Below are 57,671 nucleotides of genomic sequence, written 5' to 3'. Positions count from 1 at the left end.
GCTGGCATGGCAACGAACAACATATCCATTGCTTTCTAGGAGCCAAGTAAGCGAATCTCTTACCGCTTCGTCATCATCAACTACATAGACAACTTCAGCTTGGTTTGGTTTTACAGTAGCGCTTAAGTTCATATCAGTTCTCGCGAGGTAAATCTTTAAATTCGAAATTAAACAGTAGCCTTGGATCCAGGGGATTCCAGTGGTAGAAGTATTGTAAAGGTGCAGCCAGCCAGCTTGGTCTGTTCTGAGTCTTGGACATTGGTGGCCCAAAGTCTGCCATGGTGAGATTCAATAATGGAGCGGCAAATATTGAGCCCCATACCCATTCCATCGGATTTCGTGCTGAAAAACGGTTCAAATATGCGTTCCAGGACGTTTTCCGAGATTCCACCCCCAGCATCGGTGACCTGGATTCTGAGCATGGCCGGGAAGATGCTGGTGTCTAAATCAGCGCTAATCTGAACCGGCGGCGCTGACCAACGGGAGGAAAGGGGGTAAGCCTCGCGGACGCTATCCAAGGCATTTTTCAGAAGGTTAACTACAACCTGCAGGATCAGCACTGGATCTAGGTCAACTACAGGCAGATTTTCAGCAATTTCCGAGGCAATGACTAAGCGATGGCGGTGGGCTTCAATTTCAACCAAGCCAACCGCATCATTAATAATTTCTGTAATGTTTGCAGCTTTACGTTGAGGCTCACTGCGTTTTACAAAACCTCGAATGCGCTGAATGATAGTGCCAGCACGATGGGCTTGTTCAGAGGCTTTTTCTAGTGCCGGTAATATATCTTTAGTTAGTGCAGGGTCAAGATGCCCATCCAAGCGCTTAGCAACACCCATGCAGTAGTTTGATATAGCTGAAAGGGGTTGGTTGAGTTCATGGGCCAAAGAAGATGCCATTTCACCCATCGTAGTCAGACGGCTAGTGAACTGCATACGCTCTTGTTGTTGAAGTGCTAAATCATCTGCTTCTTTACGAGCGGTAATATCCGTGGCAATCAATAACTGTGCAAGATGTCCATCTACCCATGGGATATAGCGACGCCTAACTTCAAACCATTGATTGCTGTCATCACTTAACTGAACCTCTTCAGATTCGGATTCTTGATATAAGAATGACGTTGGAATGCCGGGAGGAGAGTCTTCAAGATCCTCTGCAATATCACGCAGCGTCGTGTTATTAGTATCACTACCTGCCAATTGGAAGTGACCCTGAGAGCCATCACCAAAGCGCTCTTGATAAAAGCGATTAGCAAATAGTAAGGCGTTGGTTTCTAGGGAGACTACTGACACAGCAGCGTCTAGACTTTCTAGAACGGTGGTGAAACGTTCTTGAGATGCGGCTAATTCTTCGCGAATCTTTTTAGGCTCAGAAATATCAATTAATGAGGTTACCCAACCAGTCTGTTTCCCCTTTTCATTAATGAGTGGAGCAATAAAGGTACGCGTTTGTATTAGACTGCCGTCTCGCTTTAAGATCACTCCTTCGATTCCAATCCTCATCACAACGCTGATATCGGATTTCATTGCCCGATTCATTTTCTCAACCAGCTCATCTCTTCTACTGTCGGGCCAGAATGGAAAAGGCGGAGTAAGCCCTATTAACTCTTCTGATGTCCAGCCTGTCATTTCGCAAAATGCCCGATTCACATAAGTAATGCGCTTTTGCATATCATGCGCACGAATACCGACGGGGGTGGAGTCTTCCATGGCATTACGAAAGCTCGTTTCTTTGCGCAGACTTGCTTCAGCCTCTTGGCGAACTTGCATCTGCTTTAGTACAGACCACAGACTCCAAACTACGAATGCACTCAATCCCAGTACGACACCAATCAACATCCTAAAGGTGAGATTGGTTGGTGGAGGATAGGTGTCGATGCGTAAATTGATGTTTGGGCTTAAGACACCAATATCTAGGCTCGTCTCATTGCTAAAGGCTCTTTTGGGAGTATCTCTATCAGAAGAAATGCCCAGCACTCTTTCATTATCAGTAAGCAAGGTAAAGCGGTAGTGGGATTTCAGTTCACTGGGTATGACATCTAATATTCCCTGGGCGGTATAGAGTGCCGCCAAGAAGCCAACTACTTCTCCGCCAACAACATTAGGTACCACTTGCCATAAAACGATTTTTCTATCGGTGGCGATTGGTGCATCACCCGGTAGATTTAAGGAAACAAACTGACTAAAGGCTGCTCGACTAGTTACTCGGCTCAGCTCAATAGTTGATGCAAGACTAGAATTAATCAGTCGATCATTTTGAGTTTTGCTAATCCAATCTGATCTGTTGCTTTCTGCCGGAGCTGACCATAACCGCTGATTTTGATTATTTAGCCAAATAATTTTGACAATCTCATGATTATTTAAAACAAGATCCTCTGATTGCTCGCGCGCAATTTGCCTTAGCTTAACTTGATCTTCGCTTGCTGCCACTTCTCGATTAATCGTTGTTAATGCGTCAAGGTTGCTAGCGAAACGCGATTGGATGCGCTGTTTGGCAAATGAGAGCTCTCTAAATAGGGCAGCCTCTTGCTGATTTTTTTCTTGTAAATGTAGCGTCCCTAAAATAATACCCATAACCGCTGTAAACAGAACAATGGCTAAAAGAGGCGTGTAAACAATCCTAAATCCGCGTATTTTGCGGAGCCATCTAATGGGGCTGAGGACTAATCCGGAAAGAACTGTTTTTTTCATGAACAAAGAACATTTTGCCCTATAGCAGCCTCTATTAAGCGATTTCTACACTAATTAGGCTTTCTTATTTGCACCGCAATAAAATACCACATTATGAGAAATATTATCATTATGTGGAAAATTGCTTGTTTACACCCATATACCTTCCTAGAATATTGCCTATAGAGTTAATGACAAATTAAGCACTATTCAATGGAGACAGATGATGGCAGCAGTTCCAGACCAAGTATTAGGCAAACAGAACACTCAGGATGCGGATCCCGGCGAGACTCAGGAATGGTTACAAGCGCTTGATGGCGTGATTCGTAACGAAGGTCCCGAGAGAGCTGCCTATCTCATCGATCAACAAATTTCTCATGCTCGTGTAAATGGAGTGGTACAGCCATTCCATGCTGAGACTCCATATATCAATACGATTCCCGTTGAAAATCAAGCGCGTTTGCCTGGCGATCAAAATGTGGAACATCGCATTCGTTCATACACTCGCTGGAATGCCATGGCGATGGTGCTTCGTGCGAATAAAGATACGAACGTTGGCGGACATATTTCTTCATTCCAGTCTGCAGCTACTTTGTATGACGTTGGCTTCAACCATTTCTGGCACGCACCGTCCCCTGAGAATGGTGGCGATTTAATCTTTGTGCAAGGCCACTCTGCTCCAGGCGTCTATGCGCGTGCTTATATGTTGGGGCGTCTTGAAGAGGGTCAGCTCAATAACTTCCGTCAAGAAGTTGGTGGCAAAGGCATCTCTAGCTACCCACACCCTTGGTTGATGCCAGACTTCTGGCAGTTCCCAACGGTATCGATGGGCTTAGGCCCCATCATGGCGATTTACCAAGCGCGCTTTATGAAGTACTTAACAGACCGTGGTTTTATTCAAGAGCAGGGCCGCAAGGTTTGGGCATTCTTGGGTGATGGCGAAACCGATGAGCCAGAATCATTGGGTGCGATTGGCATGGCCGGTCGTGAAAAACTCGATAACCTGATCTTCGTAATCAACTGTAACTTGCAGCGCCTAGATGGACCAGTGCGAGGCAACGGCAGCATTATTCAGGAGCTAGAGAGTGAGTTCCGTGGCGCCGGCTGGAATGTGATCAAAGTAGTGTGGGGCGGCCAGTGGGATGCTCTCTTTGCGCGCGACAAAAAAGGCATATTGATGCAGCGCTTAGGCGAGATCGTCGATGGCCAGTATCAGACTATGAAGTCTAAGAATGGCAGTTATGTTCGTGAGATCGTTTTCAATACTCCAGAATTAAAGGCGTTAGTAAGTGACTGGAGTGATGATGAAATTTGGCAACTGAATCGCGGTGGTCATGATCCACATAAAGTTTATGCAGCATTCCATGCCGCGGTAAATCACAAGAATCAACCTACAGTGATCCTAGCCCACACTATTAAAGGCTACGGCATGGGTGGTTCAGGTGAGGCGATGAACATTGCTCACCAAGCGAAGAAGATGAACGATGACGACGTACGTCGCTTCCGCGATCGCTTTGAGATTCCTGTTAAAGATGAAGAGTTAGACGAAATGCCTTTGGTCAAGTTTGCCGAAGGTAGTCCCGAATTGGAGTACATGAAGGCGCGTCGTCAAGAGTTGGGCGGTTACTTGCCACAACGTCGCACTAAAGCGGAGAGCTTGCCAGTTCCTGCTTTAGAAGTATTTGCTCCATTGCTTGAAGCCACTAGTGAAGGCCGTGAGATTTCTACAACCATGGCATTTGTACGCATACTCAATACAGTAGTGCGCGATAAGGTCTTGGGTAAGCGGGTAGTGCCGATTGTTCCGGACGAGTCCCGTACCTTTGGTATGGAAGGCATGTTCCGTCAATTAGGAATCTGGAATCAATTAGGCCAACTTTACACACCAGAAGATCATGATCAATTGATGTTCTACAAAGAGGACAAGACAGGTCAAATTCTGCAAGAAGGTATTAATGAAGCCGGGGGTATGTGTGACTGGATCGCTGCTGCGACTTCTTACTCTACCCATGGCGTACCCATGCTGCCTTTCTATATCTTCTACTCCATGTTTGGATTCCAGCGTATCGGTGACTTAGCCTGGGCTGCGGGGGATATGCGTAGTCGTGGTTTCTTGCTAGGCGGTACGGCCGGTAGAACCACCTTGAACGGCGAAGGCTTACAGCACGAAGATGGCCATAGCCATCTATGGAGTGGTGCGGTTCCAAACTGTATCAGCTATGACCCAACCTTCTCATTTGAATTAGCTGTAGTGATTCAGGATGGTATGCGTCGTATGTTGGAAGTTCAGGAAGATGTTTACTACTACGTTACTTTGATGAATGAAAACTATTCACACCCAGCAATGCCTAAGGGTGCGGAGAAAGACATCATCAAGGGTATGTATAAGCTCAAGTCCGTTGGTGACGACAAGGCAAAACTACGTGTACAACTCTTAGGTTCGGGAACGATCTTCCGCGAAGTGATTGAAGCTGCGGAGATCCTGCATAAAGACTGGGGTGTTGCCTCTGACTTGTGGGGTTGCCCAAGCTTTACTGAGCTAGGCCGTGATTGGACTGCGGTTCACCGTAGCAATCTATTGAATCCAACTGCTGCACCCGCCTTATCTCATGTAGAGAAGTGCTTGAAAGATACTGCAGGCCCAATCGTTGCAGCTACCGACTATGTTCGTCTATTTGCTGAGCAGATTCGTCCAGCAATTCAGCATATGGGTCGCCGTTATGAAGTTTTGGGTACTGATGGCTTTGGACGTTCTGACACCCGTGAAAAACTCCGTGACTTCTTTGAGGTAGATCGTCGTTGGGTCGTTCTCACTGCCTTGAGATCGTTGGTTGACTCTGGTCAGCTTGATCGCTCTAAGTTGGCTGAGGCGATTAAGAAGTACAACATCGACACTACTAAACCAAACCCAATGACGGTTTGATAAGAGATAAATACTATGAGTCAAATAATTGAAATCAAAGTCCCGGATATCGGAGACTATAAAGATGTGCCAGTGATCGAAGTCTTGGTTAAAGCCGGTGACAAGATTGAGAAAGAACAATCCATCGTTGTGCTGGAGTCTGATAAAGCGACCATGGATGTTCCTTCATCACATTCTGGCATTGTGAAAGAAGTCAAAGTCAAAGTAGGCGATAACCTTTCTGAGGGATCCCTTGTAATTACCTTGGAAGAGGGCGCGGCAGCAACAACTCCTGCACCAGCGACAGCAGCGGCAAGCGCTCCTGCGCCAGTAGCGGCTGCCAGCGGCGGATCCCCCATCGAAATCAAAGTCCCGGATATCGGCGACTATAAAGATGTACCAGTGATCGAAGTCTTGGTTAAAGCCGGTGACAAGATTGAGAAAGAACAATCCATCGTTGTGCTGGAGTCTGATAAAGCCACCATGGATGTTCCTTCTTCACACTCAGGCATAGTCAAAGAAGTTAAGGTAAAGGTAGGTGATAACTTATCGGAAGGATCGGTAGTTGTCATCTTGGAAGGTGGGGCATCTGGCGTATCGACTCCTGTGTCTACTCCTGCAGCTGCACCAGCCGCGCCTGCAATTAAAGCGGTAGAGCCTCCGATTGCGCGCGCACCCGCACCACCTCCTATCAGTAATACTCCTCCGCCAGTCGATGCCGCAGTAAGCCATGCAAGTCCATCTGTGCGTAAGTTTGCACGTGAGCTTGGTGTCACTATTACACAAGTAAAAGGATCGGGCCCTAAAGGCCGCATTACTCAAGAAGACGTCCAAGCATTTGTGAAGGCGGCTATGAGTGGTGGTGCGGGTAGTCCTGCTGCTGATTCTAGTGGCGGCAGCTTAGGTGGTTTGAATCTGATTCCTTGGCCGAAGGTTGATTTCACAAAGTTTGGTGAGATCGAGCGTCAACCACTCAATCGTATTAAGAAACTTACTGCAGCCAATTTGGGCCGTAACTGGGTGATGATCCCAGCCGTGACTTATCACGAAGATGCTGACATCACTGATTTAGAGGCATTCCGCGTTCTCACCAATAAAGAGAATGAGAAGAAGGGCGTCAAGATTACGATGCTGGCTTTCTTAATGAAGGCTGCAGTCGCTGCATTGAAAAAATATCCAGAGTTCAATAGCTCTTTGGATGGCGATGATCTGATTTTGAAGAAATACTTCAATATTGGATTTGCCGCAGATACTCCAACTGGACTGGTTGTACCGGTCATTAAAGATGCCGATAAGAAAGGCATCTTTGAGTTGGCGAAAGAAACTTCTGACTTGGCGGCACTCGCTCGTGATGGCAAGTTAAAGCCAGATCAAATGCAAGGCGCTAGCTTCACGATCTCATCACTAGGTGGTATCGGAGGAACGTATTTCTCCCCAATCGTGAATGCTCCTGAAGTGGCGATTATGGGCGTGAGCAAGGCAGCTATGAAGCCAGTGTGGGATGGTAAGCAGTTTGTGCCACGCCTCATTTGCCCACTGTCCCTCTCTGCAGATCACCGCGTGATTGATGGTGCTTTAGCTACCCGCTTCAATGTGTACATTGCACAGCTCTTGGCCGACTTCCGTCGCGCTAGTCTGTAAGGGGGATCTATGGCTAAGCAAATGATCCTTGTGCCGGATATTGGTGACTATGCAGATGTACCGGTCATAGAAGTGCTGGTTAAAGTGGGTGACGTGATTGAAAAAGAGCAGCCGCTATTAGTTCTTGAGTCCGATAAAGCAACCATGGAAATCCCGGCCGACGCTGCAGGAACTGTTACTAGTATTGCAGTCAAGCTTGGAGATAAAGTGAGCAAAGGTTCTGTGATTGCGGAGATTGAGGCTAGTGGCGCAGCGCCTACGCCTCAACCGGCACTAGCAGCAAAACCTGCCACACCAGCCACACCTGCTGCCATTGCACCTGCCCCGGTAGCAGGGCAGTACAGCGGTAAGGTTGATCATGAGTGTGAAGTGTTAGTACTTGGTGCTGGCCCTGGTGGTTATAGCGCAGCGTTTCGTAGTGCCGACTTGGGCATGAATACCGTTTTAGTAGAGCGCTATCCCACATTGGGTGGGGTTTGCTTGAACGTTGGATGCATTCCATCGAAAGCATTGCTGCATACCACCTCAGTGATGGATGAAGTCAAAACCATGGCTAAGCACGGCATCACTTTTGGCGCACCGAAGATTGAGATCGATCAATTGCGCGGTTACAAAGAGTCCGTTATTGCTAAATTGACTGGTGGTCTTGCTGGTATGGCAAAGGCTCGTAAAGTAAAAGTAGTTCGCGGCCTAGGTAAGTTCTTAGATGCAAATCATGTCGAAGTTGAGTTAACTGATGGCACTGGCCAGGATCTCACTGGCAAAAAAGAAGTAGTGCGCTTTCAGAAGGCGATTATTGCTGCTGGTAGCCAGCCAGTGAAGCTGCCATTCTTGCCAGAAGATCCACGCATTGTCGATAGCACAGGCGCCTTGTTGCTCAAGAGCATCCCTAAACGTATGCTTGTCATTGGTGGCGGCATTATTGGTCTAGAGATGGCTACTGTTTACAGCACACTAGGCTCACGCATTGATATCGCTGAGATGATGGATGGCTTAATGGCCGGTGCTGACCGTGATTTAGAAAAAGTCTGGGAGAAGTTCAATGCCGGACGTTTTGAGAAAATCATGCTCAAGACACGTGCCGCTAAGGCAGAAGTTAAGCCTGACGGAATTCAAGTTTCTTTTGAAGGTGAGAATGCACCAGCTGAACCACAAACTTATGACTTGGTATTGGTTGCAGTAGGACGTACTCCGAATGGCAAAAAGATTGATGCCGGTAAAGCAGGTGTGCAGGTAGATGAACGCGGCTTTATTCCTGTCGATAAACAAATGCGTACCAATGTCTCTAATATTTTTGCGATTGGCGACTTGGTTGGCCAGCCGATGTTAGCTCACAAGGCGGTGCATGAAGGTCACGTCGCTGCAGAAGCTGCTGCTGGCGAAAAATCCTACTTCGATGCCAAGCAGATTCCATCGGTTGCTTATACCGATCCTGAAGTGGCATGGGCTGGTTTGACAGAAGAGCAATGTAAAGCTCAAGGCATCGCTTATGAGAAGGGTTTGTTCCCATGGGCAGCTAGTGGACGCGCGATCGCTAATGGACGTGATGAAGGTTTCACAAAACTCATTTTTGATGCTACTACCCATCGCATTATTGGTGGCGGCATTGTGGGAACACACGCTGGCGATTTAATCGGTGAAGTGTGTTTGGCTATTGAGATGGGTGCTGATGCGGTGGATATCGGTAAAACGATTCATCCACACCCAACCCTTGGTGAATCAGTCGGTCTTGCGGCTGAAGCAGCTCACGGACATTGCACTGATTTGCCGCCTGTAAAGAAAAAATAGATTTCAGATAGACCCCAGCAATTAAAAGCCCTGAGAAGTTAGGGCTTTTTCTTTTGCAGTGCAATATAAAAATGCATATCACTATGGTCTGTGTATGAGATGATTTAACGCATGTCAAAAGTAATACGACTTCTTCACGGCGATTTTGGTAGAGTGGCGCTTCTTGAGATGGATGCGCCCTTAGTCACCCATGCGCATCATCACTGCCACATCTTATGCAAGGTGGCGGGCCCAGATATTGCTTTTCAGGTTAGGGGACAGCTATGCCCCCTAACAGATGACAATGCAGTTCTCATCAATGCCTGGGAAGAACATTCCTACCTTCATTTACCAGTGAATGGTGAAAATCCCATTTTGCTTGCGTTGTACCTGGAACCAAAGTGGTTGGCATCGTTTAGCAAAAAATTCTTAGCAAGTAGCCATCCTCGTTTCTTTATTAATAACTTGTCTGGGTTAGGTAACCATCAAAAGCAGGTATTGGAAAAGATCTCAATGGAACTTTGGTGGGCCGATCAGATTACCCATGACTACCTTGAATCCATCTTGCTTGAGCTCGTGCTGAGTTTTATGGATGATGCCGACCTTCTAACCCAAGGTGATTTGCGTAATTCAGGCAATTCATTGGCATTTATGGATCCAAGAATACGAAAAGCAATCCATATCATGCGCACATCTCCTCAAGGGTTTAGTGATATTTCAATGGTTGCTCAAAGTGTCGATCTTTCGCGCTCTCACTTTTTTGAGCTCTTTAGGCGCTGCACTGGACTTTCACCCGTTGTATTTGCAAATGTACTCAGAATGGAGTTTGCATTTGATGCGCTCGCCGATAAAGGGGAGAGTCTGATTCATATTGGTGATGAGCTTGGTTTTTCTGCTCAAAGCCATTTCACCCGATTCTTTAAGCAGCATCAAGGGGTCACCCCAAGCCTCTATCGTCAGCAGGTAGAAAAGGCGCCCAAGCTAGACTCTTAGGGTTTTCCTGATACACATAATCGGACTCTAGGGTAAGTAATCGGACTTTAAGGTAAGTGTCCTCTTAGTCTGATCATTAAGCTTCTTTCAGCATTAATTATTCTTAATTTAGCTGAAAAGATTGCATTGAAAACAAGTTCAAACTATTTAGGCAAGGCATGTGAGCGTGTAGAAGATATTGCTCTTCTGACGGGTGGGGGTCGCTATCTGGATGATCTTCCGTTGCCAGTTGGAACCTTATATGCTGCAGTGGTTCGTTCACCTATTGCGCATGGAAAAATTATTTCTGTAGATATAGAACCAGCATTACAGATAAAGGGGGTCAGGGCAATCCTGACAATCGATGATGTTCAGGCCTGGTCCAATCCATTGGTCGTTGCCGTTAAAACTCCAATGCGTCAGTGGGTGCTGGCCAATGAGTATGTGCGCTATGTGGGCGAGCCTATAGCAGTAGTCATTGCTGAATCAAGAGCTTTGGCAGAGGATGGGGTTGAGAAGGTTGAATTAAACATTCAGCCACTTCCTGCGGTTGTGGATGTAGATATTGCACTATCAGATACATCGATTATTCTTCATCAAGACATTGGTAGTAATTGTGTTTTAGATCGATCACATCAATACGGCGACCCTGAGGGGGCATTTAATAAAGCTGCCAGTATCGTCGAGGTTGATATTCGTTATCCCCGCAACTCCTGCACACCCATAGAAACTGGTGGAGTTGTTGCTCAATGGCGAGGTGCAGACTCTTCGTATGAAGTAACGTCAAATTTTATGGGGCCATTTTCACTGCATGTAGTCATGGCTGCGGCTTTGAAGGTGCCGGGAACAAAGTTGCGTCATCACGTTGCCCCTGATTCAGGTGGCAGCTTCGGAGTTAAGCAATCCGTCTTGCCATACATCATCATGTCTTGCTTGGCATCGCGTAAGGCAGGTGCCCCAGTGAAATTTATAGAAGATCGCTTAGAGCATCTTCAAGCAGCCACTTCTGCGACCTCCCGCCATACTCATTTACGTGCAGCTGTGGATGGGGATGGAAAAATATTGGCATTAGACTACGATCAAATTGAAGATTGTGGGGCTTATTTAAGGGCGCCTGAGCCGGCAACACTTTATAGGATGCATGGTTGTGTTACCGGCCCTTATCAAATCCAGAATTTAAAAATTCGCAATCGTGCCGTATTAATTAATAAAACTCCAACCGGATTGGTTAGAGGGTTTGGCGGTCCTCAGGTTTATTACGCACTTGAGCGTTTAATTCACAAAATCGCAAAAACTTTAGGTAAAACGCATCAAGAAATCGCGGCATTAAATTATGTTCAAAAAGAGCAGTTCCCTTACCGAGCGGCTGCAGGTGCATTGCTAGACTCAGGTGACTATCAAAAGGCCTTAAAAACACTAGAGAGCTCACCAGAATTTAGAAAATTATTAGATCGTAGAGATCAGGCAAGGAAAGAAGGGCGCCACTACGGAATTGGTATTGCGTCGATTGTTGAGCCTTCAGTGTCCAATATGGGCTATATCACTACCGTCCTTACAAAAGAGCAAAGAGCAAAAGCAGGCCCTAAAAATGGCGCCATCACCTCTGCGACAGTCAGCATAGACCCCTCTGGAAATATTGCGGCAAATATTGCTTCAGCCCCTGCCGGACAAGGCCATCAAACGGTTATTAGTCAATTATTGGCGGATGTTTTTGGAGTCCTACCATCCCAAATCCAAGTCAATGTCGATTTTGATACCGCAAAGGATGCATGGTCTATTGCCGCTGGAAATTATTCGAGTCGTTTTGCTGGTGCAGTAGCAGGAACAGTATTTTTGGCCGCTGAAAAGTTAAAGGCTCGAATTGCGGATTACGCTGCCCACCTACTTAAGGTCAAGCCGAATCAATTAATTTTTTCAAACGGCAATATAGCCGTGATTGGTTCTGAGGACAATGGCATACCTTTCTCCAGAGTTTGTGGAAACTTTCACTGGTCACCTGGATTAATTCAAGAGGCTCTCGGAATAGAAGCAATACTTGCGCTACAGGAAACACAGTTTTGGAGCGCAGATGTTTTAGAGGCTCCCGATGAGGCTGATCGAATTAATACTTCTGCGGCATACGGTTTTGCTCTTGATGCTTGCGGCATAGAAATAGATACCGAAACCTGTTCTGCAAAGATAGACCAGTACATTACCGTGCATGATGCGGGCAGGATATTAAACCCCGCCTTAGCGGATGGGCAGATATATGGCGCGTATGCCCAAGCAGTGGGCGCAGCCCTTTTTGAAGAGTTTGTTTATAGTAGTGATGGCAATTTTCTCTCAGGTACTTTTGCCGACTATCGTTTGCCGACTTCGAGTGATATTGGTATTCCAAAAATTTATCATCAAGAATCTCCAAGCCCATTTACGCCATTAGGTGCCAAAGGCATTGGCGAGGGTAATAGCATGAGTACCCCTGTTTGTATTGCAAATGCAATTGCAGATGCTTTAGATGTTGAAGAAATTGTTCTGCCTGCAACCCCCAGTCGAATTCATGCGCTTCTTGTGGGGAAAGGTTTGTTGAAGCTTGATAAACCTTTTAGTCAAGCTTCATCAATGGCTATAAATACCGACTATCCTTTGAAAGCTCAGGGCGCGGTTAGATTGCAAGTGCTACCTGAGGATATTTTTGCTGTATTGCTTGATCCAGAAAGATTAAAGAATGTCATACCAGGTTGTGAGTCTATTCATAAAAAAACAATTGCAAATGGTATTCAGTTTGACTGCATTGCAGTTGTGCGCATTGGTATTGCAAAGGCCCGATTTGCGGCTAAGGTTGAATTAACGAATGTACAAAGCCCTAATAGTTTCACCCTAGGCGGTGAGGGTCGGGGCCCCCTAGGTATGGCTCTCGGAATGGGACAAGTTGACCTTACAAAAGATGGCAGTGTGACTGTGCTGAAGTACGACTACCAAGCGCAAGTATCGGGAAAGCTTGCGGCAATTGGAAGTAGGTTATTGGAGGGCGCCATTCGATTGGTATTGGATCAGCTATTTAGAGCCCTTGCAAAAGAAGCTGGAGCAAAACAAGAAGGCATATTTAAAGCTCTGATTGGCAGACTATTTGCTTTATTAGGAGCAAGCAAATGAAATCTGCTCCTTTCGTGATGCACCAAGCCAGCTCTAAAGAAAATGTTTTGGAGTTGCTGGATAAGTATGGCGAAGATGCCCGCATTATTGCCGGAGGGCAAACCCTTATTCCTGTCTTGGCAATGCGGGTGGCTAGTCCTGATCACTTAATTGATATTAATAAGGTTGAAGAGCTTAAAACCTTCAGTGTATTGGGCCATGCGCTTCGGGTTGGGGCGGGCGTAAGGCAGTCTGAATTAGAGCATTGGAGTGATCTTGGTAAAACCCAGCCATTATTAAGCATGATGTTTCCGTGGATTGCTCACGCCCCTATTCGAAATCGTGGAACTGTATGTGGATCGATTGCGCATGCTGATCCTAGTGCCGAGCTGGTCCTTGGATTGTCAGTGCTAGAGGGTTCGGTCTCTCTCGTAAGTAAAAAGAAGAAGCGAGTAGTTCATGCCAAAGACTTTTTCCTGGGAGCCCTTCAAACCAGTCGTCAGCCAACGGAATTCATTGAGTTTGTCGAGTTTCCTATTCGTGGGCCAAATGCTGGTTTTGGGTTTGCTGAATATGGTTATCGCCACGGAGACTTTGCAGTAGTTGCCGTAGCAGTTATTAAGGAAGATGATCGCTGGACTATAGGATTTGGCGGCATTGATGATGTTGTGAGGGTTTATAAATGCGTTGCAAGTTCATTGGATGGGGCCTATCAATTTATTGATGATTTAGCGGCCAAGACTGAGGTGAGAGAAGATCCCACGGCCACCGCAGGATTACGTAGACATTTGATGCGCTCACTTGGAATGCGCGCGTGTCAACAAGCCATAGATTTTAAAAGTGAAGAAATGAAATGAAGAGCCATTTGATAAAGCTGAATTTAAATGGGGTGGAGCGTGAAGGTTCCTGTGAATCACGCACAACATTGCTAGATTTTATTCGCCATGATTTGGGAGCAACAGGTACTCATGCAGGTTGTGAGCATGGCGTATGTGGTGCATGTACGGTTGAGGTTGATGGGCAGATCGTACGTTCTTGTCTCATCTTTGCATGTCAGGCTGATAGCGCCATAGTAAAAACTGTAGAAGGCCTTGCAAAGTCAGGGGAGATGTCTGATTTGCAAAATGCGTTTAAGAAACATCATGCATTGCAGTGTGGATTTTGTACTTCTGGATTTTTACTATCGGCAGAGGATTTTCTCAAAAAGAATCCCCATCCAACTGAGCTAGAGGTGCGAGAAGGTTTATCGGGAAATTTATGTCGCTGCACTGGATACGTTGGAATTGTCGAGGCAGTTTTAGAGGTTGCCGCATCCAGAGCGCACAAAAATGGAGGAGAGCATGCTTGATTTAGGTCGAACTTTTTTGCAGGCTGTTGAGCGTGAGCCTAATAGACTAGCGATTGTAGATGGAGACAGGCGCCATACATATGCTGAGTGGGCACTTCATATTGGCGCTATTCAACAGTTTTTTTACAAGCAAGGCCTAAAACGTGGCGATCGTATTTTGACTGTTTTGCAAAATCGATACGAGGCGGCAACAATTCATTGGGCATGCCAGATGGCAGGCATAGCTATTGTTCCTTTAAATTGGCGTTCCAAGCCAGATGAAATTGATTATTGTGCGCAAAATGCTGATGTGAAATTAGCATTTGTTGAGGAGATATCTCTCAACAATTACCTTGAATCCGAAACAAGTAACTCTATCTCTGTAATTCTTTGCATGGAGAAAGCTGCATTAGATGGGTATTCCTATTTTGATCAGTTAATTCAGGATGGATTCGAGCCTGAGGCATTCGGTCATGTTGAGGATATATCTGTCATGCTTTTTACTTCTGGCACTACAGGGAAACCAAAAGGGGTCCCAAGAAAGCAGCGAGCAGAACGCGCGGCAGGAATTGCACACGTTGCACAAAATCAGTATGCAATGGGTGAGGTGACTTTAGGGGTAATGCCGCTCTATCACACCATGGGCGTAAGAACGCTGTTGTCTTTATGTATTGTGAATGGTACCTATGTTGCAGTACCACGTTGGGATGTGAATAAAGCGATAGAGGCAATCGAGAGTGAGGCTGTAACTCACCTTTATTTGGTGCCAACGCTATATCACGACATGATTCAGTCACAAAATTTCAATTCGGATCGAGTGAAGACTGTTAAGAAGCTTGGGTTTGCTGGGGCTCCTATGCATGACGCTTTATTGCTTAAGTTAAACGAAGCCTTCTCCCCTGAATTATTTGTAAATCACTATGGTTCAAGTGAGATTTACACATACACCATCAATCAGAATGCAGCATTAAAGCCAGGCTGCGCTGGAAAGGCGGGTATCAATGCGCGTATTAGAGTGGTGCAACTGGATCAAGGTTCCGTGCAAACATTACCAAGTCAAGTAGCAGCTTCTCATGAAGAGGGGCAGATCATTTGCGATCTTTCGGGTGATGAGGCATTTGAGGGTTATTGGAAGCGACCTGATGCTGATCAAAAGTCTATTCGTGACGGATGGTATTTCACAGGAGATACGGGCTACTTTGACGAGTCTGGTGACTTATTTGTTACTGGTAGGGTCGATGACATGATTATTTCTGGGGGAGAAAATATTTCTCCCGTTGAAATTGAATCTATTTTGTCTTTGCATCCTTCTGTGAGTGAAGTGGCCGTTGCAGGATTAAAAGATGATCGCCTTGGGCAAAAAGTAGTTGCCTTCATTAGAGCTTCGGGGAGTGTAGATTCTGATGTCTTAGATGAATATTGCCGAGGATCCGATTTGATTAACTTTAAACGCCCTCGAGAGTATGTATTTGTTAAAGAAATTCCCAAGTCGCCAGTAGGAAAAGTGCTGCGACGCATGTTAGTTGCCGGCGAATACGAAAGAGCTTAATTTTTTTACTAGGAAGACCATATGACTACTATTTTGAAACACCCTTTTAGCAATATCCTCGATAACCTTGATGGTTTCTATGTGGAAATTGATGAAGCCCATCAAAGGGCCGACATTGTTTTAAAGAGACCTCCATTCAATGTCATACAAATGCCTCAGCGTGATCAATTAAGAGCTGCATTTGAGTCTTTGGATGCTGACGATCGTGTCCGCATTATTGTATTAAGAGCGGAAGGTGAGCATTTTTCCAGCGGAGGAGATATTAAAGGCTTCTTGGAAGCAACGCCAGAGCACGTCTCCAAGCTTGCTTGGAATATTGCAGCACCTACGCGTTGTACTAAACCTGTCATTGCTGCAAATCACGGCTATTGCTTTGGGGTGGGTTTTGAAATTTCTCTAGCGTGCGATTTTCGTATTGCCGCTGAATCAACCTTGTATGCCCTGCCAGAGCAAAAGTTAGGTCAAATTCCTGGTTCAGGCGGATCAGCGCGATTGCAAAAAATGGTGGGCATCACCAGAACTAAGGATATTGTGATGCGCTCCCGACGCATTAAGGGTCAGCAAGCATACGAATGGGGCGTTGCAACTGAATGCGTTCCAGACTCAGAGCTTGCTAGTGCTGTATCTAAGTTAGTGGATGAGCTGCGCGCATTCTCACCAATGGCTCAAAGAACTGCCAAAAAGATGCTTAATGAAACGGAGGATTGTTTATTAACTACAGCAATAGAAGTTGAGGGTCACTGTTATAGCCGTTTGCGTAATTCTGAAGATTTTAAAGAAGGGGTTGAGGCATTCCATGGAAAGCGGCAACCCAATTTTGTCGGTCGTTAATTTTTTTAAAGGAGACGTACATCGTGAAAAAGAAATTTCAAACAAAGAAAATCGCTCTAGCTGTTGCTTTAAGTTTTGGTGCTTCGTTTGTTTTAGCACAATCAGGCCCAATTAAGATTGGTGTGGTAACGCCTTTATCTGGCACTTACACGCCAATTGGTGAGCAAGTAAAAATGGGTTTAGACCTAGCGGCAAAGGAAATTAATGCAGCAGGCGGTATTAATGGAAGAAAAATCGATTTAATTTATGAGGATGAAGAGGCAAACCCAGCGGTTGCTACCCAAAAGGCTGAGAAGTTATTCCAGGTAGAAAAGGTAGACTTTTTAACTGGAACGGTTAATTCAGGTTCAACCTTGGCTGTAGGCCAGCTGGCTGAGAGAAACAATAAGCTAATAGCGACAACGGTTTCATTCGCCGATTCAATTACAGCCGATAAATGCTCGCCGAACGTATTTCGCGTAAATGCTCGCGCTGGTATGCAGTCTGCTGCATTGGCAGCATGGGTAGATAAAGAAATTCCTAAGGCTAATATTTTCTTTATTGGCCCTGACTATGAGATGGGGCGTAGTACGGTCTCAGCTTTTAAGAGAGCATCTATAGAAAAAGGCGCTAAGGATGTTGGCGAGGTTTTTGCACCGCTCGACAACAAAGATTATTCACCATATTTTGGCCAAGTAAGAGCTGCCAAGCCTAATGTTATTTACACATCTGTGGCTGGTAACGATACAGTGCGCTTATTCACTCAAATGGATGAATATGGCGTCAATAAAGGCGTAACAATTGTTGGGGCCTCTGGTACCGTCACCTCTCAAAATATGGGCGCAATCGGAAAATCTGCAAATGGATTTGTTACGGGTGTAGGTTACTCCCCTAAATTAGATAACCCGGCTAATAAAAAGTTTGTAGCAGATTTCCAAAAGGCTTACAACAAGCTTCCAGATCTCTATGGCGCTGATTCCTATGGCCTCTTGTATTTTTATAAGGCCGCGGTTGAGAAAGCGAAGTCTACAGAAACAGACAAAGTTCGCAATGCCATGAATGATTTAAGCTGGCAAACCCCTCAGGGCACTAAGAAGATGCGCGCTGGCGATCACCAGGCTATGCAAGATATGTTTGCAGTTCGAGTAGAGAACGGCGAGTTCAATATTGTTGGAAGAGTACCTTCTGATCAGGCAATTGGCCCTGATACATGTACTCGTTTTTAATTAATTAGTAAATTACTCCACATCCACCCTATGCGGGTGTGGAGTTTTTGGCTTGTGAATTTCACTAAGGGATTGGGTTTTCAATGCTAGAGAGCTTGCAATATATTTATGCGCCGCAGATAGTCAATGGGCTTTCAATTGGCGTTGCTGTGGTCCTCATGGCTTTGGGGTTGACTATTATTTTTGGTTTGCTAGACGTAATTAATATGTCGCATGGCGAATTCTACGCAGCTGGAGCGTTCATTAGCGTGAGTCTGATGGCAATGGGCGTTTCATTCTGGTTATGTCTATTGTTAGTTCCCTTGTTATTGATTCCAATTGGTTTTGCAATGGAAAGGCTTTTGATTCAAAAAGTATTTCACTATAAAGACCGACATATTTTGACTCTGCTGCTGACTTTTGGTGTGGCGATGGTTTTGGAAGATGGTTACAAGATTATTTGGGGTGCAAATCCAATTAAGCCTAGCGCCCCAATCTCAGGTGCCAGCGAGTTGTTAGGGGTGATGTTCCCAAATTACCGACTATTCCTGATGGGTTTTGGTGCCTTAATTATTTTCTCTGTATGGGCGTTGATTTATAAAACTCAGCTGGGAGCAATTGTGAGGGCTTCAGCATATGACAAAGATATGAGCTCTTCACTAGGAATACCAGTGATGCGAGTTTATGCGCTGACCTTTGCATTCGGCGTTGCTTTGGCTGGCATAGCAGGAGTCTTGCTTGCTCCAATCTATTCGGTTTTCCCCACCATGGGACGAGATTTTATTTTGATGGCTTTTAGTGTTGTCATTGTTGGTGGTCTTGGAAGCATTAAGGGTGCAGTCATTGCCGGAATCTTATTGACGCAATTACAGTCAATATCTTCTTTATTTATTTCGCCGGTTTGGTCAGATCCTCTGGTATTTACGGTAATGGTTTTGGTGTTGATGTTTAAGCCAACGGGTTTGTATGGGGGCATGAAAAATGCATAATCCACAGTCCAAGGCTATCCGACTAATTGAGATCCTGTTATTAGTCTCTGCGGTAGCCTTATTTGTCATTGGTAGTATTTTGGGTGATACCTTCTTTCTGAGGTTAGCCACCGAATCATTAATCTTTGGCGGATTAGCGATGTCCGTTGATTTATTGCTTGGAATAGTCGGGCTACTCTCTCTGGGGCAGGCTCTGTATTTTGGTTTTGGTGCTTATTTATCCGCCTTAGTTTTAAAAGAAATTTCCCCATCATTTTTCTTGGCAATAGGCGTTGTAACTTTGTCGTCCATCGCACTAGGGTGGGTGGCAAGTTTTGTGGCGCTTAGATCAAAGGGCGTCTACTTTGCTTTAATTACCTTCGGACTGGCACAAGTAGCTGCTAAGGTTGTTTACAACACGAGAAGTCTCGGGGCGTCTGATGGCATGATGGGCGTTCCTATTTTGCAAATCTGGAGTCCATTTGGCATTGTGGATGCCGGCCAACCCGGCACATTTTTTGTTATCACCATGCTTACTATCGGCGCACTATATGCAGTCCTAAAATATTTTTTGACGACCCCTATGGGTTCCATTTGGCATGCAATTCGATCCAATGAGGATCGTCTAGCTTATGTTGGGTATAAGTCTAAAGGTCCAAAACAAGTGGCATTTATTTTGGCTGCAGTAGTAGCGGCTGTGTCTGGCGCTCTCTATCCAATGCTAAGAGGTTTTGTTTCTCCAGAGCTGATGTTTTTTAGTGTTTCAGGGAATGCTGTTGTAACAGTTGTCTTAGGTGGTGTCGGCACTTTGATTGGACCCATACTAGGAAGCGTTCTGTTAACTTCCTTTAAATCCATTATTGGAACTTGGACAGTTCATCACCATATTGTTATTGGACTTATCTTTGTGGTTGTAGTTGTTTCTGCACCTAAGGGAATAGCGGGACTACTGGCTAAATATTTCGGAAAAGCTCACTCTGGCAAGGGAGGGGAATGATGAGCAATAGTGAGATCATTCTGAAGGCAAGGAGCCTCAGCAAGCGATTTGGAGGCCTCAAAGCGGTCGATGATGTTAGTTTTGAAGTAACTCGTTTAGGCGTTACTTCAATTATTGGTCCAAACGGAGCGGGTAAGAGTACGCTATTTAACTTGCTTAGTGGAACTTTTATGGCTGATTCGGGATTGGTTGAGCTTGACGGTCAAAATGTTACGCGCATGAGTCCCGAGGGACGTCTGTCATCTGGAATGGCTAGATCATTTCAAATTACTAATTTATTTTTCGATCTCACAGTGATTGATAACTTAAGAATTGCAAGCCAAGCATTAGAGCCACATTCCAATTTGTTTTTTCCTTTGAGCAAAAGTACTGTCGCAATTGATAGGGCTAACGAATTATTGACGGAATTTGGATTGCTTGAGAGTCGTAATCAGCTTGCGGGAGCCTTATCGCATGGTCAGCAAAGACGCCTAGAGATTGCGGTGACATTGGCAACCCGACCAAAACTTTTGTTATTAGATGAGCCAACCCAAGGGATGTCTCAGGGGGATACTCAGGATACCGCTGAGCTCATTAAACGCCTTGGATCAAAAATAACAGTGCTACTGATTGAGCATGATGTAGACCTTGTAATGGATTTATCCAAAATAGTGATTGTCATGGCGCAGGGTAAAAAATTAGCGGAAGGTATTCCGAGCGAGGTTCGTGCTAATCCACTTGTTCAAACAGCATACTTTGGTGAGGAGTTGGCATGATATTGGAGATGCATGATGTACATGTCAATCTTGGCTTGTCTCATGTTTTACAGGGTGTGAATTTATCCATACACCCTGGTGAGACTGTGGGCTTGTTTGGTAGAAACGGCGTTGGGAAGACGACCATTGTCAAAACTATTGCCGGCTGGCATAGACCTTCTCGGGGAGAAATACTATTCCGAGATCAATCCATTGGAGCTTTACCTCCAAATGAAATTACCCGCTTGGGCGTGGGCTTAGTTCCTGAAGATCGCAGAATATTTCCCGGTTTAAGCGTTGAAGGAAATCTGAAGCTTGGATTGATGCAAGTCCAAGCAACCGAGCGTAAGGAAGCTGAACAAAGAATACAGATGGTCTTTGAAAGGTTTCCACGTTTGCGGGAAAGGCGAAATCAATCGGGTATCACCTTATCTGGTGGCGAGCAGCAAATGTTAGCAATGGCCCGAGTATTGGTGGGCAATCCAAAGTTACTGTTAATTGATGAGCCTACAGAGGGTCTTGCGCCAATGGTGGTGGCTGATATCTTTCGCTTGATGGAAGAGCTTAAAGCGCAGGGGATATCAATTCTATTAATTGAACAGAATATTCATAAGGCTATTCATTTGTGCGATAGACATTATGTAGTTGAGCGAGGACAAGTTGTTCTTGAGGGTAACTCCCAAGATTTGGATCAGCGTAAAGAATTAATTAGGCGCGTTAGTGTTTAAAACAATATTGGAGATACTTATGAGATTAAAAATAGTAGCTTATTGTCTTGCATTCGCAGTTGGTACGCTTGGGCTTACCTCTAGCCAATTATTTGCTCAGGGTTCTGCCGCTTATCCAGAAAAATCAATCACTATTATCGTTCCTTATCCACCCGGTGGGTTTAACGATACGCTTGGCAGAATCGTTGGTAAAAAGCTAAGTGATGCTTGGGGTGTAAATGTAGTGATTGAAAATAAGCCAGGCGCCGGTACTACCATCGGAACTAACTTTGTTGCGCGCTCTTCACCTGATGGTTACACAATCTTAGTTGCCCAGTTTCCATTCGCAGCCAATCCTTATCTTTATAAGTCATTACCTTACGACACTTTAAAAGCATTTAGTCCGGTAGTTTTGGCTGGCAGATCCCCGATGGTATTGGTTGCAAATTCAAACTCACCGATAAAGACTGTGGGTGAGTTTTTGGCTCTTGCTAAAGCCAAGCCCGGCTCTGTAAATTATGGTTCATCAGGACCTGGCTCCTCAAATCATTTGGCAATGGTTTTGTTTGAAATGATGGCTGGTGTGAGCTTAAATCAGGTTCCATATAAAGGCAGTACGCCACTTTTAACTGATTTAGCGGGAGGTCAAGTTGAAGTGGCATTTGATGCTTACCCGCATGTCCGTCCGTTTCTACAGTCTGGAAAAATTCGACCAGTAGCGATAGCAACTGAGGTAAGGTCTCCATTAATGCCGGAAGTTCCAACCGTTATTGAGTCTGGTGTCAAGGGTTACGAAGCTTCTTCATGGCATGGCTTTGTAGTGCCTTCTGGAACGCCGCGCCCTATAGTCGATAAGCTAAATAAGCAAATTAATCTAATTCTGAAGCAAGAAGATATTAGAAAAACATTCAACGAGCAGGGAGTAGTTCCAGATGGAGGTACTCCAGCTCAATTTGAAGCCTTCATTGCCAAGCAAATGGATATTTGGAAAAAAGTAGTTTCAAATGCAGGTGTTACGGCAGAATGACATCTATTCTGCATACTCTATAGGTAGCATTCATGAATAAATTTACCCAACTTAGGCCTTGGCTAGCACATCTTGCCCACACCAATCGCTTGGTTGCCACAAAGAAAAATGTCTTGCTAAAGCATGAGTTAGCAGCCATTGCTAAAAAGCTAGATGGAAAAAGTAGCGTTTTTTTCCCGGGCCCAGATGGGCACTCTATGCCAGTAGTTTCCGGTTTTATGTCTTCGCGTTCATGGATTGCCGAGGCAATGGGTGTGAGCGAGGCTGATTTGCTAAATGCGTATCGTTTGGCGGCCGATAATCCGTTGCCTTGTAATTTAGTTAAAGAGGGTCCTTGCCAGGAGGTTGTGTATCGTGATTTTGATGTGAGAACTTTATTACCTGTTCCTACACACAGTGAGCATGATAGCGGGCCGTACATCACTGCTGGTTTGGTAATTGCAAAAAACCCCAAGACTGGCGTCCAAAATGTCTCAATCAACCGTATTCAGGTAAATTCAAAAGATCGCATGGCAGTGCTAATTTTGCCTAGACATCTGCATGCCTTTCAACAGGCTGCTGAAGAGTTGAATCAGCCATTGCCTGTTGCGGTGGTTATTGGTGTAGATCCATTGACACTTCTTGCCTCTCAGGCGATTGCGCCGATTGATTCAGATGAGCTAGAAATTGCCGGCGCCCTACATGGACAACCTTTAGATGTAGTGAAATGCTTAAGCAATGATGTTCTGGTGCCAGCAAATGCAGAAATTGTGATTGAGGGGCATATTCCGCCTAAAGTGCGTGAGCTGGAAGGCCCCTTCGGCGAGTATCCTAAATACTATAGCTCTCAAGAGAAGCGCCAAGTAATTGTGGTGGATACAGTGACTCATAGAAAAGATCCAATATTTCACACCATTGTTCCGGCAGAGCTAGAGCATCTATTACTTGGATCCATTCCCAGAGAGGCAACTATCTTGTCCCATCTGCGGAGAAGCTTCCCTGGCGTTTTAGATGTGCATTTATCGCTCGGTGGTGTCGGAAGATATCACCTTTATGTTCAGATTAAAAAGACGCATGAGGGCTTGCCTAAGAATGTAATATCAGGCGCTTTTAGTTCTCACTATGATGTGAAGCATGTTGTGGTGGTGGATGAGGATGTCGATGTCCATGACCCTGCTCAGGTTGAATGGGCTATAGCTACAAGATTTCAAGCTAAACGTGGCTTGATTGTTATCCATGATGCACAAGGATCTGTTTTGGATCCCTCTACGACTGTTGGATTGCCTATCGATGAGGATGGAGTTATCCCCGCTCAATTTCAAGGTATGAGTTCAAAGATGGGCCTAGATGCAACTAAGCCGCTCACATATGAAGGGCACGTATTTACCAAGGTCAAGATTCCCGGGGAGGAAGCAGTAAATTTAGATGCCGTGCTTGATCCTCAGTTTCCAATAGCCTCACATCTGAAATCAAATTAATTACTGGGACTTATTTTGAACAAACGCTTAATTGTTGCCATTACAGGTGCATCAGGAACGATTTATGGAATTCGTATTCTGGAGGCTCTGAAGAATCTTGGCATTGAATCTCATCTGGTAATGAGTGACTCAGCGAAGTTGACTATGGCAGCGGAAACAGATTACAAGCCAGCCCAAATTGAAGCTATGGCTGATGTTGTTCATTCAGCGAAAAATGTTGGCGCCTCCATCTCTTCTGGCTCCTTTAAGAGTCTTGGCATGGTTATTGCTCCATGCTCAATTAGGACCTTGTCAGAGATTGCTAGTGGGGTGACTAGTAGTCTGGTTTCCAGGGCTGCTGATGTAGTGTTAAAAGAGCGTCGTCGTTTGGTCCTGTTGGTCAGAGAGACCCCCCTACATGCGGGTCATTTACGCTCTATGTCTCAGGTTACCGAATGTGGTGCAATTGTGATGCCTCCAGTACCTGCCTTTTATGCAAAGCCAGAGTCTATTGGTGATATGGTAAATCACACGGTTGGAAGATGCCTAGATCTTTTCGACCTGGATAATACGCTGGTAACTCGCTGGAATGGAATGGATGGCGGTAAATGAACTTATATGTTTACTTTAAATTTGTTGTTTCAGAATACCCTCTGGTCTTAAGTAATCTTAGAAAAATGCATGCGCAGTTATCGCGTGAGTTCCCGGGTTTGGTTTGTGAGTTACTCAAAAGACCATTGCCAGATCAAGATGGCAAGGAGACTTGGATGGAGGTTTACCGCGGAGCAGCAGCTCAGGGGTCTGAGTTCAATGAGCGACTTTCAGAATTGGCTTTAAAGAATGAATTGCCTCAGCCTAGGAGAAATGAAGTCTTTATTCCGATCGAGTAGGGCGCTCTGAAAAGAAAAAGCCCCGACTGCTCGGGGCTTTTGCGTTAGAAAGAGTTTTCTTAATAGAGCTCTCGAGGGAGGCCTACCTAGATTGCTTCTTCTTCGGAGCTTTGCTGGCTGTATCGGCGGTCTTCAACACTGTTTCAGTGGCGGTGCTGAGGTTGGTTTGCGCAACTTCTACCGCATGCTTCACAGCCTTTTGGCTAGTTTCGAATACGTTATTTGCAGAAGCAATCGCTTGTTTCATAGCTTGCACAGCAGCATCTGATCCCGCTGGTGCATTCCTTGTCCACTCTTCTACTAAAGAGTTAATTTTCTTTTGGCCGGCTTGAAATTCTTTTTCAGCAGATTGTGTAAAGCTGTTTTGTGTCTCATGTGCCAACTCATATAAATGACGGCTATAGGCCATAATTTTTTCTGCCATTGGTTGCACTGCTTCGGCTTGATGGGCTAGCAACTGCTGAATGTCTTTTACTTCCAATGCTTTCTTAGCGCTATTCATACTGTCGCTTAAGCTTTGTTTGGCAATATGCATATTGAGTTCAACTAACTTTTCAATACTTTGCAATGCCTGATTGGTTAAGCCACTCAAGGTCTCTAAGTTTGCCTTTTGTGCTGCTGCAATTTGTTCTGGAGTTAAGTTCATCTGTATCTCTTTCCGTTTAACTTTCTGTATTTTGATCTTTGGCTTTTCCTAATGTACTCTCTTTGCACCATTGTATGGCATAGATGTTGCGCTGCAGCATAGGTGGCTAGCCATGCAGATGAATAGTTCAAATGAAAAAAGAGCCTAAAATTAGAGGTTCAGTAAAAATTCTCAATATTTTCAGTAAGTTACCCATGAAGCTTTCGCTTGATAACGCCATTGCACCGATCTTTGTCCTCATTTGGAGTACCGGCTTTGTGATTGCGCGTTTGGCAATGCCATATGTAGAGCCAGCCACCTTCCTGTTTTGGCGTTTTGCAGGGGTTTTAGCGGCTATGGCAGCGCTGAGTCTCGTGTGGAGAATCACCTGGCCCAGTTGGTCTCAAATCAAGCACATCGCCATTGCTGGGATCTTGCTGCAATTTGGCTATTTGATGGGGGTTTGGGTTGCGGTTAGATTAGGTATGACCGCTGGATTAGTGGCTCTGATAGTTGGTCTGCAGCCTATTTTGACTGCTTGGTTCGCTGCATGGGTTTCCGAGAAAGTTACAACCAGGCAATGGATCGGTTTGGTGTTTGGATTTATGGGGGTTGCTTTAGTTGTCGCTGCAAAAGTGGGGTTATTGAGTATTCCGCTTATAAGTTATTTTCTGGCATTTGCTGCTTTGCTCTCAATTACTTTTGGGACGATATATCAGAAGAAATTCTGCCCCATATTTGACCTGCGCGCCGGATCTACGATTCAATTTGGCGTTTCCGCCATCCTTTCTTTCTTTTGTATGTATTTCTTTGAAACTGGAGTGATGGTTTGGAATGCGTCGGTCATTGGTGCGCTGCTATGGGCGATATTCCCCATATCAATCGGGTCCATCAGTTTGCTATTTATGATGATTCGCAAAGGGGCAGCCACTAAGGTGACTAGTTTGCTCTATCTAACACCTCCGACTACTGCCGCAATGGCTTGGCTCTTATTTGATGAGCCATTTACATTGCTAATGGCGGTAGGTTTGTGTTTGACGATGACTGGCGTCGTGCTGGTAAATGCTCGTCAGACCAATATAGTGGCAACGATTGCCGAGTAGGGAAGTCATTTGGTGGGATAAATTACCTGGATTGGGGCGAATAAAACCGCTTTGTCTTCGGAAATTAATTATCATTCCGTATGTTGAAAGTTTTGGAAGGTATTTTGGGATGCGTTTGAATCGATTTTGGCCCCTAGTCATTGCATTGCTCTTTTCACTGGGAGTGCTGGGTAACGCACCTGTTCAGGCCGCAACAAAAGATAAGCAGAAGCAAGCAAAGTCAACAAAAGTGGTGACTAAGTCACCCAAAAGAGCCAAGACCGTCCGCGTCACTGTTACTAGATCATCTGCACCCGTAGTTGCAGGACCTCCATCATTAGCTACTGCATTAGGTTTGCGTGGTCAGCGCGATGAGCTCAATCTTAAATCTACTGTAGTGATGGTGGTTAATCAAGATACGAAGGAAGTCTATTACGAGAAGAATCCTTCTGTCAGTTTGCCCATTGCCTCCATTACTAAACTCATGACGGCCATGGTGACGCTCGATGCAAAATTGCCGATGGATGAGGTCATCGTCATTAATGCTGAAGACGCCCATATTTATAGACACTCTCGTTTAGCTGAAGGTACTGCACTGACTCGTGAAGATGCACTCCATTTGGCTTTGATGTCCTCTGAGAACCGCGCCGCATATACCCTAGCCAGAAATTATCCTGGCGGCTTACCTGCATTTGTTGCTGCTATGAACCGTAAGGCAAAAGATCTCGGCATGGAGCACTCTCACTTTGAGGATCCCACTGGACTGACTAGTGAGAATGTTGCTTCAGCAGAAGATCTCACACGCATGCTCAATGCTGCCTATCAGTACAAAACTATTCGTGAGTTCTCAACCTGGCCAGATTTAACTATGGTGATCGCCAATCGCCCGCAAAAGTTTTTGAACACAAACCGTTTGGTACGTTCCGGGGATATGGATATCGGACTGCAGAAGACGGGCTTCATTAATGCTGCAGGCCGATGTTTGGTCATGCAGGCAAGAGTAAACAACACGCCATTACTATTGGTCTTTTTGGATTCTGTAGGAACGCAATCCCGTTTTGCCGATGCAGTGCGGGTGCGCGATTGGTATGAGCGCATGCCATCGGGCGCGCAACCCATTCGTCGCTTGATGTAACTAATGAATTAAGCTGCTGAGCCTGGCTCGGCAGACTTGGGTTTAAAACCCATGCCTTTGGATATCTGTAGAGCAGTCTCTTGTAGGGCGCGGAGCCAATCTGCTTGTATACGATCCGTTGGGGCGCTTAAAGATAAGCCGGCAACCAATTTTCCAGTGTCATCCAAAATGGCTGCGGCTAAACAGCTCACACCCAACTCTAGTTCTTCGTCATCGCGAGCGCTACCCACTTTACGCACGTGATTGAGTTCAGCTTCGAGTTTGCCCAATTCGGTAATACTGTTACGAGTATGTCCAGACAAACCTGTACGAGTGACATAGGCGCGTACTTGTCCGGGATCGTCGCTTGCGAGGAAGAGTTTGCCAACCGAGGTGAGATGCAAGGGGGCGCGACCACCAATGGCACGAACTACCTGCATGCCTGAGCGTTCACTATAAGCGCGATCAACGTAGACAATTTCATCGCCTTGACGCACTGATAGGTTAACGGTTTCACCAGTGAGCTTATGCAGGGTACGCATCGGTAGTTGCGCAGCCTCACGAACGGATAAGCGTGCCTTCACTAAATTACCCAGCTCTAAAAGTTTTAAGCCAAGGCGATAGGTACCGCCGTCGCCACGCTCAACCAATCGGCAAGCAACGAGGTCATTCAAAATTCGGTGGGCGGTAGAAGGGTGCAGACCAGTTGTCTCTGCGAGATTCTTCAGGCTGCTGGATTCTTCTTGCTCAGCAAGAGCGTCTAGCAAATTCATCATGCGCTCCACTACTTGGATGGCTGTCTTGCCAACCTCGCCGGCAGATTTAGGAGTTTTGATGGTCTTGCTGGTGTTCATAGGCCTCATTGTAGCGATTTCGTACGAAATTGCATATTATGAAATCCTATTTTACAAATGCATCTGCTGAAAATGTCCCGTTTTATAGGGAATCAGGGGATTAAGGCTCTTTTACGATTGTCTTAAAGCAGTGGCACACTCATTGACTAAGTCAGGGCCTCGATAAATCAGGCCGCTATAGAGTTGTACTAAGCTTGCGCCTGTCATGATCTTTTCACGGGCATCTGCGCCACTCATGATGCCGCCCACACCGATGATGGGTAATTGATCACCCAATCTCGCTTTTAAAGCTTTGATGACAATATTAGAAGCATTACGCACGGGCGCGCCAGATAAGCCACCAGCCTCTTCACCAAACTCCATTCCCTTGACTGCATCTCGAGAGATGGTTGTATTGGTAGCGATGACAGCATCAATGCCAAACTCGATCAGGAGATCGGCAATGAGATGAATGTCGCCATGATCTAGATCGGGTGCAATTTTCAAAAAGAGTGGTTTGCGTATGCCATAACGATCGCTTAAGCGCTTTCTGGCTTCATCAAGACTTCCCAATAATTCGCGGAGCATTTCTTCACCTTGTAAGGCGCGTAGATTTTTGGTATTCGGAGAAGAAATGTTGACGGTGATATAGGTAGAGATTTCATAAACGGCTTCCATCGCCAGGATGTAATCTCGAGAAGCTTCTTCAATTGGGGTGCTGGCGTTCTTGCCAATATTTAAACCAAGTACACCACCACTTTGCCAAAACTGAGAGCGACGCACTCTGGCAACGCAGGCATCAACGCCATCGTTATTAAAGCCCATGCGATTAATAATGCCCTGAGCTTGCGGTAAACGAAACATGCGTGGCTTAGGATTACCCGGTTGTGGCCGTGGCGTGACTGTGCCGATTTCTAAAAATCCAAATCCCAATGCAGCGAGTGCATCGATATGCTTGCCATCTTTATCTAAGCCTGCTGCTAATCCAACTGGATTAGGAAAATCAATGCCACAGAGTGTCTGCGGATCGTTAATCGGCTTGCTTACTAAACGCTCCAATAAACCCCAGCGCTGCGCACGGTCCATATTGCTTAAGGTGAGGTTGTGTGCCTTTTCTGGGTCTATAGAAAACAGCCAGGGGCGGAGGAGGGAGTAACGATCGATCATGGATAGATATTATGACTCAGGGAGCTCTTGCCAGTGATCGTCAATCAAACCTTCCATAGGTTGATATTTCACCTTATACGACATCTTGTCGCTTTCCTTGATGTAGTAGCCAAGGTAAAGGTAAGGCAAACCCAATATGCGAGCTTGTTCAATTTGCCACAGAATGCTATAGCTGCCATAACTGGCCACAGAGCTTGTAGTGTCGTAAAAGGTATAAACAGAAGAGATTCCCTGTTCCAGAATATCGATCATGCTCACCATACGTAATCGACCGGGGTGCGGGTCATGCGGACCATCCCGAAACTCCACAATACGGGAGTTCACTCGGCTTTGTAATAAGAACTGCATATATTGATCTTGATCATCGCTATCCATATCACCACCTGCGTGTCGCTCAGTTTGATAGCGTTGATAGAGTTGGTAATGTTCCTCTTGGTAACCTAGATTGAGGACGGAGGCCTGAAGATCAGAGTGTTTTTTCTGGGCGCGGCGCTGGCTGCGAGAGGGCGTAAATTGATTTACCAAGATACGGGTGGAAATACAGGCCTTGCATTCGTCGCAATATGGTCGATAGGTATACAAACCACTACGTCGAAAGCCTGCGTTGAGTAAATCGTTATACACATCCGCATGAATCAGATGCGATGGTGTAGCTACTTGTGAGCGAGCTGTTTTATTGGGCAGGTAGCTACAAGCATAGGGAGCAGTTGCATAGAACTGCAGGGTGGTTAGGGGTAGTTCTTTAAGCTGAGTCATAACCAGTGATGCAAGATTGCTTTGTCAAAAGTCCAGGATTTCTCAATCTTAGTTTGATTTAAGGATATTTGCAGTTGCTCTAAAAAGACCTGCCTGGATATTGGGGTGGCGCCTAAGGACAATAGGTGAGCCGTTTCTTGCTGGCAGTCGATCATCTGGACTTCATTCATCAGGCACCATGCACTCAGGGCTGCTAAGGCGATTTTTGATGCATTCGTCTTACGGCTGAACATGGATTCACCAAATACCATTCCTCCAAAGGCAACGCAATAGAGTCCGCCAGTAAGCTGGCCATCTTCGATTACGGCAATACTGTGAGCATTGCCTGCTTCGTGAAGTGCGGTGTAGGCATCAATGATTTCATGAGTAATCCAAGTGCCATCCTGATCTTTGCGAGTGCTCGTGGCGCATGAACGTATGACTGCGCCAAAATCGGCATCTACTAATATCTGTGATTGTGTGCTTTGACAAAAGAGTCGAATATTCTTTTGCAAAGATTCACTGCATTTAAAGGCGCTGGGCTTTAACACCATTCTAGGATCAGGCGACCACCAGAGAATAGGTTGGTTATCCGAGTACCAGGGAAAAATACCTTGTTGATAGGCGCGAGCTAGTTGACCGGGGTATATCTGCTCACTGACGGCAATGAGTCCGGGAACGCTAGGATCTGGATCAGTCTCAAACAGTGGATTTGGGAAAGGGTCGTTGGGCCCTAGCCAAGCTATCTGACCCATGTCGACTCAAATTCGTTCGGATGGCAAAACATCGCGACTGCGCACATGAAATTCCTTACCAGCATCTAAGTTGCCAGCAGCGCGGTCTGCAAAGAACCATTCAAGGGTCTGCTTAACAGTGGGAAAGGCCAATTCTTCCCACGGAATCTCATGCTCATGAAAAAGGGCTACTTCAAGACTTTCTTCACCTGCAGAAAATTCTGGATTGGTCATTGTGGCTAAATAGAATAGGTGCACCTGTTCTGCGTGGGGCACATTCAGCAAGGAATAGAGTGGTCCAATTTCCACAGCAGCACCAGCCTCTTCTAGGGTCTCGCGAGCTGCGCCGTGGCTAGTGCTTTCACCTAACTCCATAAAGCCCGCAGGCAAAGTCCAAAAGCCATGACGAGGTTCAATAGCACGACGACATAAGAGAACTTGCTTGCCGTATACCGGAATACTTCCAACTACGTTGCGAGGATTTTGATAATGAATGCTGCCACACGCTTCACAGACATGACGCTCACGAGAGTCATCCACTGGAATCTTGATAGTTAATACAGATGCGCAGTTAGAGCAATACTTCATACTGACTTTCTAAAAATGGGCCTTGATGGCGCCGCGTAGTGCATTGCTAAGCATAATCTCATCTGCCATTGAAACATCATTAATAGTCAGGTTAGCTTCACGGGCATTCAAGGTGGGGTCTGCAAGTAGGGCGGCACGCATTACTCCAGGCAAGAGACCGGCCGATACTGGTGGCGTTAGCCATTCAGGGCTACCCTGAGGTTTAACAAAAATGCTAGTCCTTCCGCCCTCAGTAACGAAGCCTTGTTCATTGATAAACAGAGCGTCAAATCCACCTAGCTTCACAGCTTCTTGCCAAGCTTGGTCATAGAGAGATCGATTGCTGATTTTATGACGCAGTAAAGCGTCTCCAGAAAACATCGTTGTATCACCCGGCAGAATATTTTTTGCCCAGAATATTTTGACGGGTTCATTGATCAAATCCATCGCAGCAGTTGTAACTAATAGCTCACCAGTAGTTGAGAGATCAAGCCTTAATCGGTATAACAATTTTTTATCAAGTGATGCACAAGTACTCAAAATCAAATGCTGGGCAGTCTCAAGTTGGAAGGACATTCTTAAGGCTATTGCGGATAAAGATAGGCGATTTAAATGAGTATGCAATCTCTGGGGTTCGCCATTCCGAACCGCAATGGTTTCAAATAAACCGGTAGCGCTTGGCAGATCCATCAGAAACGCTGATTTAATGCGACACTCTTGCCATTCTTGGCCTGCATCTGAGTCATTAGTGACTCCGGCGCCAACCCCTAGGGTGAAGCTTGATTCATGAGAGTCGGGATCTTGACTGATTTCCACCGTACGGATCGGCACACTAAAGGCAAAGTTGCCATTGGGGTCAAGCCAGCCTAAGGCGCCGCAATAATAGCCTCGATCTTCGGGTTCCAGTCCTTGAATAATTTCCATGCTGCGTTTTTTTGGAGCTCCTGTAACAGAGCCACATGGAAATACCGCTTCAAAAATATCGAATAAAGAAATCTCAGGTTTGATCTGACCTTGCACGGTAGAAGTCATTTGCAATACATCACCGTGTCTTGCAACTTCAAATAGATTGGGCACTAGTACCGTGCCCGGAAGAGAGATGCGACTGAGATCATTACGTAGCAAGTCCACAATCATGACATTCTCAGCTTGATTCTTTGGATCATCTGATAAGGCGCTCGCAACAGTAGATAGGGCACTTGCAGTACCCTTCATTGGCATCGCTTTGATAGTGCCACCATCTCGCGCAATAAATAGTTCAGGCGATTGCGACAGTAAAAAGTTGCCATCATGCTCGATATAAGCGCCAAAACGCCCAGGCTGGCGATCCCTTAAGCGGCTATATAAGGCGAGCGGAGCGCCATAAGTATTGCCTGTGATTCGATAGGTGTGATTAATCTGGTAGCTATCACCGCTGCGAATATATTCCTGTATCGCTGCAATATCGGCATTAAATTGCCCCTCATTCAAGGATTCCTGAGCATCTATGACTCCAGCACTTGCTTGAGAGGGATCTAATAAGGCTAGTTTTTGAGCAATGCAGCGATCGACATCCTGCTTGGACAGTTTTTTGAATTCTGCAAAAGACCAGGCTTCAATGAGCGGATGGTGATGATCTGAGTGATTGACTCGCTCTGGAAGATGATGAATTTGCCTACCTAACTCGTAAGCAAAGGCAGCAACAATAAATTCGCCCTTAGCAAGCGCGGCAGATATTTCAGTAAGACACTGCTGTGTAGCGGCTAAATCTACAGCATGATCGCCGCTCGGAAGAACGCACCAGTAGTGCAGCGCGTTTTCATATTGGCGACTGGTGGGTAAGGCCGCGGTGCTTTGCGCATCATCGAGCAAAATCATCGCGGCTTACCTGGTAATTTCTACTTACTTCAGAATCGTTGCAGATTCGATGATGACAGTCTTAGTAGGAACATCAGACATTCTGCCCATGCGTGGGGCTGGAGCAACCATGGTTGGTACTTTACGAATGGCATCTATGGTTTGTGTGCCAGAGATCACTTTGCCAAACACGGTATAGCCATTACCCATCGCATTAGGGTAGTCGAGCGCCGCATTGTCTTTCACGTTAATAAAGAACTGCGAAGTTGCAGAATCAGGGTCTGAAGTGCGAGCCATCGCAATCGTGTAAACATTATTCTTCAAGCCATTTTGCGCTTCAGAAACTACTGGGGAATCAGTTGGCTTTTGATTCAAGTCCGACGTAAACCCGCCACCTTGAATCATGAAGCCATCAATCACACGATGAAAGATGGTGCCGTTATAGAAACCGCTCTTGACGTAGTTCAAAAAGTTAGCAGTGCTCTTGGGTGCTTTCACATCATCTAATTCAACAACGAAGTTACCCATCGTAGTTTTAAATTCAACCTTAGGGCCTGCAAATGCTGCTTGACTAGTAAAACAAGAAACAGCAACAACAAGGGCGGCAAATAGCTTACGCATAAGAACTCCTTAAATAAGATAAAAATAGCTTGTATTTGATTGTATTGCCCAAGACCGCCGGAGGGTTAAATGATTTATTAGCCTAGACCATTAGGAACATTTCCGGCATAAGCATAGGAAGCCTCATCAAACATGCCAGGTCTTGCAAGGTAATCCAGTGTCCAGTCAATAGTGTCAACACCCCAAAAGCAATGTTGATTCACTATCAGGGCCGGCACTCCAAAGGCGCCATCGGCTTTTGCTTGATTGGTATTAGCGATCAGCTTTGCCTTCACTTCTGGATTTTCAGGTTTAGGTGCATCTGAGGGAAGTCCTAAGTAGCTACAAAATTCTGGCCAAGATAGATTGGGATCCTTACCTTCCACCCAAACATAATCAAAAGCGCGCTCAACCATCATCCAATCGGCATTTTGTTCAACCAAAAGGCGTTGGGCGGCAACTGTCATAAAAGGGTGATGCTCTGGAAAGCGAAAAGGAATGCCTAACTTCTCCGCCTGCCACACGCAAAATTGATAGGTGTGCGGGCGTTTTGCTGCAACTTCTCCTGGACCCTTATTTTCAGAAGCTCTGAGCAGGCCACCCAGCAGAATAGGAACAGGCTTAATCTCTAGCTTGCTTTCAAGACGCTGTCTTTGCTTGATATACAGATAAGCAAACGGCGAAACAATGTCGTAATAAAAAGTAGCCGAAATCTTTGTACTCATATCGCCTTATTTCTTCTTATGCTCTTCATCGAGCTTTTTTAAGAACGCTAGCTTTTCTTTGATCTGTGACTCTAGGCCACGCTCCACTGGCTCGTACCAATGGGGCTCCTTCATGCCTTCTGGAAGATACGTTTCACCGGCGGCATAGCCATGCGGCTCATCATGGGCGTAGCGATATTCTTTTCCATGTCCAAGCTCTTTCATCAGTTTGGTAGGTGCGTTGCGCAAATGATTCGGAACGGGTTTGGATTGATCGTTTGCTACATAAGCGCGAGCAGCATTAAAAGCGTTGTAGCTTGCATTGCTCTTAGAGGCAACTGCAAGATAAACCACTGCTTGCCCAAGAGCCAACTCACCCTCAGGAGATCCCAGTCTTTCATAGGTCTGCGCTGCATCGTTAGCCAATTGCATTGCTCTTGGATCTGCCAGGCCAATATCTTCCCATGCCATCCGAATAATGCGTCTGGCTAAGTAACGGGGATCGGCGCCGCCATCTAGCATGCGGCAAAACCAATACAAGGCCGCATCGGGGTTGGATCCGCGAACAGATTTGTGTAGAGCAGAGATTTGATCGTAAAAGTGATCACCACCTTTATCAAAACGCCGCGCTTGAGCGCTAAGTGCATTCTCTATAAATTTCTGATCAACGATTTTTACTTCCGCATTTGGTGTGAGGACCGCATTGCGCACTTGTTCAACTAAATTGAGAAGGCGTCGTGCATCACCATCAGCGTTAGAAATCAGGGTATCGATTGCTGTTGATTCAAATTGCACATCGGGCATCGCATGCTGATGGGCTCGATCAAAGAGTAATTTCAGCTCCTCGGGAGTGAGTGATTTCAAGACATAGACTTGAGCACGCGACAGAAGTGCAGAGTTCACTTCAAATGATGGGTTCTCGGTAGTGGCACCAATAAAGGTGAATAAACCAGACTCCACATGGGGTAGCAGGGCATCTTGCTGGCTTTTATTGAAGCGATGGATCTCGTCAACAAATAAAATCGTTTGCTTGCCGTACTGAGCCATATTTTGTTGGGCTTGCTCAATGGATTCCCGGATTTCTTTAACGCCCGCTAGGACTGCAGAGATCGCAATGAACTCACGATCAAATGCTTTGGCGGAGAGACGCGCTAGCGTAGTCTTGCCAACGCCCGGAGGCCCCCACAAAATCATCGAGTGAGGCTTGCCGGAGGCAAATGCTAGATTGAGTGGCTTACCGCTTGCTAATAAATGCGTTTGTCCAATGACTTCTTCAATCGTTTTTGGGCGCAGTGCCTCTGCTAAGGGTGGAGGCGGCGCGCTATCAAAAAGACTGCTCATTGCATCAGGCTTGAATAAAGAGAATAACTAAGGATGCCCAAGTGAGGCAGGCTGCTGCAACATAGGTCAAGCGATTGCGCATGGTCATAAAAGCAGAGCGGGCGGCTTCATCAGCAAAATAATATTGATAGGTGTTCTGATCAATATTGCGCTGAATGATTAGAGTGGAAGCCAAAATCAGTAAGCCTACTGGAATATAAATATGAAGGGCTAACCAAGCCACTAAAGCGGGGATGACACCCCAGATCCATGCATTACGGTCTTCCCAGCGATCACCAGCGGGTGCCTTACCTAGAAGATGTAAATTGGCACCCCAATGCAAAGCCCCCATAAAGGAAGTAATCACGGCACCATAACCCGCTAAAGATTCAGCGCTTAAATAATTCACGGGTGTTGGCGCTAATTGCACCATGAGGGCTAGCCCAATAAATGGAATAAGACCGGCATAGCCAAGTTTGCGAACTAAAGGTGGGATGGGGTTCACGATGGGGATGTCTAGGTTAAGGAGTTGTGAATGAAATTATTTATCGTAGGTGTATACGCCGCGACCTGTTTTGCGACCGAGATATCCAGCGGCAACCATTTCACGAAGTAGTGGGCAAGGGCGGTATTTGGAATCGCTGAAGTTTTCAAAATACACTTCCATTACCGCTAAGCATGTATCTAATCCAATGAGATCTGCTAAGGCTAGTGGGCCAATCGGTTGATTGCAGCCTAACTTCATGCCAGCATCAATATCTTCTGGGCTAGCAAGACCTTCCGATAAAACAAAGAAAGCCTCATTAATCATGGGTAGCAAAATGCGATTCACCACAAAGCCAGGTGAATTTTTAACAGTAATCGGCTCTTTGCCAACACGCTTAGCCATGTCAATAATGGCAGCGTGGGTAGCGTCACTAGTCTGCAAGCCACGGATGACTTCCACTAAAGCCATTAAGGGTGGCGGGTTGAAAAAGTGCATGCCAATAAAGCGGGCAGGGTTTGAGTCAAGTGCCGCTAGTTTGGTAATCGATAGGGAGGAGGTGTTGGTGGCAATGATGGTGTCTTTGCTCACGACCTCGTCTACTTGCTTGAGAATCTTTTCTTTAATTGCTTGGTTCTCGGTTGCAGCTTCAATCACTAATCCCAAGCCTTTGAAGTCAGTATAAGAAGTACTTCCTTTAATACGTTTGAGAGCAGCTTCCTTTGCTTCAACAGTCAACGTTTCTTTTTTGACAAGACGATCCAAACTCTTGCTGATTTGCTCAAGTCCACGTTGCACTGCTGCCTCATTAATATCAACCATCACGACATCCAGACCGGCCACTGCACATACTTGTGCAATCCCATTGCCCATAGTGCCTGCACCAATGACGCCTACAGATTGAATACTCATCTTATTTCCTCTTTTGATACTGGGTGGAACCAAATAACTGCTCTCTAGCCTTGTCATCGTGCAAGGGTTTGCGTAATGCGGTTAATACTTCACAACCACGCTTCACTGCTGGTCGTGCCCCAATCTTTTCAAACCATTTTTTGAAATGCGGGTAATCATTGATTTCAATGCCTTGATTTTTCCAATTACGAGTCCATGGATAAATCGCAATATCAGCAATGGAATAAGTTTTGCCTGCAATATAAGGATTATCTTTCAGTTGACCATCCAATACTCCATAGATGCGTTTGGCTTCATTGGTGTAGCGATTAATGGCATATTCAATTTTCTCAGGTGCGTAGAGTCTGAAGTGGTGGTTTTGCCCAAGCATGGGGCCAAGACCACCCATTTGGAACATCAGCCATTGCAGCACCTCGTACTTACCGCGGGTGCTTTGGGGCAAGAATTTGCCAGTCTTGCCGGCTAAATAGAGAAGGATGGCGCCAGACTCAAATACATTGATTGGTTTTCCGTCCGGCCCATTAGGATCAACGATTGCTGGAATCTTATTGTTAGGGCTAATCTTGAGGAACTCAGGCGCAAATTGATCTCCAGCACCAATATCAATCGGATGAGCAATCCAGTCGCGACCTAGGCGGTAGCCGCATTCCTCAAGCATGATATGAACTTTGTGGCCATTTGGGGTTGGCCAACTATAGACATCAATCACCTGATTCGATTTTGGGGTTGCCATTTTTTCCTCTATAAATTTTGTAAGCGCTGTAACGCATTGGCGAGAGTTTGCTCTTGTTTTGCAAAACAAAAACGAATGACGCCAGACTCGGTGGGTTGTTCATAAAAAGCAGAAACTGGAATGGCGGCTACCCCAACTTCACTGGTGAGCCATTTGCAAAAATCAGCCTCATTCAATTTAGCTTGAGGGATGCCTAGCGCGGAGTAATCAGCGCATTGAAAATAACTACCGGGGCTAGGAAGCAATTTAAATCTGGTTTTACTTAACCCAGCCCTAAAGAAATCTCGCTTAGCTTGATAAAAGGCGGAAAGATTTAAATAATGTTTTTCATCTGCAAGATAAGTGGCTAAGCCATATTGCATAGGGGTATTAACGGCAAATACATTAAATTGATGTACCTTGCGGAACTCTTTTGTTAATAATGGCGGTGCGGCCACATAACCTACCTTCCAACCGGTGACGTGATAAGTCTTGCCAAAGCTAGAGACCAGAAAGCTCCTAGCTGCAAGCTCTGGATGAGAGGCGATGCTATAGTGCTGGGCTCCGTCATAGACCATATGTTCATAGACTTCATCACTCAAAATTAAGGCGGAAGTATCGCGAACTAAAGCTGCTAGGTGATCAAGATCTGATTTATCCCACACCATGCCAGTCGGATTATGCGGAGTGTTAATTAAAATGAGTCGCGTTTTAGGGTTGATAGCATTTGCTAATACACCCCATGGAATTTGATACGAAGCTACTTGTCCTGATTCATCACGTACGACCTGCAATGAAATGGCAATCGTTTTACCTCCAGCTAAATCTATTGCAGGTCGGTAGCAGTCAAAGGCGGGTTCGATGATGATGACTTCATCGCCAGGACCAACGCAAGACAGTATGGCTGTAAATATGGCCTGTGTACCACCCGCAGTAATCGTGATTTCAGTCTCAGCATCGTAGTGGTGGCTATATAAACTGCTGATCTTCTGACTAATGCCATGACGAAGTTCTGCAACTCCAGCCATAGGGGGGTATTGATTGTGATCTGCCAACATGGCGGCATTCACATCAGCAATGAGTTTTCTGTCGCATGGAAAGTCCGGAAAACCTTGCCCAAGATTAATCGCCTGATGCTCTGCGGCCAGGGAGGACATCACCGTAAAGATGGTGGTTCCAACTTTTGGTAGGCGACTTGGAAAAGAGGGGGTCTCTAGCGGGTTCATGAGGGTGGGGGCGGTGATCGGTCTTTTAATGCGGATATATCCGGTAGTCGCTAGAATGGTAAAAATACATTAACAAATTGTGCCATGCTGATCGTTCTTTCACCTGCTAAATCCTTGGATTACAAGACCCCCGCCAAGGTCAAGGCACCTACCTTGCCCGAGTTTGTCTCAGAATCAGCCAAACTCATTGCCGATCTTAAGAAGCTAGCACCGCAAGACATTGCCAAATTGATGGGTTTATCCGATCAGCTGGCCATTCTGAATGTCGGTCGCTATCGGGATTGGTCCAAGAAATTCACAGAAGAAAACAGTAAGCCGGCGATCTATGCCTTTGATGGGGATGTCTATGATGGTTTTGACGTTAAAACGCTGAATGCCAAAGCGGTAGAGTTTGCCCAAGATCACATCCGAATTTTGTCCGGCCTTTATGGTGCGCTCAAGCCTCTGGATTTGATGCAGCCTTATCGCTTAGAAATGGGCACCTCATTCAAAAACGCCAGAGGTAAGGATCTTTATGCATTTTGGGGGAGTCGCGTAACCGATTCCATCAAGAAGGTTCTAGAAAAGCAAAAGAAGCCAGTCCTGCTGAACCTGGCTTCAGAAGAGTATTTCAAGGTACTCCAACCTAAAGAATTGGATTGCCAGGTCATTTCCCCGGTGTTTCAGGATGCTAAGGATGGCAAGTACAAGATTATTTCTTTTTATGCCAAACGAGCCCGCGGCTTGATGGCTCGCTATGTGGTTGAGAATCGCATTACTGATCCCGCTGATTTAAAGGGCTTTAATTTAGATGGTTACAAGTACTATGCCGCTGAATCAAAAGTAGATAAGCCTGTATTTAGAAGGGCAGAAAGAAAATAATGGCCGTGCATCGCACTAAAGCATCGCAACGGAATTCTCCAGAAGTGGAGAAGATGGTAGCTGACGCTATTTCTTTGGCCGCATCTGGCAGTCACATCGAGGATCGCTTTTGGGAAGAACGTCTGAACGTGCGCTTAATGCGCTTGCTCAAAAGTCAAAATCAAAACGTGATTGATGCCGCTCTAGATCAAACCTTTCGTATTAATACGGTAGCCTTTGAAGTGCTTGCCGATATTGCGGAAACATTGGCTGAGTCATTGAAGGTTGAGCATGAAGGGCAGGAGTGGGATGTGCTGTTACTAGCAATGCCTATCGTTGCTCATACTCGTTATCAGATTCCATCCGGCCCATTGCCTGTCAATATCATTGAGTCAACTGCTCAGGCTTTACAAAGCGCCATCGCTTCAACGGATGCGCGCATAGCCATCGTTCCATGGCTTTACAGCATTGATCAAATGCCGCATTCGCATTGTCAAACGCGCATACTGACTGAAGCATTGGCAACTGCTGCGATCTCTGGAAAAGACGCCAAGCTAGAGCTGCGCGATATGTCGGAAACCATTGCCGTATTGGCAGACCCACGCTTCATTATTGCTGCCTTAAGTGCACCGAGTGGCTCCCCCATTTTCCGTTGGCAGGCTGAGCCACCGGCTCGCCAAGAGCGGGGCGTGAGTTTGATTGGTTGGCAAACTGCAATGCAGGAGCCAATTGCATCTCTACTCCCTGGTTGTGAGTTTGAGCTGCTCTTACCAGAGGCGTATTTCACAAACTGCCGTTTGGCTGATAAGCATGTCCGACCTTTAAGTATTCGCGCAGCAGTCAATTTTTTAGAGAGCACTCTCGGGATACTGCCAGCCGGCCTATCTTGTGTGGTCGGCGCCTTTGGAGAAGAGCAGGCAGATGAGTATCGAATATCGTTCAGTGTAAAAGGTTCATCCGATGTAATGTATGGGGTGATCTGGCCACTGTATGACAGAGAAAGCGTGGCAAACGACGCTTTAAACGACCTGTCAGATGATGAGAGTCCCATTAAGAAGATTTGTGATGCCTTGCATGACGCAGGAGTAGAGGATGTATTCCGACATGCAATGCTGTTTGATCCAGAGCTTTGTGATGACTGTGGTGCACCTTTATTCCCAGATCGCTCAGGCGAGGCAGTGCATGCTGAAATGCCAGACGATGCACCATCACAGCAACCTTTGTTTCACTAGGTAAAACAAAGAAGCAAAACAAAGAAGCAAAAGAAAAATATATCAATGAAGCAAAAGAAACGCTAAGCAATAAAAAAGCCGAGATGTCTCGGCTTTTTTATTTGATGCAGTGTGAGAAATTAATTCTGCACAAAAGGTTCCGCGCCAGCAAACAAGTGAGGCAACTTACCAGATTTCATATCTGCTGTTTGGCAGAAATCCGCAAGACGTACACCTGCTTTAATGTTGAATAACATTGCTTTGTTACCCAACACCACTAGGTCGAAACCAGAGTTGGTATTTTTGTAGCGAAGACTGCCCGGCAATGAAGTTTGGCGATCCAAATCATACGTTTTGGATTCCCAAGTTAAGCGGATCTTTTCAGTTGAGCCAGCAGTTTTGAACTGCTTGCTTTCTTGACAGGTCCAAGTAAATGCTTCTTCATCAGCGAATGCATTTGCAGCGCCTAAAGCGCTAGCAAGCACAAGGCTAATGGCGAGAAGGTTTTTCTTCATCTAGTTTTCCTTATGAGAGCAAGTGCTTAACGCCAGCCTGCTCTTCGAGTAATTCATTCAGGGTGTGGGTCATGCGCTCACGGGAGAATGCATCGATCTCTAAACCTTCGATCATTTTGTATTCGCCGTTTTCGCAAACTACTGGGAAGCCATAAATCACTTCAGCAGGAATATCGTATTCGCCTTTAGAAGGAATACCCATGGTTACCCACTTACCGTTAGTGCCGAGAACCCAATCATGAATATGATCAATCGCCGCATTGGCTGCAGAAGCTGCAGAAGACAGGCCACGCGCTTCAATGATGGCTGCACCACGCTTACCAACCGTAGGAATAAATACATCTTTATTCCATGCTGCATCGTTGATAGAGTCTTTTACTGACTTGCCATCGATAGTTGCAAAGCGATAGTCTGGGTACATTGTTGGGCTGTGGTTACCCCATACAACCAATTTCTCAATGTCAGCAACTGGCTTGTTCAACTTGCTAGCCAATTGTGAGAGGGCGCGGTTGTGATCAAGGCGTAACATCGCTGTGAAATTCTTCGCAGGAATATCTGGAGCAGATTTCATGGCGATGTACGCATTGGTATTTGCTGGATTACCAACAACCAATACTTTTACAGTCTTCTTAGCAACTGCATTTAATGCTTTGCCTTGAGCTGTGAAAATTTGTGCGTTAGCGGAGAGCAAGTCTTTACGCTCCATGCCAGGACCACGTGGACGTGCGCCAACTAAAAGGGCAACGTCGATATCTTTAAAAGCGGTCATGGGGTCAGAGTGCGCTGACATACCTGCCAATAGCGGGAATGCACAGTCTTCCAACTCCATCATGACGCCAGTTAAGGCTTTTTGAGCTTTTTCATCAGGAATCTCAAGCAATTGCAGGATGACGGGCTGATCTTTTCCCAGCAGGTCGCCATTGGCGATGCGGAATAGAAGGGAATATCCGATTTGACCGGCTGCACCGGTTACAGCGACACGCATTGGGGCTTTTGCCATTACTGAGAACTCCAAAGGAAGGTTAATTGGGTTAAATAAAGAAAACTTTTCTATTATCCATTCAAGTGTAGGGACTTTAGCTTTACACTGTCAATGATGTCTTATATAAGACTAGAATTACCCTGAATTTTATCCAATTGACACGGCCTGGAGTTAATTTGTCTGACGTGAATTTGCCTGTTGCCTCATTTAGCCCTCTGTACGAGCAGATCAAGGCGATGATTTTGGCTAGTTTGCAAGCCGCGGAATGGCTTCCGGGGATGGCTATTCCCAGTGAAATGGAGCTTGCCGCCCGTTATGCCGTGAGTCAAGGCACTGTCCGCAAAGCCATTGATGAGCTGGCCGCCCAAAATTTACTGGTTCGCCGCCAAGGGAAGGGCACCTTTGTCGCCACCCACCAAGAAGACGACTGGCAGTATCGTTTTTTACGCTTAGCCCCGGATTCTGGTGAGAAATTTCACCTAACCAACCAATTTTTGACCTGTGAAAAGACTAAAGCTAGCGCTTACGTGGCCGAATTGCTTAAATTAAAGGCAGGCGACCCCATTATTCACATTGACCGAATTCAGAGTTTTGCGGGTAAACCCATTGTTTTTGAAGAGATATTTCTACCTGGCTCTCGTTTTAAGGGTTTAGACCTTGAGGTCCTTAATGCTTGGCATGGTCCCATGTATGCCTTTTATGAGGGGCAATATGCCACTCATATGGTGCGGGCGGAAGAAAAAATTAAGGCTGTAGCTGCTGATGAAATGCTGGCAAAACACCTTCATCTGGAGGAGGGCGCGCCACTCCTTTCTGTAGAGCGGGTGGCTTTCACCTACGGGAATAAACCAGTAGAAATTCGTCACGCTAGATACGACACTTCAGAGCAGCATTACGAAAACAAATTGAACTAAGTGTGTTGATGAAAATATCCGTTAAAACCCCTATTAAACCCCTATAAACCCGTAAAAATCCCCACCAGCCTTAAGGTTTCCAATAGAATATGTTGCGATACAACAAAACCACAATGAACCTCCACCTAAAGATAGAGATTACCCATGGTTGATTCACAGCAAAATGTAAAAAAAGATAGACCGGTTTACCGAAATATTGGTCTTGCCCAGTTGATTAAATACCGCCTTCCTTGGGCCGGCAAAGTCTCCATTCTTCATCGTATTAGCGGGGCAGCGATGTTCCTCTTGTTGCCATTTATTTTGTATCTCTTCGATCAGAGCCTTGCGTCTGAGCTGAGCTACCAAAAATTCCAAGCTTTCACCGGCAACATTTTGGTCAAGATTATTTGCCTCGGCTTGATCTGGTCTTTCTTGCACCACTTCTGTGCTGGTATTCGCTACCTTTTGCTCGATTTAGAAATCGGCGTTGAGAAGTCTGAAGCAAATCGTTCGGCCATTTTTGTTTTGTTCCTCGGCTTGGCTTTGACTGCTGTAGTGGGTCTCAAATTATTCGGCGTGTACTAAGCGCACATCATTTAAGGAAATTTCATGCCTATTTATCAAATTGGACCAAAGCGCTTAGTTGTAGGCGCGCACTACGGCCTAAAAGAGTGGATCATTCAGCGCGTTACTGCGATTGTGATGGTGGTGTTTACGATTGTTTTGTTGGTGGACTATTGCATCACTGGTAGCGCTACTTATGAAGGTTGGTCTGCTTTATTTAGCAACCAATTGATGAAGTTATTGACGCTCCTAGCATTCATCAGCTTGTTCTATCACGCTTGGATTGGTATCCGCGATATCTGGATGGATTACATCAAGCCGGTCAGTATTCGGTTAACACTTCAAGTGTTAACCGTTCTGTATCTCGTAGCCTGTGCGGCCTACGCCGTTCAAATTTTGTGGAAAGTGTAATTCGATGACTGCAATTAAAAAATCATTGCCACGCCGCCGTTTTGATGCGGTGATCATTGGGGCAGGTGGTTCCGGTATGCGCGCATCATTGCAGTTGGCTGAAGCCGGCTTGAATGTTGCTGTGCTAACTAAGGTATTTCCAACACGTTCACATACAGTTGCTGCCCAAGGTGGTATCGGTGCCTCATTAGGCAATATGAGTGAAGACAATTGGCACTATCATTTCTATGACACCATCAAGGGATCTGACTGGTTAGGTGACCAAGACGTGATCGAGTTCATGTGTCGCGAAGCTCCAAAAGTCGTTTATGAGTTGGAGCACTTCGGCATGCCATTTGACCGTAACCCAGATGGCACGATTTATCAGCGTCCATTCGGTGGCCACACAGCAAATTACGGCGAGAAGCCTGTGCAACGTGCTTGTGCTGCTGCTGACCGTACTGGTCATGCCATGTTGCATACCTTGTATCAACGTAACGTGCGCGCTAAAACAAACTTCTTTGTTGAGTGGTTAGCGCTCGATTTGATTCGTGATGATGCAGGTGATGTTGTTGGTGTTACTGCTCTCGAAATGGAAACAGGCCAGGTTTATATCTTGGAAGCCAAGATTGTGATGTTGGCAACTGGTGGTGCGGGCCGTATTTGGGATGCATCAACAAACGCCTTTATTAATACCGGCGATGGTATGGGCCTAGCAGCTCGCGCAGGTATTCCATTGGAAGATATGGAATTCTGGCAATTCCACCCAACTGGCGTAGCTGGTGCAGGCGTGTTGTTGACAGAAGGTTGCCGCGGTGAAGGCGGTATCTTGCGTAATAAAGATGGCGAGCGTTTCATGGAGCGTTATGCGCCAACCTATAAAGATTTGGCCCCACGCGATTTCGTATCCCGCTGCATGGACCAGGAAATTAAAGAAGGGCGCGGTTGCGGTCCTAACGGTGACTATGTTGTGCTCGATCTGACACACATTGGCGCCGAGACCATCATGAAGCGTTTGCCTTCTGTTTATGAGATTGGTATTAACTTTGCGAACGTTGATGTCACTAAAGAGCCAATTCCAGTAGTGCCTACGATTCACTATCAGATGGGCGGCATTCCAACGAACATCAATGGTCAAGTGGTTGTTCCAGCAAATGGCATCCACAATGAAATCGTTAATGGTTTGTATGCGATTGGTGAGTGTTCATGCGTATCCGTGCACGGTGCGAACCGTCTAGGCACTAACTCATTACTCGATCTCTTGGTATTCGGTCGTGCAGCAGGTAACCACATTGTTGGCCTAGATCTGAAAAGTCGCGAGTTCAAGCCGTTACCTGCGAATGCTGGTGAGCAAACATTGGAGCGTATTGCGCAGTTGGATAACTCAACTTCAGGCGAGTACGCGCAAGACGTTGCAAACGATATTCGTAAGTGCATGCAGAAATATGCTGGTGTGTTCCGTAATCAAGAGTTGATGGATGAAGGCGTTCGTCAAATGGCTAAATTGACAGAGCGCGCTAAGCACTTATGGGTTAAAGATAAATCCGAGATTTTCAATACAGCACGTATTGAGGCTTTGGAAGTGGCTAACTTAGTCGAGACTGCAAACGCAACCATGATTTCTGCTGCAGCTCGCAAAGAGAGTCGTGGTGCACATTCGCATGATGACCACCAAGAGCGCGATGATGAGAATTGGATGAAGCACACCCTTTGGTACAGTGAAGGAAATAAGCTTTCTTACAAGCCAGTTGTCTTGAAGCCTCTCACTGTTGAGTCCTTCCCTCCTAAAGAACGTACTTTCTAAGCAAAAGAGATAGAAGATGAGTGATATCCGTATATTCGAAATTTACCGCTACGATCCAGATGTCGATGCTGCTCCACGCATGCAACGTTATGAGTTAGAGCTCACTGGTGAGCGTATGTTGTTGGACGCTTTGATTTCTTTGAAGAAGCAAGACGAAACAATTTCTTATCGTCGTTCATGCCGTGAAGGTGTGTGCGGTTCAGATGCTATGAACATCAACGGTAAAAATGGTTTGGCTTGTCTGACTAATATGTTGACTTTGCCTAAGGTCATTACATTGCGCCCATTGCCTGGCTTGCCAGTCGTGCGAGATTTGATCGTCGACATGACGTTGTTCTTCAAGCAGTATTTGTCAATCAAGCCTTACTTGGTAAATGACAATCCTCCTCCTGAAAAAGAGCGTCTCCAGAGTCCTGAAGAGCGTGAAGAGTTGAATGGCTTGTATGAGTGCATCTTGTGCGCATCATGCTCAACTTCATGCCCATCTTTCTGGTGGAATCCAGACAAGTTCGTTGGCCCAGCTGGTTTATTGCAGGCTTATCGCTTTATTGCGGATAGCCGTGATGAAGATACCAATCAGCGCTTGGATAATTTGGAAGACCCATACCGCTTGTTCCGTTGCCACACCATCATGAATTGCGTGGATGTATGTCCTAAGCACTTGAATCCAACGAAGGCAATTGGCAAGATCAAGGAGTTGATGGTTCGTAGGGCAGTATGACCCTCGGCAATGCAGATTTATATCGTTTAAAGAGTGATGCTCGTAGGGGCTTGCTAGAGAACGATTTAATTCTGCAGCGTTTCTTTGAGCGTTACGGCACTCAATTAAGCGTAGAAGATGGAAAAGTTTTAAGCCAGTTATTAGCTTTAGATGACAACGACTTGATGGATTTATTGATTGGTCGTAAAGATTCTGTAGCCAGCCTGGAGAAAGAGATGCAAACAGACTCTTTCAAGATGGTTTTACAAAGGCTGAGAGAGAAGTAATTCAGTATTTTGGTGCAGTAGTTGTATAGGTGCATGAGCGAATAGTGTATTAATCATATTTTTGAATGACTAAGGATTAGAAATGATTGAATCGGACATCAAAGCAAAACTCTCGTTTTCGGATGGAACACCAGATATTGATCTGCCAATTTATAAAGGGACAGTTGGTCCTGATGTAATCGACATTCGTAAGCTCTATGGTCAGACTGGTAAGTTCACTTACGATTCAGGCTTCTTATCTACTGCGTCATGTAATAGCAAAATTACTTACATCGATGGCGATAAGGGTGAGTTGCTCTATCGCGGCTACCCAATTGAAGATTTAGCTAATAACTGTGACTTCTTGGAAGTTTGCTACCTCTTGATCAATGGCGACTTGCCAAATGCCGCTGAGAAAAAAGACTTTGAAGAAATGGTCATGCACCACACGATGGTTCATGAGCAAATGCAATTCTTCTTGCGTGGTTTCCGTCGCGATGCGCATCCAATGTCGGTATTGACTGGCTTGGTTGGCGCAATGGCCGCTTTTTACCATGATGCGATTGACTACAGCCAGCCTAAAGCCCGCGAAGTGGCGCAAATTCGTTTGATTGCGAAGATGCCAACTTTGGTTGCGATGGCTTATAAATATTCTGTAGGTCAACCATTTATCTATCCAGATAACTCTTTGTCATACACCGCTAACTTTATGCGCATGATGTTTGCAACACCATGTGAAGAGTACAAAGTAAACCCAGTATTGGTTCGTGCTTTGGATCGCATCTTCACATTGCATGCAGATCATGAGCAAAATGCTTCCACTTCAACTGTGCGTCTGTGTGGTTCATCAGGCACCAATCCTTTTGCAGCGATCTCTGCTGGTATTGCTTGCCTCTGGGGCCCAGCTCACGGTGGTGCAAACGAAGCCTGCTTACAGATGTTGAACGAGATTCAAGCGAATGGTGGCGTAGAAAAGATTCATGAATTCATCGCTCAAGTTAAAGACAAGAACTCAAGTGTTCGTTTGATGGGCTTTGGTCACCGCGTTTATAAAAACTTTGACCCACGTGCAAAGTTGATGCGTGAAACTTGCTACGAAGTATTGAATGAACTTGGTCTCCAAGATGATCCATTGTTCAAGTTGGCCATGACTCTTGAGAAGATTGCTTTAGAGGACGACTATTTTGTAAGCCGTAAGCTCTATCCAAACGTAGACTTCTACTCAGGCATCGTGCAACGTGCTTTAGGTATCCCAACAGAAATGTTCACCTGTATTTTTGCCTTGGCAAGAACAGTAGGTTGGATTGCTCAGTGGGAAGAAATGATTACTGATCCTGAATACAAAATTGGTCGTCCACGTCAGTTGTACGTAGGCGAAACAGCGCGCAAGGTTCCGAACATCTCAGTTCGTAAATAAGGTATTTAAGGTCTCTCATGTCTCGTACGCTTTATGACAAATTGTGGGATGACCACGTTGTTTACTCTGAAGAAGATGGCACAGCCACAATTTATATTGATCGTCAGTTGCTGCATGAGGTAACCAGTCCGCAGGCATTTGAAGGTTTGAATTTGGCTGGCCGTCCAGTTTGGCGTATCTCCGCCAATTTGGCGGTTTCTGATCACAACGTACCAACAACTGATCGCTCCGAAGGAATTACTGATCCGATATCCAAGTTGCAAGTAGATACTTTGGATCAAAACTGCGATGCCTTTGGAATTACCCAATACAAGATGAACGACACCCGCCAAGGGATTGTTCATGTCATCGGGCCAGAGCAGGGCGCAACTTTGCCTGGCATGACCGTAGTTTGCGGCGACTCTCATACCAGCACCCATGGCGCCTTTGGTGCTTTGGCATTTGGTATTGGCACTTCCGAAGTCGAGCACGTTTTGGCAACCCAAACTTTGCTCATGAAGAAGAGCAAAAATATGTTGGTACGCGTTGATGGCCGCTTGCAACCAGGCGCTACCGCTAAGGACATCGTTCTCGCAGTGATTGGCAAGATTGGTACTGCAGGTGGTACGGGTTACACCATTGAGTTTGCTGGCGAAGCAATTCGTAACCTTTCAATGGAAGGTCGTATGACTATCTGCAATATGGCGATTGAAGCTGGCGCTCGCGCTGGTTTAGTTGCTGTAGATGAAACTACGATTGAATATATTCAGGGTCGTCCATATGCGCCTAAGGGCCCGGCGATGTTGCAAGCTTTGCAATATTGGAGAACCTTGCATTCAGATCCTGATGCAAAGTTTGATGCCGTAGTTGAATTGCGTGCAGAAGAAATCGCTCCACAGGTTACCTGGGGCACTTCACCAGAAATGGTGCTGGCGATTAGCGAGCGTGTTCCTGATCCAGAAAAAGAGCGTGATCCAAACAAGCGTTCAGCAATGGAGCGTGCTTTGGAGTACATGAACCTCGTACCAAATACACCATTGAGCAGCATCTCTATAGATAAAGTATTTATCGGTTCATGCACTAACAGTCGCATTGAAGATATGCGTGCTGCTGCTAAGGTAGTGGATCGCTTAGGTAAAAAAGTTGCCGCCAATGTGAAGTTGGCATTGGTTGTTCCTGGTTCTGGTTTGGTAAAAGCCCAAGCAGAGCGCGAAGGTTTGGATCGTATATTCAAGGCTGCCGGCTTCGAGTGGCGTGAACCTGGATGTTCTATGTGCTTAGCGATGAATGCTGATCGCTTGGAGCCGGGAGAGCGTTGCGCCTCAACATCGAATCGCAACTTCGAAGGTCGTCAAGGCAATGGTGGTCGCACGCATTTGGTTAGCCCTGCAATGGCAGCTGCTGCAGCGATCGAAGGTCACTTTGTTGATGTACGTAAGATTTCATAAGGAAACTGATTAATGAAATTTTCTTCACTCTCTTTAATTTCTAGACTCGCAATTATTGGCGTCGCTGGAATGATTATTTCTGCATGTAGCAGCACCATGGAAGGTGTTGGTAAAGACTTACAGAACATGGGAACTTCCATGGGTGGATCAAGCACACAGCAAAACAATCAATCTCAAACCAAGGGTAAGGATGTTGTTGTTACCCCTGTGAAGTAAACATTTAGAGCAAATAGAGTAAAAGTCGAATCATGGAAAAATTTACGGTATACAAAGGTTTGGTTGCTCCGCTTAATCGCGAGAACGTGGATACCGATGCCATTATTCCGAAGCAGTTTCTAAAATCAATTAAGAAGACTGGCTTTGGGCAAAACCTGTTTGATGAATGGCGCTACCTCGATCATGGTGAGCCTGGTCAAGATTGCAGTACGCGTCCCATTAACCCAGACTTTGTTCTCAATCAGCCGCGCTACAAAGGTGCTGGCATTCTGTTGGCTCGTAAGAACTTTGGCTGCGGCAGTTCCCGTGAGCATGCACCCTGGGCCTTGGATCAATTTGGCTTTAGAGCGGTGATTGCACCTAGTTTTGCAGATATTTTCTACAACAACTGCTTCAAAAACGGTGTTTTGCCGATTGTTTTGACTGAAATGCAGGTTGACCATCTTTTTAACGAAACCCAAGCGTTTAACGGCTATCAATTAACAATCGATCTAGCAGCACAGCAGGTTATTGCCCCCGATGGCACTGCTTATAGCTTCGAAGTGGCCCCATTTAGAAAGTATTGCCTTCTTAACGGCTTAGACGATATTGGCCTAACCCTGCAACATGCAGATAAAATCAAGGCTTATGAAGCCGAGCGCATTCTAAAAATGCCTTGGCTTGCGACACAATTGCCGTAATTTCGTTGATTTAAAGGCCTTTCATGAAAATTGCAGTTCTACCGGGCGATGGTATCGGCCCGGAAATCGTTGCTCAAGCCGTTCGAGTGCTCCAAGCGCTTGGCCCAAAGTTTGATTTAGAAGAAGCCCCCGTAGGCGGAGCAGCTTATGACGTCGCTGGACATCCTTTGCCACCAGCCACCCTAGATCTTGCTAAAAAAGCGGATGCTATTTTGTTTGGTGCGGTAGGTGATTGGAAGTACGACACGCTTGCACGCGAACTGCGCCCCGAACAAGCCATCTTGGGTTTGCGTAAACACCTCGAGTTGTTTGCTAATTTCAGACCAGCAATTTGCTATCCAGAACTTACAGCTGCATCAAGTCTTAAGCCAGAAATCATTGGCGGCTTGGATATCTTGATTGTGCGTGAGCTCAATGGTGATATTTACTTTGGTCAGCCACGCGGTATTCGCACTTCAGAGTTGCCTTTGTTCAAGGGTGCGCGTGAAGGTTTCGACACCATGCATTACAGCGAGCCTGAAGTAGAGCGCATTGGACATGTTGCTTTTGAGGCAGCACGCAAGCGCGGTAAAAAAGTGTGCAGCGTAGACAAGGCAAACGTATTAGAGACTTCTCAGCTTTGGCGTGAAGTCATGATTCGGGTTTCTAAAGACTATCCAGATGTTGAGTTATCTCATATGTATGTGGATAACGCTGCGATGCAGTTGGTTAAAGCGCCTAAAGCATTTGATGTGGTGGTAACCGGCAATCTATTTGGCGACATTTTGTCAGATGAAGCCGCAATGTTGACCGGTTCAATCGGTATGTTGCCATCTGCCTCTTTAGATAAGAACAATAAGGGCTTATACGAGCCTAGCCATGGTTCTGCGCCGGATATCGCTGGTAAGGGTATCGCCAATCCATTGGCAACAATTTTGTCTGCAGCAATGATGTTGCGTTATTCATTAGGTATGCCTGCAGAAGCAGATCGCATTGAAAAGGCAGTGCAGAAAGTCTTAGCGCAAGGTTTAAGAACAGCAGACATTTATACCGAAGGCACGAAAAAAGTATCAACGGTTGAAATGGGCGATGCTGTAGTTGCAGCACTTGCGTAATAAATTAACTAGAAGCAAATCAAATACATTCATTAGATAGTTCATCATGGCAAATTCAAAAACACCTTTAGTTGGTTTAGTTGGCTGGCGCGGTATGGTTGGTAGCGTTCTCATGGAGAGAATGTTGGCTGAAAAAGACTTCGACCTGATCGAGCCTGTATTTTTTAGTACCAGCCAAGCGGGTGGTGTTGTGCCTTTGCTCAATGGTCAAAAAGTGACTAAGAGCGAAAGCACTTTGCAAGATGCGAATGACATCAAAGCATTGTCACGTTGCGACATCATCTTGACTTGCCAAGGTGGCGATTACACCAATGACATCTTCCCTAAGCTGCGTGCAGCAGGGTGGAATGGTCACTGGATTGATGCTGCTAGTGCATTGCGTATGAAGGATGACGCAGTATTGGTTTTAGATCCTGTTAATCGCCCGGTGATTGATAAGGCTTTGGCTGCTGGTGGGAAGAATTGGATCGGCGCTAATTGCACTGTGAGTTTGATGATGATGGCTATGGGTGGCTTGGTTAAGGCTGACATGGTTGAGTGGATTAGCGCGATGACTTATCAAGCAGCTTCTGGTGCTGGCGCTCAAAACATGCGCGAGCTATTGCTGCAGATGGGTGCTTTGCGTGACAGCGTTGCTACTGAGTTGGCTGATCCATCATCTTGGATTCTCGATATTGACCGCAAGGTTACTGAGACATTGCGCTCTTCTGAGTTCCCGAAAAAGAATTTCCGTAACACTGCTTTAGCGGGTAGCCTGATTCCATGGATCGACGTACCTGTTGAGAATGGTCAAACTAAAGAAGAATGGAAGGGTGGCGCTGAGTTCAATAAGATCTTAGGTCGACCTGCATTCCGCACACCTGGCAGCATTCCAATCGATGGTTTATGCGTTCGTGTAGGTGCGATGCGCTGCCATTCACAAGGTTTGACTGTGAAACTCAAAAAAGATATTCCACTGAAAGAGATTGAGGCAATCTTGGCCGCAGATAATCAGTGGGTCAAAGTGGTTCCAAATGATCGCGAAACTACTGAGCGTGATTTATCGCCTGCTGCTGTCAGCGGTACATTGACTGTACCTATTGGCCGTTTGCATAAGATGGCAATGGGCCCAGAGTATTTGGGGGCCTTTACTGTTGGCGACCAACTCTTGTGGGGTGCTGCTGAGCCATTGCGCCGCATGTTGCGCATTTTGCTTGAGAAGTAATTTCACTTTTATGTTTCGTATTGGTCAACTAGGCTTAAAGCTACTTTGTGTTGTTCTGCTTGGTTGGTCATCTATTGCTGGTGCGATTAGCTTAGGCGCTCCTCAACTTCAGTCACGCCCTGGTGAGCCACTCCGTGTTGAGATCCCAATTCGGGTTGGAATAGATGAGCAGGGTGCTTTATCTAGCCTGAATGTGAAAATGCCTAATAAGGCATCTTATGAGCGCTTAGGCATTTCACAAAAGATTCTTGACCTCAATCCGCAGGCAATGGTGTATCGCAATCGTCAAGAGCAACTGATGGTATTGGTAGAGACAGTCAATTCTGTACCGATGACCGATGATCCATTCTTAGATGTATTGGTTAATCTCAATTGGTCTAGCGGTAGCCTTACCAAGACATTCACATTGTTACTCGGTGATGTGCAGAAGATCACCGTAAAGCCGGGGCAGTCCTTATCTGAAATAGCTGCCATCATGGCGCCCCAATTGGATGGTGCTACCTTAGATCAAACCATGATGGCCCTGTATAAGGCCAATCCCGATGCGTTTGCTAGCGGTAGCATCAATCGCTTGGCCGCCGGAGCTGAGTTGTCCAAACCCAGTCAGGCGCTACTTCGTTCTATTAGTCCGGCAGAGGCAAATCAGTTCGTCGCAGATGCTAACGAACAGTGGCGCGCAGAGCATGGCGAAAAAGAAGCAGGCACCGCTAATGGAAAATCAGGTAATGCTAAAACAGGGGAAGTTGTTCCCAAGGATCGACTGAAGATTGGTTCAAGCGCTGATGGTAACGATCAAGAGCGTCGCTACACTGAAGAGTTGGTAGCTCAAGAGAAGGTCTTGGAGCAGACTAAAGCTCGGGTTGCTGAGTTAGAAAAGAATATCGCTGACTTACAGAGACTCCTAGATAAATCTAAGGAGAAGAAAGCAGTCGACAGCAATTTTGGCTTAGGTGGATTAGGCCCGGCCATTCTGGCTATTGGTCTGATTGGCTTAACCGGTTTATTGCTCTGGGGATTAGCCCGCAATGCGCGTCGCTCAGAGGCACCAAGCTTTCATGCTGATACACATCATGTTGCTAAAAATGAGAAACCTCCAGCCAGCTCTCATTTTGAAATGCCGGCTCGTGCAAAGGCATTGTTTGATGGCATAGATCTTGATCTTTCAAAGCCTGCAAAAGAGGTTCCCGCAACAATAGCTGCCCCAGTGTCAAATCCACTTGCAGATACTTTGCGCGTCAAATTGAATCTAGCACGTGCTTACATCACGATTGAAGATTTCTCTGCAGCTAAAAAGTCTTTGGATGAAGTGCTTCGTATCAGTAATTCTGTCGATCCAGCCATCACCATTGAAGCGCAGGGCTTGTTGGCAGAAATCTCGCATCGCAATACCTGAACCATGCGCATAGCCCTTGGCCTTCAGTATGACGGCAGCCCCTATTCAGGCTGGCAAACCCAAGTAAATCACAACACAGTACAAGATGAATTAGAAAAGGCCATTACAGCCTTTGTTGGTGAGCAGGCTTGTGCAGAACAGCCCATTCATACAATCACCGCAGGCAGAACCGATGCTGGTGTACATGCCTTAGGACAGGTTGTGCACTTTGATACCAATGTTGAGCGTGAAGACTTTTCATGGGTAAGGGGTGTGAACTCATTCTTGCCGCCATCGATTGTTATTAACTGGGCAAAGCCAGTTTCCGATCAGTTCAGTGCGCGCTTCTCTGCTTATGAGCGCGAATATATTTATGCCTTGCAAGCGGGGCCTTGTCGTTCGCCGATGTCGCACTCACGCGCAGGTTACTTACTGGTGCCCCCAAATCAATGGCTTGATGTAGAGGCTATGAAAAAATCAGCTGAGTGCTTGATTGGCGAACACGACTTCAGTTCTTTTCGCTCATCTGAGTGCCAAAGTAAAACACCGGTAAAAACGATTTACTCCATTGAGATTGTTTCTGATCAACCATGGCTGTATTTCCGAATTCGGGGAAATGCTTTTTTGCATCACATGATCCGCAATGTGGTCGGCTGTTTTTTGCAAATTGGTCAGGGTAGACAAAAGCCCGAGTGGATGGCCGAAGTCTTGGCTGCTAAGAATAGGCAAATCGCCGCTCCTACTTTTATGGCCGATGGCCTGTATTTGGCCAAAATCACTTATCCGGATGAATTTGCCATCCCCCAGCCTTGGTTGGAAAACTCTTGGCTGCCAGCTCAGGTTATTGGGAAGCAAAAGAAAGCGCAAGGGAAATAAAGGCCCTTGGCCTTATCATTCATTTATGGGCTTACTGACATATTCTCCGGACCGAACTAGGGTCAAAATCTGCGGTTTAAAGACTGCGGCTGACATCGATTCCGCAGTTTCTGCAGGGGTTGATGCGGTTGGCTTCGTCTTTTATCCGCCCAGTGTGCGTGCTGTGAGCCCTAATATCGCTGCGCAGCTCATTTCTAGGCTCCCAGCAGGGGTAGATGCCGTTGGACTAGTCGTCAATCCTACAGATGAAGAATTTGCCGCTATTCGGGCTGCTGCCTCAATCACCTTATGGCAGTTTCATGGGGATGAGACCCCAGAGCGCTGTGCCCAGCTTGCTGCAGGCGAGCCTTGGATGAAGGCTGCTCGTGTAGGAACTGGCTTCGCTTTTGACGATTTTTCCCTACAATATGGGGATGCAAATGCTTTTCTGCTGGATGCCCTGGTTGAGGGATACGGTGGCGGAGGCGTTCCTTTTGATTGGCAAGGGATTCCACAGACATGGGTAAGCGAAAACGCGCCTCGGGTCGTTTTGAGTGGTGGATTGAACACGCACAACGTGGGCGAGGCAGTTGCACGCCTGCATCCTTGCGCGGTTGACGTCAGTAGTGGCGTAGAAAGCAGCAGGGGTATTAAAGATCCTGCGCTCATGGCCCAATTTATTCAAGCAGTGCGCGCAGCGGATGCCAAAGCATCATCCCAATAATTTGCTGTAGATAAATCAAAAGAGGTAGCTATGTACGACAAGCCAGATGCACGAGGACACTTCGGTCCTTACGGCGGGGTGTTTGTTTCTGAGACATTGATGTTTGCCTTAGATGAGCTTAAAGAAGCTTATGCAAAGTATCAACACGATCCAAAATTCATTGAAGAGTTTCATTACGAGCTTAAACATTTTGTTGGTAGACCCTCTCCGGTTTATCACGCTAAGCGTTGGAGTGAAATGCTGGGTGGCGCACAAATTTATCTGAAGCGTGAAGATTTAAATCACACTGGTGCACACAAGATTAATAACGTGATTGGTCAAGCGATGTTGGCCAAGCGTATGGGTAAGCCTCGCATTATTGCTGAGACAGGAGCAGGGCAGCACGGTGTTGCTACAGCAACGATCTGCGCTCGCTTTGGCCTAGACTGCACGGTCTATCAAGGCTCTGTGGACGTAGCCCGTCAGGCGCAAAACGTATTCCGCATGAAACTACTTGGCGCTAAGGTAGTTCCAGTGGAGTCTGGTACCAAGACTTTGAAAGATGCGCTCAATGAAGCGATGCGCGATTGGGTTACCAATGTGGATAACACTTTCTACATCATCGGCACTGTCGCAGGACCACATCCTTATCCAATGATGGTGAGAGATTTTCAGAGTGTGATTGGTGAAGAGTGCAAAGTACAGATGCCAGAGATGACTGGTCGTCAGCCTGACTATGTTTTAGCCTGTGTTGGCGGCGGCTCTAATGCGATGGGCATTTTTTATCCTTATATTGATTTCCCGGAAGTGAAACTCGTTGGTGTTGAAGCTGCAGGTCATGGCTTGGGAAGTGGTTTGCATTCAGCGGCCTTGTGCGTTGGCACACCAGGTGTGTTGCACGGCAACCGTACTTATTTATTGCAAGACAAGAATGGCCAGATCTCTGAAACACATTCTGTTTCTGCTGGTATGGACTATCCCGGTGTTGGTCCTGAACATGCATGGTTAAAAGATTCTGGTCGCGCAGACTATGTGGCGATTACAGATGAAGAGGCGCTCCAAGCATTCCATGATTGCTGCCAGATTGAAGGCATCATTCCTGCGCTTGAGTCTTCTCATGCCATTGCCTATGCCTGTAAGCTTGCTAAGACCTTGCCTAAAGACAAGACGATATT

56 protein-coding genes (2 of these 56 running past the window's edge) are annotated in these 57,671 nt (G+C 46.0%); 38 read left to right on the top strand and 18 right to left on the bottom strand.

The annotated features are described in order from the left end of the window. On the bottom strand, positions 1–132 hold the 5' end (the start) of the coding sequence (locus tag VC159_RS07025) for a response regulator transcription factor (protein ID WP_323473143.1). Its footprint begins 516 nt before the window's first position; only the first 132 of its 648 coding nucleotides appear in the window; the start codon lies at positions 130–132; the stop codon falls past the left edge of the window. A gap of 35 nt (positions 133–167) precedes the next feature. Next, a complete protein-coding gene (locus VC159_RS07020) occupies positions 168–2,573 on the bottom strand; it encodes a PAS domain-containing sensor histidine kinase (RefSeq protein WP_251367796.1) in 2,406 nt (801 codons plus the stop codon). 322 nt (positions 2,574–2,895) lie between these two features. Between VC159_RS07020 and aceE the strand changes: the two genes are divergently transcribed. The 18 genes from aceE (at position 2,896) to VC159_RS06930 (ending at position 24,712) form a co-directional block, all read left to right on the top strand. Continuing rightward, positions 2,896–5,592: a pyruvate dehydrogenase (acetyl-transferring), homodimeric type gene (gene aceE, locus VC159_RS07015; protein WP_323473573.1), complete on the top strand. Its 2,697-nt coding sequence runs from the start codon at positions 2,896–2,898 to the stop codon at positions 5,590–5,592. 15 nt (positions 5,593–5,607) lie between these two features. Further along, on the top strand, positions 5,608–7,212 hold the full coding sequence (aceF, locus tag VC159_RS07010) for a dihydrolipoyllysine-residue acetyltransferase (protein ID WP_323473142.1): 1,605 nt from the start codon (positions 5,608–5,610) through the stop codon (positions 7,210–7,212). 9 nt (positions 7,213–7,221) lie between these two features. After that, complete coding sequence (gene lpdA / locus VC159_RS07005) at positions 7,222–9,000, top strand: dihydrolipoyl dehydrogenase (RefSeq protein WP_323473141.1); 1,779 nt, start codon at positions 7,222–7,224, stop codon at positions 8,998–9,000. 111 nt (positions 9,001–9,111) lie between these two features. Then, a complete protein-coding gene (locus VC159_RS07000; RefSeq protein WP_216156913.1) occupies positions 9,112–9,972 on the top strand; it encodes a helix-turn-helix transcriptional regulator in 861 nt (286 codons plus the stop codon). A gap of 126 nt (positions 9,973–10,098) precedes the next feature. Then, complete coding sequence (locus VC159_RS06995) at positions 10,099–13,083, top strand: xanthine dehydrogenase family protein molybdopterin-binding subunit (RefSeq protein ID WP_323473140.1); 2,985 nt, start codon at positions 10,099–10,101, stop codon at positions 13,081–13,083. Continuing rightward, complete coding sequence (locus VC159_RS06990; RefSeq protein ID WP_216156907.1) at positions 13,080–13,919, top strand: FAD binding domain-containing protein; 840 nt, start codon at positions 13,080–13,082, stop codon at positions 13,917–13,919. The genes VC159_RS06995 and VC159_RS06990 overlap by 4 nt, the downstream gene beginning before the upstream one ends. Next, positions 13,916–14,410 (top strand): (2Fe-2S)-binding protein, encoded by a 495-nt coding sequence (locus tag VC159_RS06985; protein WP_216156904.1) that lies wholly within the window; start codon positions 13,916–13,918, stop codon positions 14,408–14,410. The genes VC159_RS06990 and VC159_RS06985 overlap by 4 nt, the downstream gene beginning before the upstream one ends. Continuing rightward, complete coding sequence (locus VC159_RS06980) at positions 14,403–15,938, top strand: AMP-binding protein (protein ID WP_323473139.1); 1,536 nt, start codon at positions 14,403–14,405, stop codon at positions 15,936–15,938. The genes VC159_RS06985 and VC159_RS06980 overlap by 8 nt, the downstream gene beginning before the upstream one ends. 21 nt (positions 15,939–15,959) lie before the next feature. After that, a complete protein-coding gene (locus tag VC159_RS06975) occupies positions 15,960–16,769 on the top strand; it encodes an enoyl-CoA hydratase/isomerase family protein (protein WP_216156899.1) in 810 nt (269 codons plus the stop codon). Positions 16,770–16,792: 23 nt separating this feature from the next. Then, the gene (locus VC159_RS06970; RefSeq protein ID WP_323473138.1) at positions 16,793–17,974 is read left to right on the top strand and encodes an ABC transporter substrate-binding protein; all 1,182 of its coding nucleotides are present in this window, start codon (positions 16,793–16,795) and stop codon (positions 17,972–17,974) included. A gap of 83 nt (positions 17,975–18,057) precedes the next feature. Next, a complete protein-coding gene (locus tag VC159_RS06965) occupies positions 18,058–18,942 on the top strand; it encodes a branched-chain amino acid ABC transporter permease (RefSeq protein WP_323473137.1) in 885 nt (294 codons plus the stop codon). After that, positions 18,935–19,918 (top strand): branched-chain amino acid ABC transporter permease, encoded by a 984-nt coding sequence (locus VC159_RS06960; RefSeq protein ID WP_323473136.1) that lies wholly within the window; start codon positions 18,935–18,937, stop codon positions 19,916–19,918. The genes VC159_RS06965 and VC159_RS06960 overlap by 8 nt, the downstream gene beginning before the upstream one ends. Continuing rightward, positions 19,915–20,673, top strand: a complete 759-nt coding sequence (locus tag VC159_RS06955) for an ABC transporter ATP-binding protein (RefSeq protein WP_323473135.1) — start codon at positions 19,915–19,917, stop codon at positions 20,671–20,673. The genes VC159_RS06960 and VC159_RS06955 overlap by 4 nt, the downstream gene beginning before the upstream one ends. Further along, complete coding sequence (locus VC159_RS06950) at positions 20,670–21,380, top strand: ABC transporter ATP-binding protein (protein WP_323473134.1); 711 nt, start codon at positions 20,670–20,672, stop codon at positions 21,378–21,380. The genes VC159_RS06955 and VC159_RS06950 overlap by 4 nt, the downstream gene beginning before the upstream one ends. Positions 21,381–21,399: 19 nt before the next feature. Continuing rightward, on the top strand, positions 21,400–22,386 hold the full coding sequence (locus VC159_RS06945) for a tripartite tricarboxylate transporter substrate binding protein (RefSeq protein WP_323473133.1): 987 nt from the start codon (positions 21,400–21,402) through the stop codon (positions 22,384–22,386). Between the two features lie 32 nt (positions 22,387–22,418). Continuing rightward, positions 22,419–23,843: a UbiD family decarboxylase gene (locus VC159_RS06940; RefSeq protein ID WP_323473132.1), complete on the top strand. Its 1,425-nt coding sequence runs from the start codon at positions 22,419–22,421 to the stop codon at positions 23,841–23,843. 12 nt (positions 23,844–23,855) lie between these two features. Further along, positions 23,856–24,434, top strand: a complete 579-nt coding sequence (locus VC159_RS06935) for a UbiX family flavin prenyltransferase (RefSeq protein ID WP_323473572.1) — start codon at positions 23,856–23,858, stop codon at positions 24,432–24,434. Beyond that, positions 24,431–24,712 carry a DUF4936 family protein gene (locus VC159_RS06930; RefSeq protein ID WP_323473131.1) on the top strand — a complete coding sequence of 94 codons (282 nt, stop codon included), beginning with the start codon at positions 24,431–24,433 and terminating at the stop codon, positions 24,710–24,712. The genes VC159_RS06935 and VC159_RS06930 overlap by 4 nt, the downstream gene beginning before the upstream one ends. An 82-nt stretch (positions 24,713–24,794) precedes the next feature. Here VC159_RS06930 and VC159_RS06925 read toward each other — a convergent pair whose 3' ends face one another. Continuing rightward, positions 24,795–25,358, bottom strand: a complete 564-nt coding sequence (locus VC159_RS06925; RefSeq protein ID WP_323473130.1) for a phasin family protein — start codon at positions 25,356–25,358, stop codon at positions 24,795–24,797. A gap of 194 nt (positions 25,359–25,552) precedes the next feature. On the opposite strand from VC159_RS06925, the gene VC159_RS06920 reads away from it, so the two are divergent. Both VC159_RS06920 and VC159_RS06915 read left to right on the top strand, forming a co-directional pair. Continuing rightward, complete coding sequence (locus VC159_RS06920; protein ID WP_323473129.1) at positions 25,553–26,440, top strand: DMT family transporter; 888 nt, start codon at positions 25,553–25,555, stop codon at positions 26,438–26,440. A 109-nt stretch (positions 26,441–26,549) separates the two neighbouring features. Beyond that, entirely contained in the window at positions 26,550–27,554 is a 1,005-nt protein-coding gene (locus VC159_RS06915) for a serine hydrolase (protein WP_323473128.1), read from the top strand. Between the two features lie 8 nt (positions 27,555–27,562). Here VC159_RS06915 and VC159_RS06910 read toward each other — a convergent pair whose 3' ends face one another. The 13 genes from VC159_RS06910 to VC159_RS06850 form a co-directional block, all read right to left on the bottom strand. Then, a complete protein-coding gene (locus VC159_RS06910) occupies positions 27,563–28,396 on the bottom strand; it encodes an IclR family transcriptional regulator (protein WP_215359914.1) in 834 nt (277 codons plus the stop codon). A 102-nt stretch (positions 28,397–28,498) separates the two neighbouring features. Further along, complete coding sequence (locus VC159_RS06905) at positions 28,499–29,533, bottom strand: quinone-dependent dihydroorotate dehydrogenase (protein ID WP_215359916.1); 1,035 nt, start codon at positions 29,531–29,533, stop codon at positions 28,499–28,501. A gap of 9 nt (positions 29,534–29,542) precedes the next feature. After that, entirely contained in the window at positions 29,543–30,289 is a 747-nt protein-coding gene (locus tag VC159_RS06900) for an arginyltransferase (RefSeq protein ID WP_215359918.1), read from the bottom strand. Next, on the bottom strand, positions 30,286–31,023 hold the full coding sequence (gene aat, locus VC159_RS06895; protein WP_323473127.1) for a leucyl/phenylalanyl-tRNA--protein transferase: 738 nt from the start codon (positions 31,021–31,023) through the stop codon (positions 30,286–30,288). The genes VC159_RS06900 and aat overlap by 4 nt, the downstream gene beginning before the upstream one ends. A 6-nt stretch (positions 31,024–31,029) precedes the next feature. Continuing rightward, positions 31,030–31,590 (bottom strand): NUDIX hydrolase, encoded by a 561-nt coding sequence (locus VC159_RS06890; protein WP_323473126.1) that lies wholly within the window; start codon positions 31,588–31,590, stop codon positions 31,030–31,032. Between the two features lie 9 nt (positions 31,591–31,599). Beyond that, positions 31,600–33,426, bottom strand: coding sequence for a bifunctional anthranilate synthase component I family protein/class IV aminotransferase (locus VC159_RS06885; RefSeq protein WP_323473125.1), 1,827 nt, complete (start codon positions 33,424–33,426; stop codon positions 31,600–31,602). A gap of 24 nt (positions 33,427–33,450) precedes the next feature. After that, positions 33,451–34,026: a peptidylprolyl isomerase gene (locus VC159_RS06880; protein WP_215359926.1), complete on the bottom strand. Its 576-nt coding sequence runs from the start codon at positions 34,024–34,026 to the stop codon at positions 33,451–33,453. Positions 34,027–34,103: 77 nt separating this feature from the next. Further along, positions 34,104–34,730 carry a 2-hydroxychromene-2-carboxylate isomerase gene (locus VC159_RS06875; RefSeq protein WP_215359928.1) on the bottom strand — a complete coding sequence of 209 codons (627 nt, stop codon included), beginning with the start codon at positions 34,728–34,730 and terminating at the stop codon, positions 34,104–34,106. 6 nt (positions 34,731–34,736) lie between these two features. Then, positions 34,737–36,050 (bottom strand): replication-associated recombination protein A, encoded by a 1,314-nt coding sequence (locus tag VC159_RS06870; RefSeq protein ID WP_215359930.1) that lies wholly within the window; start codon positions 36,048–36,050, stop codon positions 34,737–34,739. Between the two features lie 4 nt (positions 36,051–36,054). Beyond that, the gene (locus VC159_RS06865; protein ID WP_251367797.1) at positions 36,055–36,534 is read right to left on the bottom strand and encodes a DUF3429 domain-containing protein; all 480 of its coding nucleotides are present in this window, start codon (positions 36,532–36,534) and stop codon (positions 36,055–36,057) included. A 36-nt stretch (positions 36,535–36,570) separates the two neighbouring features. After that, the gene (locus VC159_RS06860) at positions 36,571–37,425 is read right to left on the bottom strand and encodes a 3-hydroxybutyryl-CoA dehydrogenase (RefSeq protein WP_215359932.1); all 855 of its coding nucleotides are present in this window, start codon (positions 37,423–37,425) and stop codon (positions 36,571–36,573) included. A 1-nt stretch (position 37,426) separates the two neighbouring features. Further along, entirely contained in the window at positions 37,427–38,134 is a 708-nt protein-coding gene (locus VC159_RS06855; protein ID WP_215360360.1) for a glutathione binding-like protein, read from the bottom strand. Between the two features lie 32 nt (positions 38,135–38,166). Then, on the bottom strand, positions 38,167–39,363 hold the full coding sequence (locus tag VC159_RS06850) for a pyridoxal phosphate-dependent aminotransferase (protein WP_323473124.1): 1,197 nt from the start codon (positions 39,361–39,363) through the stop codon (positions 38,167–38,169). 84 nt (positions 39,364–39,447) lie between these two features. Between VC159_RS06850 and yaaA the strand changes: the two genes are divergently transcribed. Both yaaA and VC159_RS06840 read left to right on the top strand, forming a co-directional pair. After that, positions 39,448–40,224, top strand: coding sequence for a peroxide stress protein YaaA (gene yaaA / locus VC159_RS06845; protein WP_215359936.1), 777 nt, complete (start codon positions 39,448–39,450; stop codon positions 40,222–40,224). Further along, positions 40,224–41,435 (top strand): DUF2863 family protein, encoded by a 1,212-nt coding sequence (locus VC159_RS06840; protein WP_323473123.1) that lies wholly within the window; start codon positions 40,224–40,226, stop codon positions 41,433–41,435. Before yaaA ends, VC159_RS06840 begins: the two co-directional genes overlap by 1 nt. 119 nt (positions 41,436–41,554) lie before the next feature. Here the strand turns inward: VC159_RS06840 and VC159_RS06835 are convergent, their stop codons facing one another. Together VC159_RS06835 and VC159_RS06830 are read right to left on the bottom strand one after the other, a co-directional pair. Then, on the bottom strand, positions 41,555–41,929 hold the full coding sequence (locus VC159_RS06835) for a hypothetical protein (RefSeq protein WP_323473122.1): 375 nt from the start codon (positions 41,927–41,929) through the stop codon (positions 41,555–41,557). 10 nt (positions 41,930–41,939) lie between these two features. Beyond that, on the bottom strand, positions 41,940–42,929 hold the full coding sequence (locus tag VC159_RS06830) for a malate dehydrogenase (RefSeq protein ID WP_072582234.1): 990 nt from the start codon (positions 42,927–42,929) through the stop codon (positions 41,940–41,942). 167 nt (positions 42,930–43,096) lie between these two features. Here VC159_RS06830 and VC159_RS06825 point away from each other — a divergent pair, with 167 nt between their 5' ends. The 16 genes from VC159_RS06825 to trpB all read left to right on the top strand — a co-directional run. Further along, on the top strand, positions 43,097–43,825 hold the full coding sequence (locus VC159_RS06825) for a GntR family transcriptional regulator (RefSeq protein ID WP_323473571.1): 729 nt from the start codon (positions 43,097–43,099) through the stop codon (positions 43,823–43,825). Between the two features lie 144 nt (positions 43,826–43,969). After that, positions 43,970–44,389 (top strand): succinate dehydrogenase, cytochrome b556 subunit, encoded by a 420-nt coding sequence (gene sdhC / locus VC159_RS06820; protein ID WP_215321900.1) that lies wholly within the window; start codon positions 43,970–43,972, stop codon positions 44,387–44,389. Between the two features lie 24 nt (positions 44,390–44,413). Next, the gene (gene sdhD / locus VC159_RS06815) at positions 44,414–44,779 is read left to right on the top strand and encodes a succinate dehydrogenase, hydrophobic membrane anchor protein (protein ID WP_215363264.1); all 366 of its coding nucleotides are present in this window, start codon (positions 44,414–44,416) and stop codon (positions 44,777–44,779) included. A 4-nt stretch (positions 44,780–44,783) separates the two neighbouring features. Beyond that, on the top strand, positions 44,784–46,562 hold the full coding sequence (gene sdhA, locus VC159_RS06810) for a succinate dehydrogenase flavoprotein subunit (RefSeq protein ID WP_323473121.1): 1,779 nt from the start codon (positions 44,784–44,786) through the stop codon (positions 46,560–46,562). A 16-nt stretch (positions 46,563–46,578) separates the two neighbouring features. After that, positions 46,579–47,283 carry a succinate dehydrogenase iron-sulfur subunit gene (locus VC159_RS06805; RefSeq protein WP_215359943.1) on the top strand — a complete coding sequence of 235 codons (705 nt, stop codon included), beginning with the start codon at positions 46,579–46,581 and terminating at the stop codon, positions 47,281–47,283. Beyond that, complete coding sequence (locus tag VC159_RS06800) at positions 47,280–47,549, top strand: succinate dehydrogenase assembly factor 2 (protein WP_323473120.1); 270 nt, start codon at positions 47,280–47,282, stop codon at positions 47,547–47,549. The genes VC159_RS06805 and VC159_RS06800 overlap by 4 nt, the downstream gene beginning before the upstream one ends. A gap of 82 nt (positions 47,550–47,631) precedes the next feature. Beyond that, the gene (gltA, locus tag VC159_RS06795; RefSeq protein WP_323473119.1) at positions 47,632–48,945 is read left to right on the top strand and encodes a citrate synthase; all 1,314 of its coding nucleotides are present in this window, start codon (positions 47,632–47,634) and stop codon (positions 48,943–48,945) included. 17 nt (positions 48,946–48,962) lie between these two features. After that, a complete protein-coding gene (gene leuC / locus VC159_RS06790) occupies positions 48,963–50,372 on the top strand; it encodes a 3-isopropylmalate dehydratase large subunit (RefSeq protein WP_323473118.1) in 1,410 nt (469 codons plus the stop codon). 12 nt (positions 50,373–50,384) lie between these two features. Then, positions 50,385–50,588 (top strand): hypothetical protein, encoded by a 204-nt coding sequence (locus VC159_RS06785; protein WP_323473117.1) that lies wholly within the window; start codon positions 50,385–50,387, stop codon positions 50,586–50,588. A gap of 32 nt (positions 50,589–50,620) precedes the next feature. Continuing rightward, the gene (gene leuD / locus VC159_RS06780) at positions 50,621–51,268 is read left to right on the top strand and encodes a 3-isopropylmalate dehydratase small subunit (protein WP_215363275.1); all 648 of its coding nucleotides are present in this window, start codon (positions 50,621–50,623) and stop codon (positions 51,266–51,268) included. Positions 51,269–51,291: 23 nt separating this feature from the next. Continuing rightward, entirely contained in the window at positions 51,292–52,362 is a 1,071-nt protein-coding gene (gene leuB / locus VC159_RS06775; protein ID WP_323473116.1) for a 3-isopropylmalate dehydrogenase, read from the top strand. Positions 52,363–52,408: 46 nt separating this feature from the next. Then, positions 52,409–53,566, top strand: a complete 1,158-nt coding sequence (gene asd / locus VC159_RS06770) for an aspartate-semialdehyde dehydrogenase (RefSeq protein WP_323473115.1) — start codon at positions 52,409–52,411, stop codon at positions 53,564–53,566. Positions 53,567–53,576: 10 nt separating this feature from the next. After that, positions 53,577–54,959, top strand: coding sequence for a FimV/HubP family polar landmark protein (locus VC159_RS06765; protein ID WP_323473114.1), 1,383 nt, complete (start codon positions 53,577–53,579; stop codon positions 54,957–54,959). Positions 54,960–54,962: 3 nt separating this feature from the next. Further along, the gene (gene truA / locus VC159_RS06760) at positions 54,963–55,814 is read left to right on the top strand and encodes a tRNA pseudouridine(38-40) synthase TruA (RefSeq protein ID WP_323473113.1); all 852 of its coding nucleotides are present in this window, start codon (positions 54,963–54,965) and stop codon (positions 55,812–55,814) included. Positions 55,815–55,839: 25 nt separating this feature from the next. Beyond that, positions 55,840–56,517 carry a phosphoribosylanthranilate isomerase gene (locus VC159_RS06755; RefSeq protein ID WP_323473112.1) on the top strand — a complete coding sequence of 226 codons (678 nt, stop codon included), beginning with the start codon at positions 55,840–55,842 and terminating at the stop codon, positions 56,515–56,517. Between the two features lie 30 nt (positions 56,518–56,547). Next, positions 56,548–57,671, top strand: partial view of a tryptophan synthase subunit beta gene (gene trpB, locus VC159_RS06750; protein ID WP_323473111.1) — the 5' portion only. The gene runs 70 nt beyond the window's last position; 1,124 of the gene's 1,194 nt are visible here — the first part of the coding sequence; it begins with the start codon at positions 56,548–56,550; the stop codon falls past the right edge of the window.

The sequence above is a fragment of the Polynucleobacter sp. JS-JIR-II-c23 genome (assembly GCF_035011225.1).
GTDB lineage: Bacteria > Pseudomonadota > Gammaproteobacteria > Burkholderiales > Burkholderiaceae > Polynucleobacter.
The sequence above is the reverse complement of the archived record's forward strand: the minus strand, read 5'-3'. Positions and strand labels throughout refer to the sequence as shown.

Coding starts and splice junctions, on each gene's coding strand:
- aat (WP_323473127.1), bottom strand. CDS start 31,023: ATGGGTCAGATAGCTTGGCTAGGGCCCAACGACCCTTTCCCAAATCCA.
- VC159_RS06965 (WP_323473137.1), top strand. CDS start 18,058: ATGCTAGAGAGCTTGCAATATATTTATGCGCCGCAGATAGTCAATGGG.
- VC159_RS06765 (WP_323473114.1), top strand. CDS start 53,577: ATGTTTCGTATTGGTCAACTAGGCTTAAAGCTACTTTGTGTTGTTCTG.
- aceF (WP_323473142.1), top strand. CDS start 5,608: ATGAGTCAAATAATTGAAATCAAAGTCCCGGATATCGGAGACTATAAA.
- VC159_RS06880 (WP_215359926.1), bottom strand. CDS start 34,026: ATGCGTAAGCTATTTGCCGCCCTTGTTGTTGCTGTTTCTTGTTTTACT.
- asd (WP_323473115.1), top strand. CDS start 52,409: ATGGCAAATTCAAAAACACCTTTAGTTGGTTTAGTTGGCTGGCGCGGT.
- VC159_RS06920 (WP_323473129.1), top strand. CDS start 25,553: ATGAAGCTTTCGCTTGATAACGCCATTGCACCGATCTTTGTCCTCATT.
- leuB (WP_323473116.1), top strand. CDS start 51,292: ATGAAAATTGCAGTTCTACCGGGCGATGGTATCGGCCCGGAAATCGTT.
- VC159_RS06850 (WP_323473124.1), bottom strand. CDS start 39,363: ATGAACCCGCTAGAGACCCCCTCTTTTCCAAGTCGCCTACCAAAAGTT.
- yaaA (WP_215359936.1), top strand. CDS start 39,448: ATGCTGATCGTTCTTTCACCTGCTAAATCCTTGGATTACAAGACCCCC.
- VC159_RS06945 (WP_323473133.1), top strand. CDS start 21,400: ATGAGATTAAAAATAGTAGCTTATTGTCTTGCATTCGCAGTTGGTACG.
- VC159_RS06835 (WP_323473122.1), bottom strand. CDS start 41,929: ATGAAGAAAAACCTTCTCGCCATTAGCCTTGTGCTTGCTAGCGCTTTA.
- VC159_RS06805 (WP_215359943.1), top strand. CDS start 46,579: ATGAGTGATATCCGTATATTCGAAATTTACCGCTACGATCCAGATGTC.
- VC159_RS06860 (WP_215359932.1), bottom strand. CDS start 37,425: ATGAGTATTCAATCTGTAGGCGTCATTGGTGCAGGCACTATGGGCAAT.
- VC159_RS07020 (WP_251367796.1), bottom strand. CDS start 2,573: ATGGGTATTATTTTAGGGACGCTACATTTACAAGAAAAAAATCAGCAA.
- VC159_RS06830 (WP_072582234.1), bottom strand. CDS start 42,929: ATGGCAAAAGCCCCAATGCGTGTCGCTGTAACCGGTGCAGCCGGTCAA.
- VC159_RS06925 (WP_323473130.1), bottom strand. CDS start 25,358: ATGAACTTAACTCCAGAACAAATTGCAGCAGCACAAAAGGCAAACTTA.
- VC159_RS06940 (WP_323473132.1), top strand. CDS start 22,419: ATGAATAAATTTACCCAACTTAGGCCTTGGCTAGCACATCTTGCCCAC.
- VC159_RS06905 (WP_215359916.1), bottom strand. CDS start 29,533: ATGATCGATCGTTACTCCCTCCTCCGCCCCTGGCTGTTTTCTATAGAC.
- VC159_RS06915 (WP_323473128.1), top strand. CDS start 26,550: ATGCGTTTGAATCGATTTTGGCCCCTAGTCATTGCATTGCTCTTTTCA.
- lpdA (WP_323473141.1), top strand. CDS start 7,222: ATGGCTAAGCAAATGATCCTTGTGCCGGATATTGGTGACTATGCAGAT.
- gltA (WP_323473119.1), top strand. CDS start 47,632: ATGATTGAATCGGACATCAAAGCAAAACTCTCGTTTTCGGATGGAACA.
- VC159_RS06950 (WP_323473134.1), top strand. CDS start 20,670: ATGATATTGGAGATGCATGATGTACATGTCAATCTTGGCTTGTCTCAT.
- VC159_RS06910 (WP_215359914.1), bottom strand. CDS start 28,396: ATGAGGCCTATGAACACCAGCAAGACCATCAAAACTCCTAAATCTGCC.
- VC159_RS06870 (WP_215359930.1), bottom strand. CDS start 36,050: ATGAGCAGTCTTTTTGATAGCGCGCCGCCTCCACCCTTAGCAGAGGCA.
- VC159_RS06900 (WP_215359918.1), bottom strand. CDS start 30,289: ATGACTCAGCTTAAAGAACTACCCCTAACCACCCTGCAGTTCTATGCA.
- VC159_RS06755 (WP_323473112.1), top strand. CDS start 55,840: ATGGGCTTACTGACATATTCTCCGGACCGAACTAGGGTCAAAATCTGC.
- aceE (WP_323473573.1), top strand. CDS start 2,896: ATGGCAGCAGTTCCAGACCAAGTATTAGGCAAACAGAACACTCAGGAT.
- VC159_RS06960 (WP_323473136.1), top strand. CDS start 18,935: ATGCATAATCCACAGTCCAAGGCTATCCGACTAATTGAGATCCTGTTA.
- VC159_RS06975 (WP_216156899.1), top strand. CDS start 15,960: ATGACTACTATTTTGAAACACCCTTTTAGCAATATCCTCGATAACCTT.
- VC159_RS06930 (WP_323473131.1), top strand. CDS start 24,431: ATGAACTTATATGTTTACTTTAAATTTGTTGTTTCAGAATACCCTCTG.
- VC159_RS06885 (WP_323473125.1), bottom strand. CDS start 33,426: ATGATTTTGCTCGATGATGCGCAAAGCACCGCGGCCTTACCCACCAGT.
- VC159_RS06985 (WP_216156904.1), top strand. CDS start 13,916: ATGAAGAGCCATTTGATAAAGCTGAATTTAAATGGGGTGGAGCGTGAA.
- VC159_RS06980 (WP_323473139.1), top strand. CDS start 14,403: ATGCTTGATTTAGGTCGAACTTTTTTGCAGGCTGTTGAGCGTGAGCCT.
- VC159_RS06875 (WP_215359928.1), bottom strand. CDS start 34,730: ATGAGTACAAAGATTTCGGCTACTTTTTATTACGACATTGTTTCGCCG.
- sdhA (WP_323473121.1), top strand. CDS start 44,784: ATGACTGCAATTAAAAAATCATTGCCACGCCGCCGTTTTGATGCGGTG.
- sdhD (WP_215363264.1), top strand. CDS start 44,414: ATGCCTATTTATCAAATTGGACCAAAGCGCTTAGTTGTAGGCGCGCAC.
- leuC (WP_323473118.1), top strand. CDS start 48,963: ATGTCTCGTACGCTTTATGACAAATTGTGGGATGACCACGTTGTTTAC.
- VC159_RS06955 (WP_323473135.1), top strand. CDS start 19,915: ATGATGAGCAATAGTGAGATCATTCTGAAGGCAAGGAGCCTCAGCAAG.
- VC159_RS07000 (WP_216156913.1), top strand. CDS start 9,112: ATGTCAAAAGTAATACGACTTCTTCACGGCGATTTTGGTAGAGTGGCG.
- VC159_RS06990 (WP_216156907.1), top strand. CDS start 13,080: ATGAAATCTGCTCCTTTCGTGATGCACCAAGCCAGCTCTAAAGAAAAT.
- VC159_RS06785 (WP_323473117.1), top strand. CDS start 50,385: ATGAAATTTTCTTCACTCTCTTTAATTTCTAGACTCGCAATTATTGGC.
- leuD (WP_215363275.1), top strand. CDS start 50,621: ATGGAAAAATTTACGGTATACAAAGGTTTGGTTGCTCCGCTTAATCGC.
- VC159_RS06890 (WP_323473126.1), bottom strand. CDS start 31,590: ATGAAGTATTGCTCTAACTGCGCATCTGTATTAACTATCAAGATTCCA.
- VC159_RS06800 (WP_323473120.1), top strand. CDS start 47,280: ATGACCCTCGGCAATGCAGATTTATATCGTTTAAAGAGTGATGCTCGT.
- VC159_RS06840 (WP_323473123.1), top strand. CDS start 40,224: ATGGCCGTGCATCGCACTAAAGCATCGCAACGGAATTCTCCAGAAGTG.
- truA (WP_323473113.1), top strand. CDS start 54,963: ATGCGCATAGCCCTTGGCCTTCAGTATGACGGCAGCCCCTATTCAGGC.
- sdhC (WP_215321900.1), top strand. CDS start 43,970: ATGGTTGATTCACAGCAAAATGTAAAAAAAGATAGACCGGTTTACCGA.